Genomic DNA, 57671 nt, shown 5'->3' on the forward strand with positions numbered 1-57671 from the left:
TCAGGAACTGTGAGCCTGTTGGCGAAGTCCACCTAAATCCAGAAAGAGAAGCTGCTTAATAAGCAAGCAAATGATGACAACTACCTTGAAAAACGCCGTCATATATAGAATCTATATTTTTTGGTAACTTTTTCTTATAAGATACTTGGTATTTATTTGAGCACACTTTACAAAGAGGCATCAAATTTTTGATTTCTTTTATTAGCTCTGGGTATTCTTTATTTTGACCAATTGGATGAGAAAAAACCAAGTCGGAGCTTTTGAAGCTAATCTCATTTAGGCAAAGCGCACATCGGTGATTGAAAGCAACAACATATAGATCTTTAAATTCTTGTACTTTAGTTAATATATTTCTATATTCTTCTAAGTTTTCCCATTTATCTTGGTCATACCTATACCCTTTGTAGCTAACTCTTTCTTTAAAAAAATGGTAACTATTTTCTAGAACATCTCTTAAAAATTTGTCAGATAAAATTCTTTTGTAATTAATATTTCTAGTAAGCATATCATCTCAAATTTTTTAATTTTTTTGTGGCATAAAAATGACAAGAAACTAATGATTTCTGGTCTGTGTTTAGTTCAAGGTAATCAACTTTACGTATGTCTTTTCCAAGAAGAGTTAGGTTTTCATAAAGAACTGAAACCTCATTCCCCGACAACTCAAGAAGAATCTTTTGTGGCTCATCTGGTTCAATGGCTATGCCATATACCTTCTTTAATACTCTTGCGACCATTTTAGGAGTCAAAACGTCTACATGTTTGTTAGAAACCAGATAGTCAAAAATAAACCTAGAATTATCACTCAGGCTATATTTAAAATTATCTGATTTCAAACTATCATCATGCATCATTTAATACTTTGAGTAGGTTTTTATATTTATCGTCAGAATAGGCTTTTCTCAATACACCCTCAGTTAATGGTCTGTTTTTTAGGTTATTTATCATATATTTCCTTCCAAGTAACGATAAATTTCCAAATTCAAAATCCATCGCTATATAGAATGGGTCAATTATATAGTCAATCTTTTCCATGCCCGCCTTATGATATACCTCTTCACGTAAATCATTTAGCTCTCCTCTCTGAGAGAGTTTCTCATGTCTACTAGTGCCTGACGGACAAAGAAATTTCAATTCTGACACAACCCCTAAATCTACATCATCATAAAGTAACTCTACTTTATCAAATAGATTAATTTTATGATTAAAAAATAATTCACCGTACTTTAATTCATAAATTGAATTTATATGGTTGGTGAAATCTCCCTTAACTCTTCTTAAATCAGATAAGCCAATTTCATCAGCACGATCAATCATCACGTAGATCTTATTTAGATCTTTTTCAATTCTTACGGTATTAACAAAGACTTTTTTACCCTTGGTTTTAGCAATGATTTTGTCAAAACCGTCATCGTAGTAACTTTCTTTAATTGCACTCTGCTCTAAGATCACTTGCTCTGTACATTCAGCATAGTGTAAGAAGTAATATGTAAGGCAATTATTGGATTCTTCTTTAGCAAACAAACTAAACTCATCAGCTAACTGTTTTTTGTCAATATCAACGATGGAGTTTACTAAGAAACTTTCTGGCTTTGACTCATCCAGTAAGGCTTTTAAATTATCTACTTTCTCGTGGTCAAACTCGTAGCACTCAAATAACCTAGAGCCGTACATTAGTAGACTTTCAAGTACAGTAAGTAAAGACTTGTGAAGGAAGTCGTGCTTTGTCGTATCTTCTAATAGTTCTTCAACGAGTGCATCCCAACCAAGTGAAGTCTCTAAGCCCATGCTACCAAGCATTGTTTTAGCTGTTGAAATTCCAACTCTGCGATAGATTGAGATTAATATTGTCTTTATTTCTTCTTTTTTTGTGCCTGGAGTCACGATTTATACCTTCATAGTGCCACTATCGGCTGATTGTATAAGAACTATCGCCATAAAAACATGACACACGTTAAAAAGTGTTGCATATGATCTGAGAGTCAGAGCCTAGACATGACCTTTTAGAACTATTTGCTATAAGTAGAGAGATAAGAAATACAAATGAGAGAAGGTAGAAAAGAACATTGGGATATGTTTTTGAAATTACTCAGGATTTTAAAAAATATAGATCTCACATTAATTACACATAATAGCAACAAAAAGTCAACATTACAAATATAATTGCTTGCAATTCATACAAACCTGAACCATCACTTACTTGTGTTCTAGTTAAGGAATAGCGTGATGATTAACAAACAGAGTTTAGACAACCATACACTTAACGTTTATTTAAAACCAAATGTAAATGCAAATAGATCAGTTGTTGTTGAAATGTTGCCTGAGGATGTGCTGTTTGAAATCATCAAAGAGGTTTCTGGCAACGGAGACAACAAATGAAGGTTGCAGCTTACATACGAGTTTCGACTCTTGAACAGGTTAAGTATGGAGACTCTTTGGATGGACAGAAAGAATCTGCTAAGCGCTGGGCGAGAGAGAATGGTCATACAATAACTACGTGGTATGTTGATGAAGGCAGGAGCGCTTACAAAGGTACACATCGTCCTTCTTTCCAGAAGCTGATAGAAGATGTCTCAAGTGGTGAGTTAGAGATTGATGCAATATTAGTTTTTTCTCTATCTCGGTTTAGCCGAAGACTACTTCAACAACTAAACGCATTTGAAATATTAAAGAACAATAATGTCACCGTACTTTCAATAACGGAGCCTTTGCCTGATGACCCTTCTTCAAATTTCTTGATGACAACTGTCATAGGCATGGTTAATGAGCAACAAAGCCAGCAAAACTCAAAAAATGTGAAAGAACGATTGGCTGATACAGCAAGGAAAAACTATTTTACTGGTGGCAGGATTCCTTATGGCTATACATCGATTGACGTAGAGGGTGAAGATAAGCTCAGAAGGAAGAAGTTGGAAATCCACCCTGATGAAAGTCATGTGGTGAAAAAAATATTCAATCTGGCTCTCAATGGGATCAATGGTAAAGCTATGGGGATCAAAGCTATTTACACTTGGTTGAATGAAAACGGATTAACTTTTAGAGGGAAGCGTTGGACTCGAAACTCTGTAAATCGAATCCTGCGAAACACTACTTACATTGGAGAGTTTGTTTTTCGAACAAACACAAGTAATTCAGGTATTACTGAAGAGATAATTGTCACAGTCCCTCGAATCATAGAAGATGATAAATTTAGGAAAGTTGGGGATGGACTCGACTTTAGAAAACCTAGCAACACAGAAAAGAACAAAGGACCATTGTCGAAAAGTCTTTTAACTGGGATCCTCAGGTGCGGGAAATGTGGTTCCAATATGTCACTTATGTCGGGTAAAAGTGGGCGATACCAATATTATGTTTGTAATCAGAAGAAGAACGTGAGCGCTAAAGCTTGCTCTTGCCCTTATCTATCTAAAGAGCATATAGATAAAGCTGTACTAGGTGCGATAACTAATGAAGTCTTGAACATCGAACACGTAAACTCATGTTTAGGGAGAGTTAAAGAGATCCTTGATGATAAACGTTCAGCGTCAAGTCAGAGCGTAATGCAATTAAACAACAAGCGCACAAGGTTGGAGCAATCTATATCGACTCTTTTAGAGCAAATAGGCACTGGTCAATTGATGTCAAGTACGACTGTGAATCAATTTATTCTTGATAAAGAAAAAGAGTTAGCTTTTGTAAGGGATCAACTATCTGAATTGGAGTCTTTGGCTAACATTCTAGGAATGAAGTTTAGTAAGGAAGGTGCGAGTCAATTTATACAGAGAGCTACCCAATACATCTTGAGCACAGAAGAAGAAACATTGAAACAGTTCCTAATGGTGCTTGTAGATCAAATTGTAGTATTACCAAACCAGCAGCAACTTAAAATGACATGCTCAAATATGGGGATGCTCAACCTAATCCCAAAAACAAAAATGGGAACTGATTTCTCAGTTCCCATTTTCGTATCAATGTGGCGGTGAGTGAGAGATTCGAACTCTCGATACGTTGCCGTATACACACTTTCCAGGCGTGCTCCTTCAGCCACTCGGACAACTCACCGTATTGTTTGTTAGCGCTGTTGGCTAACGAGGCGCTAATTTAATGATTATCCTTGATGGGGTCAAGTGCAAATCGGGAAAAAAGCGCTCTTTTTTAATTGTTTGCTTACTTTGTGATTAATTCGATCAAATGATCGGCAAATCAGACGCTTTGGTAGTAACCTGGCACTCGGAACCAGCGGCGACATAGGTCTAGGAAGTAGCCGTAAAGTACGCCCATTCCGCATGATACTACTGCGTTACTCGATACTGCGGTGATGATCTGGTCAGTCGATGCGCCTACAGTAAATAGAATCGCCGCGTATACTGGTGACTGGAACGCTACATAGGCGATTAGGTCTGAAATGGCCTTCATGGTGCCTGAACCTGATACTTTCGCGCCTTGTCTTAGTGCCCAGTCACGGAAAACGCCATATGGCCATGCAATCGCAATATTAACGGGGATCGACAGTAAACGTGATGCCAGTGACTGTTCGAACGTCATGCCAGATACTAATACTTCGATTAGCATGCCAGAGACGAAACAGAAGACGACCATAGCAAAAGTGTCTGCTGCGGCGTTACGAATACAAAAAGGAGCTTTAGGTTTCAATTCAGGAATCTCGCGGAATAATAAACTATCAAAAAATGCTTTTGGCAATTCATATAACTAGATATATTTTACTATCTAGATTTCGTCGCTATTAGAACACCAATTTAGTAGTTTTACATACCGTATTTAAAGTCACTTGGTAAATTAATCACCAATTTTAAAGTTCAAACTAGATAAACTCGCTATTTGTTGTAATTTGATTACATTTATTGACTATACCACTGATATTCAGTGAGTTAGTGGCACGTTGTGTACAATAGTTACAGCTCTAAACAATAAGATTCTCTTGGCTAAGCAGAGTTTACTTAGGCTTACGGGATGGATGGCGCTTAAATAGGTGTTTTATGAAATCTAGTGAGTTGAATAACAAGCTAGGAAGGTGCAATGACGCCAATAACGGCGTCACTACGAAGGGTTAACGCAAAGGCTCTACGTTCGAACGGCGTTTGCTTGAGAACTGGAATAGCTTGTTGGCGTATTGATACAGAGCATCGTCTAATACTCTTTCATCAATGGGCTTACCAACAATAAAGTCTGCGCCAGCGCCTAACATGCGCTCTCGAGTCTCTTTAAAGACATCGGCGGTACAACCGAAGATCAAGGTATCTTTTTCACGGCCGAGCATATTACGGATACCCGCGATAGCCTCTACCCCATCCATAACAGGCATATGGTTATCCATTAAGATAAGATCAAACTGTTGGGTTGAGACGGCTTTTAGTGCCAGTTCGCCGTTTTCTACTGAAGAAGTGATAAAGCCTTTGCGCTTCATAAAGGTCTCGATAATGATGGTGTTGGTGCGATTATCCTCGACGATAAGTGCTTTGAGTCCACGATAGTCGAGATGACGTTCAATATGAACATCTAACGCTTTTGGTTTGCATGGTTCAAGTTGGACGCGAACCGTAAACTCAGATCCCATCCCTTCCTGACTGGTTAGCGTGATGTTGCCTCCCATACAGTGAGTAATCTCTTGCACTATCGCAAGACCAAGCCCAGTACCTCCAAAACGGCGCGTGGTGCTCGATTCGGCTTGCTCAAATGGCTTAAACACTCTCGCTTGCGCGTCGGGTGAGATTCCTATTCCAGTGTCTTTAACTCGGATAACGAGCGCCGTCACGCCATCATTCACTTCTTCAGACAAGTAGACTTCCACCATTCCTTGCGAAGTAAACTTAACCGCGTTGTTGAGCAAGTTAAATAGGATTTGACGCAGGCGCGCTTTATCGCCGGAATACCAGCGAGTTTCATCAACTTCCGAGAAGACGCTAAAACGTAGCCCTTTCTCATTGCATAAGGTGTGATAAACGCTGTGCATACTGCCAATGATGGAGCTAAGCGGGAATGGGCGATTTTCAAGCTCAAGGTGGCCTTGCTCAATCTTCGAGTAATCCAATATCTCATTCAACAGAGACATCATATGATCGCCTGAATCATAAAGGGTTTTGAGTAGTTTGCGCTGCTCTAGATTGAGGTCGGTTTTAAGTAAGATTTGAGCGGTGCCCAATACACCGTTCATCGGTGTTCGGATTTCATGGGAGAGCGTGGCTAGAAACGCCGTTTTTGCTTTAGTGGAAGCCTGCGCTTTGACGCGCTCTTGGTCTAAGTAAATGGTTTTTTCATTGAAGGTGTCGATTAGGTAGCGAATCTCGTCCGGACTTTGATAGTTAATATCGATACTGCCGCCCTCTTTGGACTCATCGACTTTCTTAGCAATATCAGTAATCGGCTTAATGAGATATTGGCTAATAAGGTAATAGCCAAACATCAAACAAAGCAGCATGACCGGCACGATACCCAACTCGACTGCCATTACGATGTCTGAGACTTGATCGGATACCAGTCGTCTCGCATTGACGACTTCTAGACTCCAATCAAAATCACCAAATTGACGTTGACTGACGTAAATATCACGCCCTACTCGGAAGTTGTGCTCGGTAATCACATGATTGTTCGTATCGCGCACGATCACCCCAAGATCGTGCTCTCTTGCTTTACTTTTGACGAATTTCACTAGGTTTTCCAATGAAAGATCGACGGTAGCGACTCCGGCAAATTGACCATTTAAGTAATAAGGCGCTGAAGCCGTGATCATTTGCACGTGGGTATAAGGATCGATGTACACCTCAGACCATGTAATAGTATTCACAGGCTGATTTTTTACTGAGGTGTACCACGGCTCTAAGTGATAGCCGTCAGCTTCGGGGTTGTTCCAAAGATCAATTTTATCCACCGTTCCATCACTGGTACGGTTATAGAACAGACTGGTGAGTTTAACGTTGGGGTCTACAGAATACGGTTCAGGCCAAATGCCACCACTCACGGCGATGCCATCATTGAGCTTAAATACCTGACAGAGTGCTTCATCGAGTGCGGTGCGGTTTTCAATGGACTGCGCCATAGCGACGATGCTTTTCAATACACCCACAGAGCTGGAAAGTGGCGCTGAGATCTCGGCGGCGAGAAACTCGTTTTTGATATCGAGATTTTCTTCGAGCTTGGCACGAACTGGAGACTCCACCACCATATAGGTGATGCTTCCGAATACCGCGATAAACAGAGCTAGGTACAGCGCTAGCGCGACGACACTTTTCTTTTTGAGAGACTCGTTGATAACCATAACTAGAGAAGCGATCCTTTTCTTCTTGTTCGACTCAGATAATTTCGTCTATTTTATTCGTCTGTAGCTTGTTACTATTAAGCATCATTTTCGCCTTTACGGTAAAGCATTTTGACATTAAAAGACATACTTTCCCTTCCTGAGTTAGAAGGTAAACTTCTTAACGAAGCGCAAACACAAGGCTTTGTCACCTCGATGGCCGCTGCGCCACATACGTTACCACCTGAAGAGTGGCTACCGTTTCTGTGGGGTGGTGAGGAAGTAGCACCATTCACATCCGGTGAGCAGTTAGAAACTTACGCACAAGCAATTATTGGCTTGTGGAACGACTTCCGCCCTGCTCTATTAGACGGCGAATGGCAATGGCCGGAAGGTTGTGACCTAGATGAAGAAGAGATCGTGACGTTAGCAACCAAAGACTTCTGCGAAGGTGTTCTTCAAGGTTGGCAATTGGCTAGAGATGACTGGGAAACCATCATGCCAGAGCACAGTGAAGACAACGCTCTGTTAGGCGGCGTGCTACTGTCATTGAGCATGCTTTACGACCCAGAGACATCTATCGCAACGCTACAAGCACAAGGTATTGAAGGTTTGGAGCAGTTTGCTGAAATCTATAATGCCATGCCAATGATGCTTTGTGGCATTACGCAAAAAGGCGCGGTACTAGCTGAGCAGCAGTAATGCAAAAAGCTCCTCATAATGAGGAGCTTTTTATTATTTTTAGAAACGGTAACCCATCGACACAATCAGCTGATTCCAGTTCAGAAAGCTGTATTCCGCCATCAAGTTCCACTCTTTCTCATAACCAAAGTCGTAGACTGCTGCGAGTGACATGTTGGATGTTTCTTTGCTTTTTAGGTTTACGTCAAAGCGCAGTTCATCAGCAAGGTTCAAACCACCAACTTGCAAGTCGGTTAAGCTACCTGTCACATTCTGCTCAATGCTTTGATACTGATAACCCAATAACATCGTTAGCTTACCGTAAGGTACGTCATAACGCTGACCAACTCGCACCGCACCGATTTTGGTTAAAATGGTACTGTCTGTCGTGGTGGTCCAAGCATTGGTTACAGCACCCGCTGCCGTGACAATAATTGGGTTGAATCCATCGATCACTTCAAACTGCGTCGCAAGTACCGCACCAATACCTAAGTTGTAGGCTTCATATTCGATGTTGATTGGTATGGTCGCTGGTACAGGAAACGGTTTACCATTACGTGTTGCATTGGAAAGATCGGCGCTGATCTCCTTATTTCCTTCGGTATAGCCTGCTAAACCATAGACATTTAGGAATGGAAATACCCATGCGTCGAGTCTAAGCTGAACACTCTTATCAGACCCTTTGATCGATACATCATCTGCTGGTACGACATAGTGATTAGGCTTGTTACGACCGCCAAGTAGCCCGCCTGTTGCGTCAATTTTGAAATCATCCGTCGCCACATATTCAACATCTTGAGAGTTCATATAAATGCCAAAACCAACGGGAATCGGTAACTCATAACCTAGGTCACGAGCCTGCTCACCCCAAACCGGTAGACCACTCCAGTGCGCTTGGTTCTTCTCTCTTTCTACTTGTTGTTTCAGTTCATCACTCGCCGCATATACAGTATTTAATACCATATAAAGGGATGTAAGAACGAGTATGGTTAGTAATCTAATCAAAACGGTTTACCTAAAAAGCTTCAGTAAAGTTGAAATAAAATGCCGAGCCATGTTTACCCATCCCTAAATCAAGGCGGATATTCATGCGCGGTTGAAGTTCATAGCGATAGCCAATGCCATAAGACAAAATAGCGTGTCCCGACAAATCTTCGACAGACTCTCCCACCGAGCCCACGCCCGTCCATGCGGTAATGCCATGGTTAGATAGCGCGCCTGAGCTTCGACGGAATGTATGTCGGTATTCTGCGGTTACTTCTGCCGTCACCTTGTCACGATATTGGCCATGATAGTAGCCGCGCATCGAGTTTGCGCCGCCTAGTTCAGGCATGTCGTAATACGGAGTATCACCAAAAGCTTGTTGGAATCGGCCTAGCACTGCCAACACTCGACCCTTCTGGAAACTGTGGAAAGTTCGATATTCCACGTCCAGTTTCTGGTACTCAGCTTGACTGCCTAGTGCTTCGCTATACAGCAGCACCTCTGTTCTAAACAAAGAACCACTCCAAGGGTTAACGGCAACGTCACGAGAATCGTATTGAATGCTGCCACCTAGACCCCATGTAAAAGGTTTATCTTTGAACTCGTTAAAGTTCTCATCCAATATCGCCGAATCAGGTTCGGTGATTGGACTAAAGTAATTCAGCTTAATTGCGGGGCCTGCAAACCAGTTGTCGACAATTCGAAATATCAAATTGCCTTTATAATTGTTGGTGTTGGCTTTGTATTGAGTGACATCACCAAAATCAAACTGTTGCGCGGCATCATAGCCGATCCCCCAATAGTGTTTGCCTTGAGTACCTGCGTTCCATGCGCCTTGGAATTGAATATCATCGTTATTCCAAAACAGGTCATGTTTAGCTCGTAAGCCATAGCCTACTTCCGAATCAACATAGTTACCGATGATAAATGCCGAGACACTTGAGCGCTGCAGTTGTTGCTGTTCACGGTCGGTTTTGAATGAATACAAACCACCTACCGCAACAAGCACACCTTGTTCCGGAGTAAATGCAGGTCCACCCAGGAAGCTGAACATGGGTAACCCGTTCACTTCACGGTAGTATTTTTTTGCGTACTTTAGATCTGAGATGGTCTCTGAATAGCGGCTATCGGTATTGTCGTCTTTTAGTTTTGAGATAGCGTCATCGTATTCGTCTACCTTAGCGTCTGCTTTAGTAACGTCGTGTTCGAACACCATGTCTTCTTTCTTGGTTTCAAGTTGAGCATAGCTAGGTATAACGACATCTTCTTTCGCGGCCACAATAGATGGTGCAATAGCAGAAAGGACAAGTAGCGACAGCAAATTTACGCGCATGAATTGTAAGGTTCCCATAATCAATGAATGAACGTTCATTCATTTTTTCAAAAAAGCGCGCGCATAATAAACAGAACACATTTCCGTATCAAGATATTTTTCTTTCTCAAATTATTCACATTTCAAATATCGATGAACAATTTGATGACATAGGCTTGTGGCTAGAGCTTTTTCCAAGAAAAATTGTCAATTCGCTCGTCGGCGATATAGAACAATTTATTGCCAGCGGAAATGGATTGTTCGAGATCTGGGTTAAGAATGATGCCATTTCCTACATCCACTGCGATTAAAGTCGCTTGGTACTCTACTTTCATCCAGTTGAACAAGGCTTCGACCGATGAGTCTGGAGCATCGCTTGGGTAGTGAACCGAGTATTGCGTCATGCCTCGTGTTGAGCTTAATAGCTCTTGATGTAAAGCACTTGAACCAGGATCAACCGCGGCCTTAGCAAGCATTTCCGCTCCTACAGCTGGGATACATTCAGAGTTTGGACAGTGTTGATGTAGAAGGTCGCTCAGCGCTTCGTCTTTGAAATAAACCAGCAGGTGAGCATTAGGGTTGCGGTTTGAGCAATAAAGGGCCGCAGAGAGGGTTATATCATCTTCGGGGTTATCAATAAGAATACAACTAGCGGTTTCGATGTTGGTTTTTTCCATTTCTCGTCCGTCGGTGTAGCTGTTCACTTTGACAAAAGAAATCTCACCGGGAAGCGGGTTTTCGATATCCGAACGACTGCACAACACTATAGGTCTGCGACCTGTTTCTTCATGTTGCAACATACGAATAAGATGAATAGTACGCTGACCATTCCAACCCAACATTAGAATATGATTTTCCACAGTTACTTTCCTTTTACCGAGTTGTCCAGAACGCCAAGAATCGAGCCCGAGTGCTGCTAAACGGCCAAGTAACGCCGCAAACAACATCAGTCCCCCAGGGATGACAAATAAGATAGCTACCCAACGACCTGCTTCTGTCGTTGGAGATAAGTCGCCATAACCAACCGTTGAAGCGGTAACGACAATAAAATAGATGAATTGAGAAATAGGAACCGTCAGGTCTGTTTCGCCACTGGCTCTGAGTAATACCCATGATAAGCCAGCATAAAGCAAAATGGCGGCCGCTAAGCTTTTAAACCTGAGTTCGAACAGATGAGAATGAAACCATTTTCTAAGTTGTAACCAAATCGCCACTGACTTCCCTATTCGTAGACGGATTATGTGTTAAGCATATATGAAAATGGCGAACAACATATACGAAAAAACCAGTCCGAAGACTGGTTTTTTGAGAACGGCGTTAACTTTAGTGGTTACGCGTTGCCTTTCACTTTAATTTGCAGTTGCTCAGCAAAGTCCAACATGCGATTTAAAGGAATCAGCGACTTAACGCGTAGCTCGTCGTCTACGAAGATTTCGTGCTCTTCACCGCCGTCTTTCAATGCTTTTTCAATGGCACGTAGACCATTCATCGCCATCCAAGGACAGTGTGCACAGCTGCGGCATGTTGCACCTGCGCCTGCTGTTGGTGCTTCGATCAGTTCTTTCTCTGGCACCATTTGCTGCATTTTGAAGAAAATGCCTTTGTCGGTCGCAACAATCATCTGCTTGTGCGGTAGCTCTTTGGCTGCTTTGATTAGCTGGCTGGTAGAACCAACAGAATCCGCCAGTTCAACTACGCTAGCCGGAGACTCCGGGTGTACCAGAATCGCTGCGTCTGGATAAACTGACTTCATGTCTTTCAATGCTTTAGCCGAGAACTCGTCATGGACGATACACTCACCTTGCCATAAAAGCATGTCTGCACCAGTCTGGTTCGCGATGTACGACCCTAGGTGACGATCTGGGCCCCAAATAATTGGTTTGTCTTCGGCGTCTAGGTGCTCAACGATTTCAAGGGCGATACTTGATGTCACAACCCAGTCAGCTCGTGCTTTTACGGCTGCAGAGGTGTTGGCGTAAACCACAACCGTGTGGTCAGGATGCGCATCGCAGAATTCAGTGAACTTGTCCGCAGGACAGCCAAGGTCTAGAGAACATTCCGCTTCTAGAGTTGGCATCAGAATGCGTTTTTCTGGCGTTAGGATTTTTGCTGATTCACCCATAAAGCGAACGCCAGCAATGATCAACGTCGACGCACCGTGGCGGTTACCGAACTTCGCCATTTCAAGAGAGTCACCCACGAAACCACCCGTCTCTTCTGCAAGAGCTTGGATTTCAGGATCGGTGTAATAGTGTGCAATCAAAACCGCGTCTTTTTGTTTTAATAGCGTTTTGATGTTTGCAATGTATTGCTGTTTCTCGTCATCACTTAGAGGAACAGGCTTAGGGGGAAACGGATATACCGTATCAATAGTGTCTAAGATGTGGCTCATAGCGCATGCTCTATGCTACTTCCAAATAGTCCGAGCATTGTACACGGATATTCCTACAAGGACAAAGGCAGGCCTGAGGTAATCGACCAAAGTTGAATAGAAAGTGGCCGCATCGGGCTAAGAGTGTGATGGGTTGTAATGAAGCGTTGAGGTTGGAAGAGAAAGCAATTATATCCACAACTGCCACAGCAGTTAATTTTGGGCGCCCCCCTGCGGAGGCAGGGGTCTTATTCCAGCGAGTACTGAACGCGCTTTGAGTAGATTCCTGCCTGCGCAGGAATGACGAGCCTTGGGTGGTTGGGTTCGCTTTAGGTGAACGCCCGCCAATGCAGGCGCCCGGCTATAAAAGCGACAACGCACCTATCTGATTATTACTTCAAATTAGACTGAGCAACTTTCGCAGAAGAACTACCTGGGTACTCAGCAATTACTTGCTCGTAGTACTTTTTCGCTTCTGCTGCTTTGTTGCCGCGCTTCGCTAGATCGCCCAATTTAACTAGTGCATCTGCACGTTTGTTGGATTCTTTAAAGCCTAATACCGCTTTAAAGCTCTTTTCTGCTTCTGAATCTTGGCGTTTAGCAAAGTAAAGCTGACCTAACCAGTAATGCGTGTTCGGCATAAAGGTTGAGTTTGGATAGTCTTTTTGGAATTGCTTGAATGCTTCGATAGCACCGGCGTAGTCACGCTTCTTCAGGATAAGGTCTACAGCATTTTGATAGGCGGTTTGCTCATCAGCGTCTGTGCTGAATTTGCCTTGAGGTGCTGTGCTGTCTTTTGCTACAGGAACTGGGACTGCGGCCGTGCTTGCTTGAGAGCGAAGTTTGTCGATCTCAATGAATAGTTCTCTCTGACGCTGCAACATTTGCTCCATATCGTAGCTGTTGCGTTCTAGCTGACCACGTAGAGTTGCGATTTCTTGCGTCATTTCATCGAGCTGTTGCTGCATTTGCAACTGAACTCGGTTTCGGTTCTGAAGCAGACGTTCTAAGCGTTGAACGTCAGTTTCATTGGTTGCAGCATGGGCTGCTGAAATAGAGGCAGCAGTTGCCGAGGAAGATGTTGCGCTCAAGTCGGTAACCGGTGCTTTTGTCGCATAAGCTGTGCTTGCTGCGCCGGCTAGTAACGTAAGCGTAACAACGCGCTTAATGTTACTGTTCATAAAGGTTATTACCTCAATTGCCGTGGCTTAAAACAATGAGTCGCAGCGCAAGGGCTGCGACTCAACAATCTTAAGCAGATTGAATTAGTAAACTAGAACTGCGCGACGGTTTTTCGCGTACGCGTCTTCAGATTGACCTAGTACTAGTGGTTTCTCTTCACCGTAGCTTACGATAGAGATTTGGTCAGCTTGTACGCCAAGAGCTTGGATGTACTTAGCTACAGCTTGTGCACGACGCTCGCCTAGTGCGATGTTGTACTCAGGAGTACCGCGCTCATCAGCGTGACCTTCGATAGTCACTTTTAGTGATGGGTCTTTGCTTAGGTACGCTGCGTGTGCTGCAAGCATATCTTCGTAGTCACCAGCAATTGTAGAGTTATCGAACGCAAAGTAGATAGTTTGGTTTTCACGAAGCGCTTTTTCTTTTAGCTCTTGCTCAGAAAGTTGTGCATTCTCATCAATTGGAGTAGCAACAACAGTTTCTTGCTGTTGTTGGTTAGAAGTTTCTGCACCTGTTGATGACGCAGCGTCATCAGTTGAGCTACATGCTGTCATCGCAAGAACTGGCAGTGCGATTAGCAACCCCTTAAAAACTTTGTTTAATTGCATTGTTATTTCCTTAACCTAAAAATTTAATTGCTATAAAAACGGTGACCATGCTGGGGCTCTTACACGCCCATTTGTAGCCGGTAATCTAGCTTTAAATCGTCCATCAATGGAGACCATAGAAAGGACGTTAGTTTTGTTATAAATAGAGCTGTATATCACCATGCCACCATTTGGTGCGATGCTTGGTGACTCATCTAGCAGTGTTTTCGTGAGGATTTGCACTGAACCTGTCTCTAAGTCTTGTTTTGCAAGATTAAATCCAGAGTTCGAGCGATTTACCATCACGAGGTAGCGACCGTCAGGGGTGATCTGCCCACCGAGGTTTTGTCTACCCTGCCATGTGATACGTTTAGTTTTACCGTCGGACAAATTTACTTCATAAATCTGAGGGTTACCACCCCTATCCGACGTAAAAATAAGGGATTTGCCGTCTGGTTTCCAGAACGGTTCTGTATTATTTGACCTACCGCTAGTAATTTGACGTAGTTTTCTTGTTTCAAGATTTAACGTATATACATGCAGTTGCCCAGTCTTTGATAGTGTTAACGCTAACGTCTTGCCATCAGGAGAAAATCTTGGCGCACCATTGTGACGTGGGAATGACGTAATCTTTTCACGCTTACCGGTATAGATGTTCATGATGAAGATTTCAGCTTGCCCGTTTTGGAAACTTACATAGGCAAGTTTTTTTCCATCTGGAGACCAAGCCGGAGACATTAGTGGCTGCTTAGAACGTAGAACAAGCTTCTCGTTATAGCCATCATAGTCAGCAATACGCATTTGATATGGGTACTGATCTTTGTCATTAACAACGACATAAGCGATTCGCGTTAAGAATGCGCCGCGCTCACCAGTTAGTTCTTCATAAACAAGGTCAGAAATGCGGTGAGCATATTCACGTAGGCGATTACCTGGAACGGTTGCTTTCTTCTTGAATAGGACGTGGTCGTTCGACAGAACCAGTTGACCATCATCACTTAGAGCCTTGGATTTTCCACCAGTCAATTGACCACGCACCACATCAACCAGCTGGTAGCTTACTTCATAATTACCTTCTGCGTTTTTCACGATGGTACCTGTTAGCAACGAATCAACACCAATAGATGTCCACGCCTCAAAGTTTATGTCTGACGCATCATATGGCGTTTGCGGCATTTTGCTGGTTGCTACAGGACTAAACTTACCACTTCGTTGTAAGTCTGATGCAATCACGGCCGAAACATCATGAGGAAGTTTTCCCTCACCTTCCCACTTAAATGGGACAATGGCGATAGGTCTTGCGGAATCAATACCGTCGGTAATGACAAGTTCTAAAGCGGCATTTGCAGTCTGAGCAGCGAAGCTCAGCACTAATGCCATTCCTAATAGTATTCGCTTAATCACGAGGTCTTCCTTTTTACTCTGGAACTACGGTCAGATTAATATTTTTAAGTTGTTGGTTCACATCCGCTTCTTTTGAAAGCGGGAAGGTTCCAACCTGAGCTATCGCACGCTTAGTCGCGGCACAAAGTCTGCTATCTCCATCGAGTACTGCAACTTGACCAGCGATAGCGCCGTTACCCGCAGGTATCAGTTTCAAGTTAACTCGACATTGCTTTCCCCGAAAGCTGTCCTCTAGAAGCAGCTTTTGTTGAATCAGCTGAGTGTAGATTGCGCCCATACGTTGTACTTCTGATGCAACGTGTTTAGAGCGCGCACTAGTATTCAGAGCTGCTTCACTTTCAAGGCCAGAGAAAATGTTATCTAGCGCGGCTTCTTGCTCCTTGCGCTCACGCTCGAGTTGCTGTAGACGCTCCTTCTCTATTCTGGCTTTTTCTGCTGCTTCTTTGGCGGCTTTCTCTTTAGCAATTCGTTCTTTTTCGGCACGCTCAGCGGCTTCTTTCTCACGCTGGGCTTTTTGTTGTGCTTCTTTGATCGCTCGTTCTTTTTCTAAACGTTCTTTCTCTGCCTTAGCTATCGCCGCTTCTTTAGCGACTCGTTGTTGCTCAGCAACACGAACAGCTTCTTCTTTGGCTTTACGTTCAGCTTCAGCTTTTGCAGCGCGCTGCCTTTCCACTTCACGGCGTTTCTCCGCCTCACGCGCTGCTTGAGCATCTTTCGCTTGTTGCTGTTTTAACTTGCGAATGCGCTCTTCTTCTGCTTTGCGATTACGCTCCAGTTGCTCACTTTCACGGCGTAACTTATCAAGGCGGTCTTGTTCTTTTTTAGCTGCGGTTTCGCGCTGCTTGCGAATCTCTTGCGCTTGTTGGCGCACTCTAGCAGGGTCGATGACCACCGCTTGCACCATGCCTGTTGGCTCCGCTTTGTTCATTGTGAAGTCTGTCCCCCACAATAAAGCGACAACCAGCATCAAGTGAGCAAACAAAGAGATCGCTATTGGCTTTCCGTAGCTAGAGTTATTCTTCTTATTGCTTTTCATACCGTTGCGATGACTATTCCCTGATATCGGTTAGTAGGCCCACTTTTGGAATACCAGCCTGACTTAACTCATCTAACAACAACACTACCTCTGCGTATGGGGTAGCTGCATCACCGCCTACTGCCACTGGCGAGTTTGGATTGATCGACAGCTCAGCTCGAACGCGAACAATAATGTCTTGTAAGCTAAGGCCTCTTTGCATGTCTTCGTTATTAACGCTCAAACCAAAATTCCCATCACGGTCGACTTCAACAATGATAAAACTTGCGTCGCTGTCACCGGCTAGCTCTGTTGCTGGCTTAGCGGTGGACGTTTTTGGTAGTTCTACATCCACCCCTTGAGTGACGAAGGGTGATGTCACCATAAAAATGATAAGTAGAACTAGCATAACGTCGATATAAGGAACGACGTTGATTTCACATGTCAGCTTGCGTTTCTTTGGTTGGTAGCCAGCCATTACTGCTCCCTACCCGCCATTGCTTGTCTGTGCAGGATACTGTGGAACTCTTCTGAGAAGGTCGCATAGTTGTGCTCCAACTTGCCTACTTTATTACTGAGTCGGTTGTACGCCATTACTGCTGGGATAGCTGCGAATAGGCCCATTGCTGTTGCGATCAGTGCTTCCGCGATACCAGGTGCTACCATCGCTAGTGTGGCTTGTTTTACTTCACCCAATGCGATGAACGCGTGCATGATGCCCCAAACGGTACCAAAGAGACCGATATATGGAGAGATAGAACCAACGGTTGCTAAAAATGGTAGGTTTGTCTCTAGATCTTCTACTTCGCGAGAAACGGCAACACGCATCGAACGCCCCGTTCCTTCCATAATGAAAGCTGGTGATTCAGCGTTAGATTTACGAAGTCTTAAAAACTCAGTGAAGCCGCTATAGAAAATCTCTTCCGTACCAGAAAGGTCGTCTTTTCTTTTTTTCACATCTTGGTAGATCTGCGAAAGATCGGCACCTGACCAGAACTTATCTTCAAACTCGTCGGAGTCTTTAGTAGCCTGTTTTAGTACCTTGCTGCGTTTGATGATCATCGCCCAAGATACGACTGACATCCCAAGCAGAATCAACATTACCAATTGAACCAGTAGACTTGCCTCTAGAATGAGGTCCACAAACGAAATATCAGCCGTCACTGTTTTTTAACTCCAATAAGATAGTCGAAGGGATAGCCTTCGGCTTCATTTTTATATTATCGATACATGCCACTTTAACGAGAGCCTTTGCAATTGTCACATTTTGCTCATCAACAATTTCTTGTTGAAATGTTAATGACGCTCGTTTGAATTCAGAAATATGTGTCTTCACTGTGAGGTGGTCGTCTAGCCGTGCACCGCGGATAAAATCAATATCGATATGACGAACGACAAAACCTACTTGTTGGTCAAGCAACTGACGTTGGTGTACGTTTCTGCTACGAAGCAACTCGGTTCTGGCGCGTTCAAAGAAATTGAGATAATTCGAATGGTAGACCACACCGCCTGCGTCGGTGTCTTCATAATAGACAGTGATGGGGAATTCGAAATACGGTGATAACTGAGACAAACTGGTAACTTCCTAATGAATACTGCGCTCTAATATAACGCAAGTGATTGTGTTTGTTATAAGAGCTGACAAAAAATTTTGAATAAAGTGCCAAAATTTACACTCAACTGATGAAGTTATTAGCAGTTTCGAAAGTTTGTTTGTTTAAAAAGGTAAAAAACCCGAGCATAGCTCGGGTTTTCTTTAGATAACGTACATTAACGTTAAGTAACTCAACACAGTTAGTGACAAGTACGGACTGAACACCGCTTGCCAGAGCCAGAACCTCGGTCGGAATCCGACTCCAAACACCATGCTGGCACAAACAGACAATACAAATAACAATCCTAAGAATGGCGAGAAGCCACCAATGGCGTCAGCGTATTGGTCTGGACTCCACATAAACAAACCGACATTAACAAAGCCGAGTATCAGAGATAAGACGCGCAATAGCGTCTTATCTACAGGTTTGTGGAGTTGCTCTAACTGTTGGTTAAGATTACTCACTGTCTTCGTCCATCATCTCACTGTGCTCTAACCAAAGAGCGTTGATGATGCCGAATGCACACGCAAGTAATACACCTAAAATCCAAGCGAAATACCACATATCAAATGCTCCCTAGTAAAGTGAATTTTTGTTTTCTTCGATGAACTTGTCATCAAGACGACCAAACATCTTGTAGTAAGTCCAAGCTGTGTAGCTAAGAATTACTGGAACCATTACGAACGCCACTGCTGTCATTAGGTTCAGAGTCAACTCACTTGAAGTTGCATCCCACATAGTCAAGCTATGGTTAGGGTTTAGGCTACTTGGCATTACGAATGGGAACATTGCAAAACCAGCCGTAAAGATGATGCCGCCGTTCGCTAGAGAAGAAGCAATGAACGACACTGCACATTTCTCTAGACGCGAAGCCAGTACTGCTAGTAGAGGCATCACCACACCTAGTGCTGGAGCAATCCAAAGTAGTGGGTACTTCTCAAAGTTCGCCATCCACGCACCTGCTTCACGAACCACTTCTTTATTAAGTGGGTTCGATGCTGCATTGCCGTCAATTGCGCTTACGATTGAGTAGCCATCGATGTTTTGAATCCAGAAACCTGCTGCTACAAAAGCCGCAACAACCAATAGACCCATTAGCTGTGCTGTGTTGCGAGCACGAGTATGGATATCACCTGTTGTCTTCATTTGTAGCCAAGTTGAGCCTTGTAGCAAGATCATGAACAAGCTTACTAGACCGCAAAGTAGCGCAAATGGGTTTAGTAGACCAAAGAACGAACCATGATACGTTGGCATCATGAATTCACTCAGTTGGAACGGTACACCTTGTAGCAAGTTACCAAATGCCACACCAAAGATGATTGGTGGAACAAAACCACTGATTGAAATAGCGATATCCCAAACGTTACGCCATTTGGTGTCTTCTAGCTTTGAACGGTAGTCCAAACCGATTGGACGTAGCCATAGCGCTGCTAGTGTCACAATCATTGCAAAGTAGAAACCGGAGAACGACGTTGCATAAACAAGTGGCCATGCAGCGAATAACGCACCACCAGCTGTGATCAACCATACTTGGTTACCATCCCAGTGAGGGGCAATCGAGTTGATCATTACACGGCGTTGGCTATCCGTTTTACCTAGGATAGGCACTAGAGCACCTACCCCCATATCAAATCCATCGGTGATTGCGAAACCAGCCAATAGTACGCCGATCAGAATCCACCAGATGAGTCGTAAGACTTCGTAATCAAACATTCTTTTTCTCCTTGCTTACGCTTCTACTTGGCGACTAACTTTGTTCTCTACCGTTTCGTCATTTTGTTCGAAATGGTAACGACCAGTCTTCAAGCTACTTGGACCTTTACGTGCGAATTTCACCATCAAGTAAACTTCAGCAATTAGGAACACAGTATAGAGGGCGATGATTGCGAACAGTGAAGACCATAACTGGCCTACCGTTAACGCTGACGCGGCTACGTGAGTCGGTAGAATTTCACCAACAGCCCACGGTTGACGTCCGTATTCAGCAACAAACCAACCTGCCTCGATAGCGATCCAAGGTAGTGGGATACTGAATAGCGTTGCTTTGAGAATCCATCTCTTCTGTTCGATTTTTTGACGACATGTTTGTACAAACGCTGCGCCGAATACGAATAGCATGACAAAGCCACACGCAACCATGATACGGAATGACCAGAATAGCGGCCAAACTTTAGGGATAGAGTCATCCGCTGCAGCTTGGATTTGATCTTCTGTCGCATCAACAACTTTGTCTGTGTAGCGTTTAAGTAGTAGACCGTAACCTAGGTCATCTTTCACTTCATCAAACGCGGCAACGTTAGCTTCGCTGCGGTCACCTGCACGAAGTTTTTCTAGCAGCTCGTAAGCGTACATACCGTTACGAATACGATCGACGTGCTCTTCGCGTAGGTCACGAAGGCCAGTTACTGGAGTATCTAGAGAACGCGTTGCGATAATACCCATTACATATGGGATCTTAACCGCGAAGTCGGTGTGCATTTCTTCTTGGTTTGGTAAGCCAAACAGAGTAAATGCTGCCGGTGCTGGCTCAGTGTGCCACTCTGCTTCAATAGCCGCGAGTTTCACTTTTTGAACATCACCCAGCTCGTAACCTGATTCATCACCAAGTACGATTACCGATAGGATAGATGCCATACCGAACGAAGCTGCGATAGCAAACGAACGACGAGCAAATGCAACATCACGACCTTTAAGTAGGTAGTAAGAGCTGATACCTAGGATGAACATTGCACCCGTTGTATAGCCTGATGCTACTGTGTGAACAAACTTAACCTGAGCTACTGGGTTGAGTACTACCTCAGCGAAGCTCACCATTTCCATACGCATTGTTTCAAAGTTGAACTCAGCGCCTACTGGGTGTTGCATCCAACCGTTTGCAACAAGAATCCAGAGTGCAGAGAAGTTCGAACCAAGCGCAACTAACCATGTAACGGCTAAATGCTGACGTTTTGAGAGCCTATCCCATCCGAAGAAGAAAAGTCCGACAAAAGTGGATTCGAGGAAGAAGGCTACGAGGGCTTCGATAGCAAGCGGGGCACCGAATATGTCGCCAACATAATGGGAATAGTAAGACCAGTTGGTACCAAACTGGAATTCCATAGTAAGACCGGTGGCAACACCTAGAGCGAAGTTAATACCAAATAGCTTACCCCAGAACTTTGTCATGTCCTTGTAGATTTGCTTATTGGTCATTACGTAGAGGGACTCCATGATGGCTAGCAGGAACGCCATACCGAGAGTCAATGGAACGAACAAGAAGTGATACATTGCCGTGAGTGCAAATTGCAGTCTCGACAGATCAACAACGTCTATCATGGTAACTCCTTTTGTGTCAGCTGAACGACACTTTCTACATTTAGCTTCAAGGACTTTGTTTAATAGACATTAAACTTGTTGAGCAAATCATCATCCTTGTTGCAAAAATGTACCTCAATGGTTAGTTAATTGTTAAGCTTGCGCTAATATAGCTGGCGCTAATATTACTGTTAAATTGACTCGGTTTCAAAAGGTTTATTTGTAGAGTTGCTTTGATTTACATCAATAAACACAAAGAGTTGATTGTACGATCTTTAATCACATTGACGCAGATCAATTTCAATGAATTTATGTAAGCAAATTAAGGGAAGTGTGAAGGGGAGGAAGAATTGGGAATACCCCTTTAGTAGCAAGGGATTATAGCGTGAAGTGTTAGCTATATGAAACAGAATTGGACTTCAAATCACACAAAACGATAGATATGACAAATAAAACAAAGCCGCATATTTGCAATATAAATTTACAATAATGCGGCTTAATAATTATTCACAAAAAGGAACTATTTGGATGAAATCTGACAATTATCAATGTTTATCGATACCGAAGTGTAAATAAGCTCGGTCAGACGCGATACGGCCACGAGGTGTGCGTTGTAAATAGCCTTGTTGTATCAAATAAGGCTCAATCACATCTTCGATGGTGTCTTTCTCTTCACCAATGGCTGCTGCTAGGTTGTCGAGCCCTACAGGACCACCTGCGAACTTCTCCATAATTGCTAGCAAGAGCTTTCTATCCATGTAGTCAAAACCTTGATGATCGACATCAAGCATATTCAGTGCTTTGTCTGCGATATCCGCACAAATATGACCATTGCCTTTCACTTCCGCATAATCTCGAACGCGGCGCAGTAGACGGTTGGCAATGCGAGGTGTACCACGAGCACGACGAGCAATCTCCAACGCGCCTTCTGGTTCCATTGACAAGCCAAGACAAGACGCGCTGCGTTGCACGATCTTTTGCAGATCAGCAATCTTGTAATATTCCAAACGCTGAACAATACCGAAACGGTCGCGAAGTGGTGAAGTCAGTGAACCTGCTCTGGTTGTCGCGCCAATCAAAGTGAACGGAGGCAAGTCAATCTTAATAGAGCGTGCAGCAGGGCCTTCGCCAATCATGATATCCAGTTGGTAGTCTTCCATCGCGGGATACAAAACTTCTTCAACCATTGGACTTAGACGGTGAATCTCGTCAATGAACAAGACGTCATTTTCTTCGAGGTTGGTCAACAGCGCAGCCAAATCCCCTGCCTTCTCAAGCACCGGACCGGACGTGGTGCGAATGTTCACTTCCATTTCATTGGCGACGATATTGGCTAAGGTTGTCTTACCTAGACCCGGAGGACCAAATATCAACAAGTGATCAAGCGCCTCATTACGCAGTTGTGCCGCTTTGATGAAAATTTCCATCTGGTCACTAACATGCTCTTGGCCTTCATAATCGGCCAGTTTTTTAGGACGTATTGCTCGGTCAATCACGTCCTCATCTTTGAAAACAGGATTTTCAGGCGCTATTAAGCGATCGGCTTCAATCATGTCACGCTGTCTCTTTGCTATTCATTCAGCTTATTTAATAAAGGTGAGATTTGAATTCCCACTACTTAAACCATAGCACGCAGTGCTTCACGAATCAGCGCTTCGCTGGTCATATCTGGTTTCGCAACTTGAGAAACTACTTTTGATGCCTGTGTAGGTTTATAGCCCAACGCAAGCAGTGCACTGACCGCCTCTTCTTCCGCGTTGTCAGCATTCATAGCACCAACACTATCAACTGGTGCAGCGTCAGTCGCAGGCGTAAACAAGTCACCTGCACCCCAACCTTTCAAACGATCTTTCATTTCAACAACTAGACGCTCAGCAGTCTTTTTGCCGACCCCAGGTAGCTTAACCAGAGTAGAAATGTCTTCACGCTCTACACACGCAACAAACTGAGTAGCCGACATGCCGGATAGGATACCAAGACCTAGTTTTGGACCAACACCATTGGCTTTGATGACCTCTCTGAACAGTGCACGTTCACGGACGGTATTAAAGCCATAAAGTAATTGCGCATCTTCACGCACTACAAAGTGAGTGTAAATGATCGCCTCTTGGCCAATTTCAGGTAGTTCGTAGAAACAGCTCATCGGCATTTGAATTTCGTAGCCAACGCCGCCCACTTCAATTAACAGTTCTGGCGGTTGCTTTTCGATTAGAGTTCCACGTAATCGTCCTATCACAGTTCAATGTCTCATGTTAGTTGCAATAGGGCTTAGGATATAGAATAACTGGATAGGTATCCAGTTATTCTAAGTAAAATTTAAGGCATAACAGAGCGTAGGCGCTCGGAGAGTTCAGTGCCCTCATGGATTTGCTGACCAAGCTGATCACTAATCGTTTGAATGTCTTCGGCAATCGCTTTACTGCCGACAACAGACTCCGCCACATCACTGCTTGCTTGGTCTAATTCGCCGATGGCTAAATTCTGTTGAGTGACCAACTCACTGAGCTCGGTAATTTCTGAAGAAATGGTTTGCACTTGTTCTATCATCATACTCAACTCAGAGACTGTGGTTTGAATGGTTTTTTGTCCGGAGTTGATTTCTTGCTGACTGTTGTTGATAAGAGTGCGAATCTCATCCACTGAATTACTGGTTTTAGACGACAGTTCTCTGACCTGCTCAGCAACGACGGCGAAGCCACGACCATGTTCACCTGCCCTAGCTGCTTCAATAGCAGCGTTTAACGCAAGCAAGTTGGTTTGCTCTGCCACGGAAGTAATCAGCTCAATAACCGACACCACTTTCTGATTACTGTTATCGATATTGGTGATGGCCTGCGTCGAAGCATTCAGCATTTCCGAGCTGCTCTCTGCTTGCTGCTTTATTGAATCGGTTTGGGTAATCACTTGCTCCATAAAGTTCACCGACTCTTGGGTGAACGACGACAGCTGTTCCAATTGCTGACTCATTTCCTCTGCGGCACTGGCTTGAGAAGCGCTGTTGAGGCTCAGTGACTGTACGTTACTTGTCAGTTGGGTAGATTGCGTGTTCACTTGATGAATCACTTCATCTAACTCTTGAACACTTTCGTTAACAGCGAGTAGCATGCTATCAAGTTTCTTCTCTCCTTCTGACGCTTTTTCTGCTTGTAACGCACTCTCTTTTTGCGCTTTTTCAGCGCGTGAAATCGCACTTTCTTTCTGTTTTGAAGTAAAACTTTGCGCGAAGCAAATGACAAATAGCGGCAGTAACATGCCAGACCAAATCTCTATATTCTGCTTAGATGCCGACAAGTTAATCGTTGGGAATTGATAACCGGAAGTATGCAAATAGGTCATCACAGCGGATACCGCTAGAATCCCGACGCTCCACGTTAATGCCATAATACGAGATGCGGAAAGATAGAAGGCTACGATCAACAGCGGGGCCCAGAACGCTTGCGTCGAATCAACGATGCCACCGCTTTGGAAGATAATATTCACCGCATGCAGCACCATACCAAAGAAACCGATGTTCAGTGCCAGTGTGATCATCTTACTAAAACGAAGCACTGCTAAAGCAATAACTTCGACTAAGATCAACGCGATAGAGGTGAGAAATAGAGACGCGTGGCCATTGGATTGCCACTTAATCGCGCTGTATAAACCAACCACCAAAGCCACAACTGAGAAGACCGCGGTGATTTCCGCTTTACGAAGGGTGTTACGAGAAAGGCTATCCGAATTATTGATAAAATAATGCCACATGCCGCTGGAGTTCCTTGTTATTTGATTATTCGGACATTTGGTCCTTTGAATTAACTCATCGGACCAATATTAGGAAGTTAACAAATAATTAACAAGGTGAATTAGGCGAAAAGCTCTAAAAGTGTGGACTGGCTATCGTTAAAATTATCGGTATGGCGTTTATATCGCCACACTTCCTTGATGGCTTCATGCGATTAATTTGATTAGCGATAACGCCCTTTTTTTGCGCCTGTTGCTTTACCCGCTAAAGCGACAAGTGTTTTGTTGGTGTTTGCATGACAGATTGCGACACCTAAGGCGTCAGCCGCATCAGCTTGAGGTTTGGACGGCAATTTCAGCATCGCCATAACCATATGCTGAACCTGTGCTTTATCTGCTCCACCCGTACCTACTACCGCTTGCTTGATTAAGCGTGCTGCGTATTCGTAGACAGGCAAGTCATTATTCACGGCAGCAACAATTGCGCTGCCTCTGGCCTGTCCTAACTTAAGCGCTGAATCAGCGTTTTTAGCCATAAACACCTGTTCAATAGCAAACACGTCTGGCTGAAATTGAGTAATGATCTCACTCACACCTGCGTAGATTTGTTTGAGTCTGCCTGGTAACTCTGCTTCTGATGTACGGATACACCCGCTACCGAGGTATTGCAAATGGCGACCCTGCTGACGAATTACACCATATCCGGTGATACGCGAGCCAGGGTCGATTCCTAGTATTATTGACATGATTTCTCGTTAATTACTCAAGGCTTGCTGCGACTTCGTCAGAGATATCACCGTTGTGATAGACCTCTTGCACATCGTCAAGGTCTTCCAGTGCGTCAATCAAGCGCAGCAATTTTGGTGCTGTCGTCTCATCAAGCTCTGCTTTAGTTGACGGCACAAGCGTCACTTCTGCATTGGCGGCTTGATAACCAGCGCCATCTAGCGCATCTTTCACCGCACCAAAGTCGGCAGGCGTGGTGTAAACATCAATAGCACCATCGTCTCCGGTTTCAATATCATCAGCACCACCTTCTAGTGCGACTTCCATCACTTCGTCTTCGTCCAGACCTGGAGCATAAGAAATGACGCCCTTTTTATCGAATAGATAGTTCACACTCCCGTCAGTACCGAGGTTGCCCCCTGCTTTAGAAAATGCGTGGCGAACGCCAGATACGGTTCGATTACGATTGTCGGTCATGCATTCCACCATGACTGCCGTTCCACCGGGACCGTAACCCTCGTAGATAACCGTTTCCATGTTGTCATCGCCTTCCCCACCAGCCCCACGACTCACGGCACGATTTACCGTATCACGAGTCATATTGTTGGAGAGTGCTTTATCAATAGCGGCACGAAGACGAGGGTTGTTTTCAGGTTCACCACCACCTTCTTTAGCGGCAACGACAATTTCGCGAATTAATTTAGTGAAGATTTTGCCGCGCTTGGCATCTTGCGCAGCTTTACGGTGACGAATATTCGCCCATTTACTATGACCTGCCATAACAAATCCTTTGAGTTCTATGAAGTTGGATTACTTTTTATGTTGGTATAACTATACAGATTTTGGAAACAAAAACTCCCGCTGTTGCGGGAGTTTTGGGTATGTTGTGATCTTGGCTTTTAGTTTTGGTGCTCGCGGTTAGAAGGTCCCTGCATACGCAGGGATGACAACAGCTTGAGCACACCAAAGGTTGATGTGTTATTCCTGCGCAGGCAGGAATCTACCCAAGGCGTGCGACCTAACTAAAAAACCACGTCGTACCTTAAGAGTCTTTCTTCTCTTTCGCCGCCGTTACTGCAATCGCTAGCTCTTCAAGTGCTGCTGGGTTTGCTGCACTTGGTGCATCTGTCAGTAGACAAGCTGCTGCGGTCGTTTTCGGGAATGCGATTACGTCACGGATGTTTTCCGTACCGCAAAGTAGCATCACAAGACGGTCAAGACCGAATGCAAGGCCTGCGTGCGGTGGCGTACCAAATTTTAGTGCATCTAGTAGGAAACCAAACTTCTCACGTTGCTCTTCTGCATCAATACCAAGGATCTCGAATACTGCTGCTTGCATTTCTGCGTTATGGATACGAACAGAACCGCCACCTACTTCATAGCCGTTTAGAACCATATCATACGCGTTTGAGTTTGCTGCCGCTGGGTTCGCTTTTAGCTCTTCCGCAGTCATGCCTAAAGGAGACGTGAATGGGTGGTGCATCGCGTGTAGGTTACCCTCGTCATCTTCTTCGAACATTGGGAAGTCAACAACCCAAAGTGGTGCCCACTTAGACTCATCGGTAAGCTCAAGATCCTTACCAATCTTAAGACGAAGTGCGCCCATTGCTTCAGCAACCGTGTTCGCTTTGTCTGCACCAAATAGGATGATGTCGCCAGACTCAGCTTCAGTGCGTTCAAGAATACCGTTGATCACTTCTTCGTTTAGGAACTTCGCTACTGGAGACTGGATACCTTCCATACCTGCGGCACGGTCGTTAACCTTCATCCACGCAAGACCTTTAGCACCGTAAATACCAACGTACTCTGCGTAACCATCAATCTGCTTACGAGTTAGAGAAGCACCGCCTGGTACACGGATAACAGCTACGCGACCTTTTTCGTCGTTAGCTGGGCCTGAGAACACTTTGAATTCAACGTCTTTTAGTAGATCAGCAATGTCTACTAACTCAAGCGGGTTGCGTAGATCTGGCTTATCTGAACCAAAACGACGAATCGCTTCAGAGAAAGGCATAACTGGGAACTGACCTAGGTCTACGTTCAATAGCTCTTGCCACATATCGCGAACCATTTTTTCTGTCACTTCACGAACTTGATCCGCAGACATAAAAGAAGTTTCGATATCGATTTGAGTAAATTCAGGTTGACGGTCAGCACGCAAGTCTTCATCACGGAAGCACTTAACGATTTGGTAGTAACGGTCGAAACCAGACATCATCAGCAGCTGCTTAAATAGCTGTGGTGATTGAGGTAGTGCGTAGAACGAGCCTTTGTGAACACGGCTAGGCACTAAGTAGTCACGTGCACCTTCTGGTGTCGCTTTAGTTAGTACTGGTGTTTCGATGTCTAGGAAGCCATTGTCGTCAAGGAAACGACGAACAAAGCTTGATGCTTTAGCGCGCAGCTTAATACGATCGCTCATTTCTGGACGACGAAGATCGATGTAACGATACTTAAGGCGCTGCTCTTCAGTATTGGTTTGGTTGAAGTCTAGTGGCAATACATCACTGCGGTTGATGATTTCAAGGCCAGTTGCCAAGATCTCAACCTCGCCAGTTGCCATGTCTTTGTTAACTTGGCTTTCTGGACGAACACGAACTTCACCAGTCAGCTTGATGCAGAATTCGTTGCGAAGTTGGTTTGCCACTTCGTAAGCATCAGCCATATCTGGATCAACAACTACCTGAACGATACCTTCACGATCTCGCATATCGATAAAGATAAGACCGCCTAAATCTCGGCGACGGTTTACCCAGCCGCACAGTTCTACAGTTTGTCCTGCAAGGGACTTGTTCAGGTGACCACAGTAATGGCTACGCATAGTGAATTTCCCAATTTCCAATAGTGATAATGAAACGTATAGTATGGGCGAGTGACTATTATCTAGCCAACTTACATTACACCCATAAAATCAAAGGTTCATTTATACTCGGAAAATCGTCTAAAATCGACCTAATTTGACAGAATTATTGTGTTTAATTGCCAGTTGCGGCACTAGAACTCTTGAAATGGATAAAATATCAACAAATCCTGTTGATACGGCTGAAGCTAGAACATTGCAATCAATGCACGAGATGCCATAGATGGAAACGAAAGCAAGGGAAGATGATGAGCGAGCTTAAGTTAAGATTGGGTTTAACCATGTGGTCACACAGTGATTGGCAGCACTCATTCTATGGTAAAGGTACCAAGCCAAATGAGCGCTTGGAGCGTTATGCATCTGTTTTTCACACTGTGGAAGGCAATACCACCTTTTACGCTACACCGAATAATTCTACTGTCGATAGCTGGAATCGTGCGACTCCTGAAGATTTCCGGTTTACCTTCAAACTACCAAAACAGATCACCCACGAGCAAATGCTCACTCAATGCCGAGCAGAGCTAAACAACTTCCTCAAAGTTATGGAACCGCTGCACTCGAAAATTGGTATGTGGACGATTCAGCTTCCGAGCAGTTTTGCTCCCGAACAACTCGCATCACTGCAATCTTTTTGCCAGTGGTTCCCTAGCGACATGCCGTTGGGGGTTGAGGTTCGCCATTTGGGATTTTTCAATAAATCTGATGACGAACGACGGTTTAACCAATGGTTAATGGAGCAAAATATCGACCGCATTATTATGGATAGTCGTCCTGTTTTCGCGGCCAAGCCGGATACCCCTGCCGTCATCGATGCTCATGAAAAGAAACCAAAAGTACCTGTTCACGCTATTGCAACCGCAGAACATCCAATGATCCGCTTTATTGGTCACCCAGATATGGAACAAAATCTTCGCTTCTTTAAGCCTTGGGAAAACAAACTTGCCGAGTGGGTTCAACAAGGTAAGCAGCCTTACGTTATGATTCATACTCCTGACAATGTCGAAGCGCCTGAGCTTGCCATTAAGCTTTATGAAGTGCTAAGCCAGCATTTGGCGACGCTACAAACAACGCTTTCCCCACTCAACGCAATTCCAGCATTGCGCGACGATCATCAAATTTCAATGTTCTAATTCATTACTGCGTGTCTATCTCTCACTGATTTGACCTAACACAAGTTGCGATACAGTTACGTAGGATGACTTTTCTTGATGAATAACGTAAAATGCGCGCCTTTTTTATTGCCTCTGAACTTGTACTTAGCAAAGCGCTGAACCAAGTTTAGGACTGAGTGAGACCGCATGGGGAACAATGATATGCAGAACAAAGATACGATATTCTCTGCACCTATCGACAAAATTGGTGACTTTACCTTCGACGAACGCGTAGCGGAAGTCTTCCCAGATATGATTCAACGCAGTGTGCCGGGTTACAGCAATATTATTTCTGCTATTGGCATGCTGGCTGAACGCTTTGCAAAGCCTCACTCCACTATTTATGACTTAGGCTGTTCCTTGGGCGCTGCTACGCTATCTATGCGTCGTAACATTACTCAAGAAGGTTGCCAAATCATTGCGGTCGATAACTCTCCAGCTATGGTTGAGCGTTGCAAACTTCATGTGAACGCTTACCGCTCTGATACTCCAGTTAGTGTCGTTGAAGCTGATATTCGTGATATTGATATCACCGACGCATCCGTTGTGGTGCTTAACTTTACGCTTCAATTTTTATCTCCAGAGGATCGTCGAACTCTGCTTGAAAAGATCTACGCGGGTTTGCGCCCGGGCGGTATTTTGATCTTATCTGAGAAATATGTGTTCGAAGACGAAAGCGCCAATGAACTATTGATCGATTTGCATCATGACTTCAAACGCGCCAATGGCTACAGCGAGCTCGAAATTAGCCAAAAGCGCAGCGCCATTGAGAACGTCATGCGCCCAGACTCAATTGCAATGCACAAAGCACGCTTTGAAGAGATCGGTTTTAGTAGCTGTGAAGTTTGGTTCCAGTGTTTCAACTTCGGCTCTATGTTTGCTATTAAATAGCGTATTACGACCATTACCTAGATATACCATTAGCGAGATATCGCTAAGTTTAAAATTAGAGAATCCAATGTTTAATTTTGCAGACTTCTACCAACTTATTGCTCAAGATACACGCCTACAGCCATGGCTTAATGTGTTGCCTCAACAGCTGACTGACTGGCAAAACGCTCAGCATGGCGATTTTGATCGTTGGTTAAGAGCCCTAGCAAAGATTGATGTAGGTCAGCCTGATAACGTAGAGCTGAAAGATAGTGTAACTATTTCAAACTCTGAGCCACTGCCCACTGGCGAGATGAAAAAGCTTGAGAGCTTACTGCGTACTTTCCACCCTTGGCGTAAGGGTCCGTACCATGTTCATGACATTCATATTGATACTGAGTGGCGCTCTGATTGGAAATGGGATCGTGTGCTTCCACATATCTCACCGTTAAATAATCGCTCTGTGCTGGATGTTGGCTGTGGTAACGGCTATCACATGTGGCGCATGCTAGGTGAAGGTGCACGTCTATGCGTGGGCATTGACCCATCACACCTATTCTTGGTTCAATTTGAAGCGATTCGCAAAATGATGGGCAACGATCAACGCGCTCATTTACTGCCATTGGGTATTGAACAGCTTCCTGAACTGCAAGCGTTTGATACGGTATTCAGCATGGGTGTGTTATATCACCGCCGCTCGCCGCTCGATCATCTTATTCAACTAAAGAACCAGTTGGTACCGGGTGGCGAGCTGATTTTAGAAACCTTGGTGATTGAAGGTGATGAGAATGCAGTCCTAGTACCGCACGATCGCTACGCTCAAATGCGCAATGTTTACTTTTTCCCGTCAGCACGTGCACTGAAAGTTTGGCTCGAGAAAGTTGGCTTTGAAAATGTACGTATCGTTGATGAGAACGTGACGACAATCGGTGAGCAACGCACTACCGAATGGATGACACATAACTCGTTGCCTGAGTATCTAGATCAGAACGATCCTAGCAAAACTGTCGAGGGCTACCCTGCTCCTCGTCGCGCTATCTTAATTGCTGATAATCCAAGCAATTAATTAATCGCAAGTGTTGTATACGTCTCACTTTATCGAGTTTTGACATGACGTTTATAACTCTAACGGAGCTCTGACAATAGGGAGTATCAAACTCCCTTATTGATCAGCTAAAATCCATACCACTTCCTGTTCCATTATTTACTGTTTTAGGGTTTAAGATGTACAAACGCTTGGCACCACTTGTCGCCATCGGTTTACTTTCCGGCTGTTCCACTATTAATCACCAAGAACTTCACCAAAGTACACTCAATGCAATCGAGCAATCCGAGCAACGCCTCGAGAATCGCCTCACCAATATCGACCTGCAGTTGAGCAACCAAACTGACTACATCGATAGTTTGGAATCTGAAATAATTGCACTTAATGAACAAATTAAGGTACTAGAAAACAATCAAGTAGAAGGATTGGAGAAAATTGATGACTCCAAGCCTCTGCCAGCAATCGTTGCTGTGCCTTCAATTTCAAGCCCTGTAATCTTAGGCTCAGTTGAAAAAGTAAAACTCGATGTTTTAAAACAAACCTTCGATGCGCGTGTCGATACTGGAGCAGCAACCTCTTCATTAAATGCTGCCGATATTCAAGCGTTTGAGAGAGATGGGAAGCAATGGGTGAAATTTCACCTCGTTAATGACAAGGTTAAAGAGCAGGAAAAACGTTGGATTGAAGCCCCTGTACTCCGATACGTTAAAATACGCCAATCTACCAGCGATGAAATGGAACGTAGAGCTGTAGTTGAATTGTGGATCCGTGTAGGAAAAATCCATGAAAAAGCGCAATTTACACTGGCGGATCGCTCGCAAATGACCCACCCTATACTACTAGGAAGAGAATTTATCAAAGATATTGCTTTAGTGGATGTAAGTCAGCAATATATACTTTCATCTAACAAATAAATCTCTTTTGAATAACACTTTCAGGGAAAGCAATTACAATAATAAGGTTGTTTATGACTTCACGTATTCCATTTTACCTATCAGTAGGCTTACTGATTGCCGCAGGTATTGCGCTTAGTGTCATCAGACACGAGACGTACGGCGTTCCATGGACTCCAGGTGAAACTCGCCAAGTCTGGGATATCGAAGCTAGAGTTGAATTTAACGCCATTGGCAAGCCCGCCAAAGTTTCTTTAGCGGCACCTTATACTCAAGAAGGCTTTACACTCATTGGAGAGTCAGCATCTTCACCAGGCTACGGTGTCTCGTATGTTGATTCTGATGCAGGACGCCGAGCAGAGTGGTCAATCCGCCAAGCCCAAGGTCCTCAAACCATCTACTACAAAACTCAATTTCTTGTTGATGACCAAGCGCTCGCTAACTCGACTCCTCCTACAGAAGAAATCATTAAACCGACCTTTGATGGTCCAGAAGAAGCCGCTGCTATTGCCCTCGTAGAACGCGCCACCTCTCGCTCTTCTGACAATATCACTTTCACTCGAGAACTTATCAAAGCACTGAACGATGGTGATAGCCAAAACTCGGCGCTTATTCTGAACAGCATGACTAAGTTGCAAGCAGCCTCTAAGCTTCTTGCGTATGCTGATGTTCCCAGCAAAGTTGTCGGTGTTATTGAATTAGAAGATGGTCGTCGCCGTCAATCCAGCCAACAAATGTTGCAAGTATGGGATGGCAAAAAATGGCAAATTTTCTCTCCGGAAACAACCGAAGGTAAAAAACAACAGAACCTATTGGTTTGGGATGAGTCTAACGTCTCTTTGCTTGATGTCGTCGGTGGTAAAGACAGTAAAGTTCATTTCACCATGATTTCGCAAGAGGTATCCCCTCAAGAAGCAACAAACAGTAAAGTTGATGCTGACGGTCTTCTTAACTTCTCTATTCATAGCCTGCCTCTCGAAGAGCAAGCCATGTTTAAGACCATCATGCTAATACCAATTGGTGCCTTGATTGTTGTATTCCTGAGAATACTGATTGGCCTGAAGACCTCAGGTACTTTCATGCCAGTACTGATTGCCGTAGCATTCGTTCAAACACAGTTAGTCACCGGTATTGTCGGCTTCTTGCTGATAGTGGGTACTGGTCTGGTGATCCGTAGCTATCTATCTAAACTCAACTTACTATTAGTTGCCAGGATATCAGCGGTTATCATCACCGTTATTTTGATTATTTCAGTCTTTACCGTCGTTGCCTTCAAGATTGGTCTCACCGAAGGTCTGTCGATTACCTTCTTCCCAATGATCATCCTGTCTTGGACAATCGAACGTATGTCGATTCTATGGGAAGAGGAAGGCGCGAAAGAGGTTGTACTGCAGGGTGGTGGCTCACTACTCACAGCGGTTCTGGTTTATCTTGCGATGACCAACCCATATGTACAGCATCTGACGTTTAACTTTATCGGTCTGCAATTGGTTATCCTTGGTGGTATCCTAATGCTAGGTACTTACACAGGCTACCGTCTGACTGAGCTACGCCGTTTCAAACCTCTAACGGAGGACTAATTTATGCTACGAAAGCTAACCAGTCCTTTTAAGTTACGTGAACGCGGTATCATGGGTATGAACCAGCGTAACCATAGTTACATTGGTCGCTACAATGATCGTTCTAAATACCCGTTGGTTGATGACAAACTTAAAACCAAGATCATCGCAGAAAAAGCTGGCGCAACCACGCCAGCCTTGATTGGCGTTATTCGAAGCCAAGTTGAAGTTAAAGCCATCCATGAGATGGTCAAAGACTGGCCAGGATTCGTAATTAAGCCTGCTCAAGGCAGTGGTGGTAAAGGTATCTTGGTGGTCACAGAGCACAAAGATGGGGTCTACACCAAACCATCTGGTTCTACCATTAACAAAGAAGACGTTGAACGCCATATCAGTAACGCGCTAGCGGGACTGTTCTCATTAGGTGGTAAGAACGATGTAGCGGTGGTCGAAAACCTCATCAAGTTTGATGATTGCTTTGAAGGCTTTAGTTACGAAGGGGTTCCTGACGTTCGGATCATCGTATTCCAAGGTTATCCAGTGATGGCGATGATGCGTCTTTCTACATCTGCATCCGACGGCAAGGCCAACCTTCACCAAGGTGCAGTAGGTGTTGGTATCGATATCGCTACCGGTAAAGCGGTTAGAGCGGTTCAGTTTGACCAACCTGTAACTCACCATCCAGACACTGGCAAAGAGCTTGCAACGCTCGCAGTACCTCACTGGGAACGACTCCTCACTCTTGCCTCTAGTGCTTATGAGATGACAGGCCTTGGCTATATGGGTACGGATATGGTGTTAGATAAGGAAGAAGGGCCAATGGTGTTGGAGCTTAATGCTCGTCCTGGTCTTGCGATTCAAATCGCCAATGGAAGTGGCATCTTACCGAGACTGCAGCACATCGAATCGTTAGGCGAACCAAACCCGTTCACCTACCCTTCTCCAGAAGAGCGCGTTGCCTATGCGGCTAAGATGTTTGGGCACGTTAATGGGGAAGAAACGTCATAACTTTTCCTTGATGATGTCTTTTCTGCACTGACTTCTGTCTTCGCTGAATTGTTAAAGTAAAACGCGACCCATTAGGTCGCGTTTTTTGTTATTACCGTTATGTTCAGTTGGAGCAGTTACACCTTGAATTGGCTCATCAACCCTTGTTGCTCGCTAGAAAGCTGGTTAATTTCTTTGCCCACTTTTTCTGAGTCTCCCGCCTTCTCTAAGATTTGAGCACTTAAATCACGAATGTTACTGACGTTTTGATTAACTTCCGCCGATACAGATTGCTGCTCTTCTGCTGCCTTAACAATCTGGCTATTCATATCGTTAATCGCAGAGATAGACTCGAAGATGCTGCTCAGTGCTGCCACGGCTTGCTGAACATGCGTCGCCGTAGAATCTGCAAGTTGTGACCCTTCTTGAATCGCGCTCACCACATCGCGTGTTCCCTTCTGGACACGCTCAATAACTTCTTGGATTTCGCCCACCGAATCATGAGTACGACTTGCTAGACTTCTAACCTCATCTGCAACTACCGCGAACCCACGACCTTGCTCCCCTGCTCGCGCTGCTTCAATGGCAGCATTGAGTGCCAGTAAGTTAGTCTGCTCGGAAATGCCTTCAATTACCGCGAGGATCTCTGTGATATTAGTGTTGTTCTTCGCTAGCTCTTCTACCACCGGAACGGTAGCTTTCATCTGTTCAACCAAACGAACCATTTCACTGGCTGACAGTTCAACGACTTCCTGACCTTGGCTAGCAGACTCATTTGCTGAAGCCGCAGCTTGCACCGCAACCTCAGCATTTTGCACCACGAGTGACGCCGTTTGTGTCATCTCTTCTGACGCAGTTGCAACGAGGTCAACTTCTCTAAATTGAGCTTCACTACTCTCTCGTGTCGCAACCGCTGTGGCATTGGCACTTTCAGCTGTACCAGCAATGCGTTCAGTGGTTACGGCAACTTGTTGGATCGTCGTTTGCAATTTTGCTAAAAATGCATTGAACTGCTCTGCAAGCTGACCTATCTCATCGCCCGATTTGACTTCCAAACGCTGCGTTAGGTCCCCCTCTCCACTGGCAATATCCTCTAAGCGAGTAACTACCTCTCTAATTGGCTTAACTAGACGTAGCGACATTAGAGCAATGATGACGAGCCCTACAATGACAAAGCCAGCACCCACTAAGACTTCAAATACAATTCCTTCTTCTAACTGCTTAGAGATAATGCTATCAAGCTCAATAGCATCACTGAGAACGCTGCTACGAGGCATATCAAAGAATACGCCCCATGTCTGATTAGCAATAGTGACTGGATTAAATACCGTTAACCACTGACCATCTGCACTCCATTGAGCGCTAGCTTCTTCTCCAAACATCAGGTCTGTAATCTGCTCTGACGATAAAATGGCACTTTGATAAGGAGAACCAACTTTAATACTCGAATCGTCACTGGCAATTACACTTTCATCGAGGCTGATGATGTTCACGTGTCCACTGCCATTAAAGAGGCTGGCATCTGACTCCATAACGGTATTGGCGAGCTCAGTCAGTTTAAGGTCGATACCTAAAAAACCAATTAACATGTTATCGACTTCAATTGGAATTGATAGCGATGAAGTGAGGTGTTGCTGAGCACCAATAGTACTGAGTCGTGGGGTACTGACACACGATGCTTCGGTAGCGAGAGGACAATAGAAGCGTTCCCCATCTTCTAAAGCGTCAAGCTTACGCTTAGTTAGAACCGTGCGGATGGCATTCTCACCCGTCTCGGTGATTTGCCAATAAGTCGCAAATTGTCCAAGCTCATTAGAACCAACATAGTCGGCTCCCTCATAGTTTGAATCTTCTCCATCAAGCATATTTGGCTTGAAGACTAAGTATGCGCCTTGGATAGAAGGAAACTCGATAACGGCCTGTCGAATCATTTCATCCAGTGCCGTTCGCAGATCCTCACTGGGGACGAAATTTTCTTCTGCGTTATACTTTTGAAACTTAGCGTTGGCGATCAACATTTCCGCACGGTAAATCGCTTCATTGAAATAATCTTTGACTTCTCGTGCGTTAATATCCGCACGAGCTTCAAGTAACGCCTGTGATTTTTCAACCACCGATTCGGAACTGAGTGTCTGAATTGCTTTTTGGCTGTTGATGGCGTTATAGAGTGAAAAGCCTATCAAAGCTATGGAAGTAAATAGCAAGCAACAGCCTGCTAACACCGTGATTTTCCACTGCACGGAAAGAGTTCGCATAGTACATCCTTTTTGCAAACGTGAGCCAGTATGTTTTTTTATCGACGTATTGTCGTTTTTATTTAGCGATTTATTACATCATTTTTACATCTCCACCTCAACTGAAGCGTTGTACGTTCAGGATGCTCAATGCTAGTATTTTGACCCTGATATAAAAATCACAGGATTAGTGAGAAATGAAAGTCATCAGTTTTAATATCAATGGCCTACGCGCTCGACTTCATCAACTTCAAGCTTTGATTGATAAGCACCAGCCAGACGTCATTGGTTTGCAAGAAATCAAAGTTCATGACGAGGCCTTCCCAGTAGAAGCGGTAGAGGCTATGGGCTATAAAGTCTATTTCCACGGCCAAAAGGCACACTATGGTGTTGCTATGCTGTGTAAGCAGGAGCCTATCTCTGTCCAGAAAGGGTTCCCTACCGACAACGAAGATCATCAAAAACGTATGATCATGGCAACATTCGAAGATGCTAATGGCGACAAAGTGACCGTGTTAAATGGCTACTTCCCTCAAGGGGATAACATTAGCCATGAGACCAAGTTTCCTTATAAAGAAGCTTTCTACAAAGATCTGATGACCTACTTGAATGAGCACCATAGTAATGATGAGAAGCTTATCGTTATGGGTGACATCAATATCAGTCCAATCGACCTAGATATCGGCATCGGTGAACCAAATCGTAAGCGCTGGCTCAAGACTGGTAAGTGTTCCTTCCAACCAATTGAACGTGAGTGGTTACAGACTCTACTCGACTGGGGCTTCGTAGATACATTCCGTCAGCTGCATCCAAACGTCGATGATCAATTCTCATGGTTTGATTACCGCTCTCGCGGTTTCGATGATAATCGCGGCCTACGAATTGACGTGGTATTGGCTACGAAGAGTCTTGCTGAAACGTGTTCAGAAGCAGGTATTGATTACGAACTACGTGGCATTGAGAAGCCATCTGATCACGCGCCAATTTGGTCTGTGTTTGGCTAAACCAAGCTCTGGTGTGCGCTAATATAACGTCATTCCTGCCTAGAACAGGAATCTGCCCAAAGCGTAGTGCAAAAACAAAATCCCCGATCATCACTTTCGTAACAATCGGGGATCATAATTCTAATTATTCTTTCTTAAGGAATAACTACATCACTGTGACTCAAGTGGTCTCATATACGCTAGGAATCGCTTCTCTGCTTTCTTAAATACCCAAAGAATAATGAAGGTCAGTCCCATATAGAACAAACCTGCGGTCAGGAATGATTCAAATGGCGCATAGTAACGAGAGTTCACTAGGCGAGCAGCACCGGTCAAATCCATAATAGTGACGATACCAGCTACCGCCGAACCGTGAAGCATGAAGATAACTTCGTTACTGTACGCGGGTAAGGCTCTGCGTAATGCGCTTGGCAAAATAATGCGACGATAAGTCTTCCAAGGACTCATTCCATAAGCTTTTGCAGCTTCGACTTCACCTTTTGGTAAGCCATTTATCGCACCGCGGATAATTTCTGCCGTATACGCTGATGTGTTAAGTACAAACGCGACTAACGCACAGAACCATGCGTTTTCCCACAACGTATCTTTGACTGGGAAGAATTGGTCCATGCCGTAGTAAATCAAATAAAGTTGAACCAACAGTGGCGTACCACGGAAGAAATAGATAAAACCCCACGATGGTAAACTGAATAAATAATTTGTGCTGTTTCTAGCTACCGCTAAAGGTATTGCCACACACAAACCAATCACAAGGGCTAGCGACACCAACCAAGCGGTAGTCCAAAGGCCGTCCAGATAGACTGGGAAACTTTCTACTATCAATGAAAAGTCCATATCTACCTCACATGAATACTAAATTTGCGCTCTACCAGCTTTAAGAAACCGGTTGAGATGCTGGTGAACAGTAAGAAGATAATCGCCACCGACATATAGAAGGTAAATGGCATCTTGGTTGAACCTGCCGCTAATGAACTCACGCGTACCATGTCTTCTAGTCCAATGATGGAGACTAGTGCAGTTGTCTTAAGAAGTACCAGCCAGTTATTGCCAAACCCCGGTAAAGCATGTCGAATCATTTGGGGTAGAAGTATACGTCTAAATGCTAAGACAGAGCTCATGCCATAGGCCTTCGCTGCTTCCATTTCACCTTTATCAACGGCCATGATTGCACCGCGGAAAGTTTCGGCCATGTAAGCACCAAAGATAAATCCGATAGTTAATACCCCTGCAACGAATGGAGATACATCAATATAGTCAGGTAAGTATGAAGTCCACTCATGATTCGGGTCACTGGACATAAACCAGTTGTTGAGCCATTCGTTGACGGCGTACAAACTGTTATTGAGCAGTATTTGTCCGCCAAAGAAGATTAGCATCATTAAAACGAGATCTGGGATGCCTCGAATAATGGTAGTGTAAAGTGTCGCTATCGCACGTGCCCACTTATAGGGAGCAAGCTTAGCGAGCGCGCCTAACATACCTAAGAACATAGCAAGCAATAGCGAAAGTATTGCCACTTCTATGGTCAGTACGGCCCCTTTTAATATTGAGGCTTCATATCCTTGTAAATCGAGCATAGTTCCTTCCAACAGCACAGCAAATTTGTTGGTAAGTCATACTAAAAAACACCTGTGACACGCTTTTTAGTAAAAGGGCCTGAGACTAGCTCAAGCCCTTATCGTTATTTAAGCTAAGTGATTAGTCGCCGTATACATCGTAGTTGAAGTATTTAGCTGCAATCTCTTGATACTTACCTTTCTCACGTAGAGATTTGATAGCCGCATCAAGTTGCTTAGTTAGGTCTTTGTCTTGTTTACGAACCGCGATACCCATACCTTCACCAAACCACTTAGGATCTGTCAAAGAAGGGCCAACGAACTCGTACGCGTCACCGCCATCTTTATTGATTACACCTTCTTCAAGTGCTGATGCATCGCCAAGAACAGCAACGATACGACCGTTTGCTAGATCTAAGTATGCTTCATCGAAAGAGCCGTAACGAACGATTTCCACTTGGTCACCGTAGTTATCTGTTAGGTACTTGTCGTGCGTAGTTGCACGCTGTACACCAATTTTCGCACCATTTAGGTTATCAAAGTCCAAGCCAGCGCCTTTCTTAGCGATAAACTTGTTAGGGATTTGTGCGTATTTACCAGTAAAGTCAACTTTCTTCTTACGCTCTTCCGTGATAGACATTGCTGCGATAATTGCGTCATATTTACGCGCCAAAAGTGAAGGAATGATGCCATCCCAATCTTGAGGAACGATCACACACTTCGCCTTAAGCTCTTCACATAATGCGTTTGCCATATCAACGTCAAAACCTTTTAGTGAACCGTCAGCTTCAGTCCAGCTAAATGGAGGGTAAGCACCTTCAATACCGAAGCGCACAGTTTTCCATTCCTTAGCTTGTGCTACTCCAGTTGCTGCTGTTGCAGCAAGTGCTGCTACCATTAACCACTTTTTCATTTCCATACTCCTGTGATTGAGATTTTTGTTATTAATGTTGTGTTTGTTTGATTGTTCTCGGAACCTAGGTTCCGACATGCCACCCTCTATATTAGTAGATGGATGAGATAAATTGTTGTAAACGTTCAGATTCAGGGTTAGTGAACAGTTTGGCAGGATCACCCTGCTCTTCAACTAGACCTTGGTGTAAGAACATCACATGATTTGAAACGTCACGGGCAAACGCCATCTCGTGAGTCACTACCAACATGGTGCGACCTTCTTCCGCGAGATCTTGCATTACACCCAGAACTTCACCTACCAGTTCTGGGTCCAAAGCAGACGTTGGCTCATCGAAAAGCATAACTTCAGGTTCAACTGCCAGTGCGCGAGCGATAGCAGCACGCTGCTGCTGACCACCAGAAAGGTGCCCTGGGTAATAATCTTTACGCTCATACAAGCCTACTTTTTTAAGAAGCAGTTCTGCATTTTCAATAGCTTGAGCTTTCGGCACGCCCAGAACATGAACGGGTGCTTCAATAATATTTTCCAGCACCGTCATATGAGACCACAAGTTGAAACCTTGAAATACCATAGCCAAGCGAGAACGGATTCGCTGAACTTGTTTTTCATTGGCAGGAAGAGACTCACCCGAACGATTGCGCTTCATTTCGATTAACTCACCGTTAACCCAAATTTCACCCTCTGTGGGTGTTTCAAGAAGGTTGATACAACGAAGAAATGTACTTTTTCCAGAACCAGATGAGCCAATAATCGAGATGACATCACCTTTGTGTGCAGAAAGGGAAATCCCCTTTAAAACTTCATTTTGACCAAAGGTCTTGTGCAGTTCTTTTATGTCCAGCGCTGGTACATCATTCATGCGCTTGTGCTCCCTGTATATTATTGACTGCTATGCCTATTATTAGAGGCGAAAGGTACTCCGACCTTTTATTCGTTCGATACAAGCTAGCACTACAATGTACAGTTTGCAACAAACTATTAACCTGTTTTTATTCTTAACACAGCGATTGTATCTGACGATTTATGCAATTTAAAGAGTTTATAACTTATAATTGTGAATAATCTTTACTGAATGCTGCACATTTAGTCATTGGTGATTTTTTATTCTCTATGTGGATTTATTGCACAAATGTTACACAAAACAATCATAATTTAGCCCTTATCTCTGCCATACATCAAAATGTCGGAATATAAGCCTGCCTGATGACGCATTAGCTAAGATAATGAGCTAGTTGAGTGTTTTGATAGTTAGATCAAAATACTGAGCACAAGCACTGGTATTGATTACTCTTGGCTTACTTCGCCCTCCACAGCCCCTAATGGTTGTTTTATAAGCAAACCCACTTCGTCAACATCTGAGTTTCGTCACCACAATCAAATAAACTTCGTCAATCTCACTGCCGACTCCGTTAACTGGGGGAGCAGCCAATACTTATTGATAAAAATGATGTTGTTCATAAAATTTTCATATTGAAAGTCGCTTACGCTCACTGTTAATAAAGTGCGCTGATTCAAACAACTGTTGTAGTTTTCTTTCACATTTTTTCTTAAAGTGATCAAGATCAATCAAGGTCTTAGTGTTGCTTGTTAGACTCGGCTCCATTGATATAGCACGAATTATTCACCCCATTTTTAGGAATCTCGTCTATTCTTAGCACGTCGTTAACGTGCAGCAGCCTAGCCAAGTCGGTGTGAACCAGTTCGTTTATCAAGCCAAACGACTAACTTTTTATATATATGAGGAATCTATGTCAGACGCAGTTAACAAAGCGCATTCTGATTCGGATATCGAGACTAAGAGCTATCAAGAGCTTCACCGTCCGGCATCTGAGTTTGCCAGCCGCTCTGAATACCTAGACCACGAACTTCAAATCATGAAACCGCGCCGCTTTGGTTTAAACCTACCAGGCCGTGACTTCCGCTTTGAACTAGAAGATTTAGTACCTGCTCTTGCTGGTACCATCGGCATTATTGCAATGTACTCTGCAGTAATGATGTCATGGGCTGACGGTCTAACCGCTGCTTGGGATCACGTAAACCTTGGGAAAGAGTTTGCGATCGAAGTTGCACGTGTAGAAATGCTAATCCCAGCACTTCTTTTCTGTGTTCTTGCATCAGGTTTCATCAACCCAAGAGCTAACCTTGCTGGTAACCACGGTCCGATGATCCCACTTATCGGTTCTATCGCGCTTGCTGGTGCTCACCCTCTTGCTCTTGCAATCCTTCTTGGTGTGTTCGGCCTATTGCTAAGTTACTTCAAAGGTGGCTCAAAGCTTGTAAACCTCACCTCCCAAGGCACGGCGGGGGGCTTATTAATCTTCCTCGGCTTCACCGGTACGATGAGCCAAATCGGTTCCATTCAAGAATGGGCAGTAGGTCTGCAATCTGCGAGTGTTGAAGCAGGCAGCATGGGTTATGTTGGCTTGGTCGTACTGGGCATCAACATCGCTGTGTACGCCTACCTCGCTAAGATCAACATGCGTTGGCTTGCTATTCCGGTTTGTGCAGTTACGGGTCTTCTACTAGCCCTTGGTCTAGGTGCTGGTTTCGACTTAACGTTCGAAACTGAAATGGGTCTTCCTAACCTAAATCCAGTTTACTGGTGGGGCAGTACAGAAGAAGGTTGGATGCTAGGTCTTCCAAACCTACAACACTTTATTGCTTCTCTACCATTTGCGATTCTAGCGGTTGCGATGTGGTCACCTGACTTCCTTGGTCACCGTATTTTCCAAGAACTTAACTACCCACGTAAGACTGAAAAAGTACTCATGGATGTAGATGACACAATGACTATGTGTTCTATCCGTCAAATGGTAGGTACTGCGGTTGGTGGTGGTAACATCACTTCTTCTTGGGGTACTTACATGATCCCAGCTGCGATCGCTAAGCGTCCAATTCCAGCAGGTGCGATTCTACTTGGTTCTCTATGTATCATTGTTGCTATTCTTGGTTTCCCAATGGACGTAGCAGTATGGCCTCCAGTAATGCGCGTTGCGCTACTAGTGGGTGTATTCCTTCCTCTACTTGAAGCTGGTATGCAGATGGTAAAAGAGACTAAGGATTCACAAGCGGCAGGTATCTGTATCTTTGCATCAGTCGTTGCTAACCCAGTGTTGGCATGGGCGCTAACCATGTTCCTAGATAATAATGGTCTAATTGGTGACAAAGAACGTGCTTCTCGTCTATCTTTTGTAGATAAGATTGTCATCCCTGTGGGTGTGTTCGTTATCTGCTTAGTAGCGATGCTAGCTGTAGGTATGCTAGAAGGTCAGTACGGCATTCCAGCTTTCCTATAATATCTAGTTGATTATTTGGGCAGTGACATTCACTGCCCATATTTTTATCAAACTTTTTTAACTTTTATTGATTTAGTTTAAGTTTTACAAATTATTTTTAGTGTAAGCTTGATTTTAACGTAGGGAATGACAATATCTATATCCATACTAACCCTAAGTGGTTATAGATATTTTTATTCAAGTGTACTGGTTCATCCTCCGGTGAGCATGCGTAAAAGCGTACAGTACGTGTTTTTTCTACTAAAAAGGTAGGTATGTCATGGCAGAGCAATTTGCTAAAGCTTGGGAAGGTTTTGCTGCAGGTGAGTGGCAAAACGAAGTTAACGTTCGTGATTTCATCCAAAAGAACTACACTCCATACGAGGGTGACGAGTCTTTCCTAGTTTCTGAAGGTACTGAAGCAACTAACAAGCTTTGGGCTAAGGTAATGGAAGGTATCAAACTAGAAAACTCAACTCACGCACCAGTTGATTTTGATACTTCAGTTATCTCTACCATCACTGCTCACGATGCAGGTTACATCGAAAAAGATCTTGAAACTATCGTAGGTCTTCAAACTGAAGCGCCGCTTAAGCGTGCAATCATCCCTAACGGTGGTATCCGTATGGTTGAAGGTTCATGCAAAGCGTACAACCGCGAACTAGACCCACAAGTTAAGAAAATCTTCACTGAATATCGTAAAACTCACAACGCTGGTGTTTTCGATATCTACACTCCAGACATCATGAAATGCCGTAAGTCAGGCGTTCTAACTGGTCTTCCAGATGCATACGGTCGTGGTCGTATCATCGGTGATTACCGTCGTGTGGCTCTTTACGGTATTGACCGTCTAATGCAAGACAAGCTAGCTCAATTCGCTTCTCTACAAGAGCGTTTCGAGAACGGCGAAGATCTTCAAATGACTATGCAGCTTCGCGAAGAAATCGCAGAGCAACACCGTGCACTTGGCCAAATGAAAGTTATGGCTGAGAAATACGGTTGCGACATCTCTCGCCCAGCTGAAACAGCTCAAGAAGCTATTCAGTGGACTTACTTCGGCTACCTAGCTGCTGTTAAGTCTCAAAACGGTGCTGCAATGTCTCTAGGTCGTACTTCTACTTTCCTAGATATCTACATTGAGCGTGACATCGCTGAAGGTAAGATTACTGAAGTTGAAGCTCAGGAAATGATTGACCACTTCGTAATGAAGCTACGTATGGTTCGTTTCCTACGTACTCCTGAGTACGATGATCTGTTCTCTGGTGACCCAATCTGGGCTACTGAGTCTATGGGTGGTATGGGTCTTGACGGTCGTACGCTTGTTACGCGTTCAAACTTCCGTTTCCTAAACTCTCTATACACTATGGGTCCTTCTCCAGAGCCAAACATCACTGTACTTTGGTCTGAACAGCTACCTGAAGGCTTCAAGAAGTTCTGTGCAAAAGTATCTATCGATACTTCTTCTATCCAGTACGAGAACGATGACCTAATGCGTCCAGACTTCGAGTCTGATGACTATGCAATCGCATGTTGTGTATCTCCAATGGTTATTGGTAAGCACATGCAATTCTTCGGCGCTCGTGCGAACCTAGCTAAGACTCTTCTATACGTTATCAACGGCGGTGTGGACGAGAAGCTTAAGATTCAAGTTGGCCCAGAAATGCCTAAGATCACTGACGAAGTTCTAGACTTCGACGATGTATGGGGCAAACTAGACCACTTCATGGATTGGCTAGCTAAGCAGTACGTAACTGCACTAAACAGCATCCACTTCATGCACGACAAGTACAGCTACGAAGCTGCACTAATGGCTCTACACGACCGTGACGTTCGTCGTACTATGGCTTGTGGTATCGCTGGTCTTTCTGTTGCTGCTGACTCTCTAGCTGCTATCAAGTACGCTAAAGTTAAGCCAGTACGTGACGAAGACGGTGTTGCAATCGACTTCGAAATCGAAGGCGACTATCCTAAGTTCGGTAACAACGATGCTCGCGTAGATGACATTGCTTGTGAACTAGTAGAAGTATTCATGAACAAGATCCGTTCACTGAAAACTTACCGCGACGCTGTGCCTACTCAGTCTATCCTAACTATCACTTCTAACGTGGTATATGGTAAGAAAACTGGTAACACTCCAGATGGTCGTCGCGCAGGCGCTCCTTTCGCACCAGGTGCTAACCCAATGCACGGCCGTGACGAGAAAGGTGCTGTAGCTTCACTTACTTCTGTAGGTAAACTACCGTTTGCACACGCTAAAGATGGTATCTCTTATACTTTCTCTATCGTTCCAAACGCTCTAGGTAAAGAAGAAGACAGCCAACGCGCTAACCTTGCTGGTCTGATGGATGGTTACTTCCACCACGAAGCTGGCATTGAGGGTGGTCAACACCTGAACGTGAACGTTCTTAACCGTGAAACTCTAGAAGACGCTGTTAAGCACCCTGAGAAATACCCTCAGCTAACAATCCGTGTATCTGGTTACGCTGTTCGCTTCAACTCTCTAACTGCAGAGCAACAAGCTGACGTAATCGCACGTACGTTCACTGAATCTCTATAATCTGAGATTATACTGATTGAGATAAAAACCTCGCTTCGGCGAGGTTTTTTTTATTTCTATCTATTTTTAATTTCTGCCTAATTTTGATTCCTATCTACAAAAAAGTACTTAGTTCTCACTGGTTAAGGATTGTTTACAATTTCGCTACGATAGAGATACTTTTTCATCTATAGATCACTGACTAACCTTTTTCTTTCGTGTCACACTCAACTTAATAATAAAACATCTCTACTAGCCGTATTTGAAGAGAGTGACACATATGAAAGCAGCCGCCATTTTACCTTTGATTTTTGTCAGCAGTGTTGTCTTAGCCTCTGAGCGCTCTACCGTCTCATTTTCACTCGATAATGACGGTATCTTTGGCACAGACGAAGACTATACCAACGGTATTTTTCTTTCTTATACCAGCAGCGCCATCACCCCTTGGGCTTTATTCAAACCGCTTAGTCTGTCTTATTGGGGAAGCGCTTCTCTTGATAAGTTTGAATTTCAGCTTGGACATAAGATGTGGACCCCTTCGGATATTGAAGCCACTGTACCTCTGGCTAATGACCGCCCCTATGCAGGTTATTTCCATGGCGAATTGAATTACATTAGTTTGCACCCTCAACAGGCACAGCGTTTCAATCTCACGTTAGGTAGCACTGGTGAAGGGTCATTTGCCGATAAAGCGCAGCAGTTGGTGCACTCGATTGTGGGTTCAGCAGACCCAAAAGGCTGGGAATATCAGATTGAGGATCAAGTCGCAGGCAGTATTGGTTACTTAACCCATCTAAATTGGAAACGCGAGCCACTTTTTGGCAATACCGGATGGGAAGTCTCAAACGTCACCGAAGCAAACCTAGGGAATTTTAGAAGTGATGTTTCCACAGGGATGATGTTTCGCTTTGGTTCAGAACTTGGAGGTAACTTCGGTTCTGCAAACATCAGTACAGAAAACCCGTTTAAGGCCGGGATGATCGGCGCCTCTAATAAAGGCTGGTTTACTTATTTTGGCTTAAAAGCTCGCTACCGATTTAATGATCTTACTATTCAAGGAGAGAGACCCGGAATACCAGAGCCAAGTGATGCTTACGACGTCACTTTACAGCCGTGGCAAGGTGAGGCAGTTCTTGGTGTGACGTGGTATAACGCCTATGTTGGTATTAGTGCCTTTGCCGGTTCTAAGTCCGCAGAATATAAAGAAGCGTCAAAGTCTATCTATGGCAATGGAGGAATTTCGCTTTTTGCTTTCTTCTAAAATGAAATAGGCACCTTCCTAGGTGCCTATTTCATCGACATATTCCTTTACCGTAGCGTTTATTATACCGTCTTAAATCTCTCACATTCTTGATAGAGCTCCGTAGAACGCTTATCTACCCCATCACTGGTTTCTTTCAAACTCTGACTACTCGCCTCAAGTTCACCCATAGAGTCACTGATTTGCGCCATGTTGCTGGCCATCGATTGCGAAGTTGTCGCAAGTTCCTTAACAGAGGCAAAAATCACTTCAGTTTGAGAACTAGCTTCTTGTGCCTTATTCATGATCTCTTCAAGTGCGGTTTTCGCTTGATTCCCTTGCTCTCGACCAGACTGCATGGAACTGTCAGATTGAGCAATAAACTGAATAACTTGCGTGCTTTCCTGTTTCATTGTGTCTATCGTACCAGAGATTTCCTCTACCGCTTGTACTGTCCTTACTGCGAGACTTCGCACTTCATCTGCCACCACAGCAAAACCTCGACCTTGCTCTCCTGCCCTCGCCGCTTCAATCGCGGCATTCAGTGCCAATAAGTTGGTTTGCTCAGCAATACCATTAATGATTTCCATCACTGAGTCTATCTTTTGGGAAGCTTGCTCCAGCTGTTCGATATGGGTAGCGGCTTCTTCCAGAATAGTGCCAACTTGTTCAAAAGCAGCGATGGTATCTACAATAACTTCACCACCCGCTTGCGCAGACTCTGCTGAGGTTTTACTAATGGTTGCCACATACTCTAAAGAACCAGAAATTTCTTGTGTGGTAACACTCACCTCTTCAGTCGCAGACGCCAATAACTGCGTTTGTTCAATAACTTGACTTTGGTGCTGTCTTAGTTGATTGATTCCGCTGTCTAGCTCACCAGAACTGTTCGATAGTTGCTGACTGTTGGTTTTCACACCGTCAACCAAAGTCCCTAAGTTTTCGCAACTCACATTGATGGCTTGCTTAAGTTGGTTGAACTCATCACGATGATTGTTACTCACGGCAAGACGCGTCGAAAGATCACCTTGTTCTACTAGTTTAAGTGCCGACAGTGTTTGCTTTAACGAGCGAGCCAGAGAGACATTTAATGTGAGGAAGATAGCTGTAGTAAATAGCGCTAATAAAGCACAAGCTATACCGACGGAAGCCTTAGTCATGCTCGATACATCGGCGGCTTGATTACCTAGTGAAAGTGCTTGTTGATTCAGTGCTAGAGCGGCTTTATCAAAGGCCTCTAAAGTAATCGCCTGAGCTTGGTCTAACTTCTTCTCTAAACCAACTAAAGTACCTGACAGCTCAACCACTCGCGCGAAGCCGAGTTCCAATGCTTTGACTTCATTCTCATAAAGCTCCAACATGGCATAGGTATTTGATGCATTAACAAATCCTGCAAGAGCTCGCTTAAAGCCTTTTTCGTTTTCTTCGTTGGGCTGAATTAAGTATTCCTGCAAACTGGTCACTACTTTCTGAAAATCTGAAGTCAGCGTCACCATACCTGTTTCTTTGATAGCGGCATCGATCTTGGCGTTATTCTGCTGTAGCTGCTGTAGCAATCCGTCATTCACGGAGAAACCCAACTCTGATTTGATGGTCAGCCAAGGGCTCAAATTAAAGATAAACGACTCTAACGTATTGGAAACATTATCACTCTCAGTAGTCAAACCGGCTTGCTTTAAGAACGCTAGGTCTTGCTCCGCACTGGTTTCCAATCGGTCCATGCTATCTTCAAACGCATCCATGCCACCAGCTACTAATGTGGTTCGTCGATTAACGGTATCCATCAGCAACACTTGAGTAGAGGATAAATGCGCACTGGCTCGCTCCATGTCACTACTACTGGTAAATTTCTCGCTTAAACTGGAAAGTGAGTTAAAAATAAAAAACACCAAAATGATGAACCCAGACCAAAGAGTGAGCATCGAAAAGACAGTTTTTTGTTTTTGTGATAAGGCTACTTCCATGTATTTCCCCTTGTGACGATAAGCATGTCGGTCTCCTGACCGATATTATCTGCAACAGACGCAACCAGTTGATACTGGTTTAAAGTAAGCAAACTAGCAATCTATGTACCATGTATTAATAATATAATTAACAACGCTATAACATTATTTCACTATGGGCAACAGAAGTCGGTTTTTGATCGATACAGACTATGAATGGGGTACCACTTTTCCTGTCGTAGGGGGCCATTTTGTAATAAAATGACGCGTAAAAATAAGTAAGTAGAGAAGAGCATATGTCAACAACTGGTCGCATTCACTCATTCGAATCCTGCGGTACGGTCGATGGACCTGGGATCCGTTTTATTGTCTTTCTTCAAGGCTGTCTCATGCGTTGTATGTATTGCCACAACCGTGATACTTGGGATACTCATGGCGGCAAAGAAGTGTCCGTCGACGAGTTGATTGCCGAGGCAAAATCCTACCGTCACTTTATGAATGCATCTGGTGGTGGTATTACTTGTTCAGGCGGTGAGGCCATGCTCCAACCTGAGTTTGTCCGTGACTTCTTTCGCGCCGCTCAAGCGGAAGGCATTCATACCTGCTTGGACACTAACGGCTACATCCGTAAGCATACTGATGTTATCGACGAAGTTTTGGATGCTACCGACTTAGTGATGCTCGATATAAAGCACATGAAAGATGAAATTCATCAGGACTTCATCGGTGTATCTAATCGCCGCACATTAGATTTCGCTCGTTATCTACACAAAATTGGCCAAAAGACATGGATTCGCTATGTTGTCGTCCCTGGTTATACGGACGATCCAGAAGCGGCTCACATGCTTGGCGAGTTTATTAAGGATATGGACAACATCGAAAAAGTCGAACTGTTGCCATACCACAAGTTAGGCGCACATAAGTGGGAAGCGCTCGGTTTTGAGTACCCTCTTGAAGGGACACAGCCGCCGACCAAAGAAGTCATGGATAACATCCAAAATATTCTTCTGCAATATACTGATACCGTCAAATACTAACAGTAGATTCGGAAATCTTTTGACACGAAAAAAACGCGCTAGAAAGCGCGTTTTTTTGTAATAAATACGTGTTGAGATCATGTTACACAATATCGAGAAGCTGATAACCTGTCGGTATAGCGAATTCATTCGTAAACTTATAATGATGACTTTTTAGTGAGGCTTTTCACCATGGAAATGACAAATGCTCAACGTCTAATCCTATCTAATCAATATTACCTAATGGCTAAGCTAACGCCGGAAAATGCAGAAAAGTACAAGCGCCTACAAACAATTGTAGAGCGTGGCTATGAACTGCAAATGCGTGAAATGAACAAAGAGTATGGCTGTTTAGTTGAAGACGAGTGTCGTGAAGTAATCGACATCATGGAAATGTACCACGCAATGCAAGAATCCAATAAGATGCTTTCAGATGAAGAGCGTAACGATGTAGACCAGCGTCGCTTGCAGTTCTTAGGGTTTGATATCGCAGCTGAAGCACAATTGGTTAATTATGTTCGATTTCTAATCGATTCTGAAGGGCTTTACCCACAATTCGACAAAGGCGATCATCACTTCAATAGCCATGTGCCTATGCTTGAGAAATATCGTCGTATGTTAGTGACATGGCGAAATTGCCCACGTCAATACCACTTATCAGCAGCAGAATTCAGACAGATTTTTAACGCTTAACTTTAACGCGTTAAAACAATCAGTTATCAAAAAGACCTCTTCCTCCCAAGGCAGAGGGCTTTTTTTGAGCAACTTTTCTTACTCTCAACCGGTCTAATCTAATAATCGGGACTCACGTATAAAAGTTGAGACTGGGGGATAATCACCAGACTAAATTGAGGAAGTTTTGTAAATAAATGCATAATTGATAAGCATAAATCTGAAAACCCTACTAGTCTTAAAAATGACATGGAGTCGCATTGTATATCTGTCAATGGTCAGCTTTGCAGGTTTAAGGGGAATCAGCTATGAGTATTTTCGATCATTATCAAGCGCGCTACGAAGCCGCAAAAGATGAAGAATTGTCTATCAAGGAATTCTTATCTCTATGTAAAGACGACAAGAGTGCTTACGCCAATGCAGCAGAACGTCTTTTACTCGCAATCGGTGAACCTGAGGTTATTGATACCGCTCAGGATCCTCGCTTAAGTCGTATTTTTTCAAACCGCATTATTTCTCGCTACAAAACGTTCGAAGATTTCTACGGCATGGAAGATGCCATCGAACAGATTGTGTCTTATCTCAAGCATGCTGCTCAAGGTCTAGAAGAAAGAAAACAAATACTATACCTTCTAGGTCCAGTAGGTGGCGGTAAATCTTCGCTTGCAGAGAAGCTTAAAGCACTAATGCAAAAAATGCCGATTTATGTTCTATCTGCCAACGGCGAGCGCAGTCCGGTCAACGATCACCCGTTCTGTTTGTTCGATGTTTCAGAAGACGGCGACCTGCTGAAAAGCGAATATGGTATTGAGAAACGCTACTTACGCTCGATCATGTCACCTTGGGCAGCCAAGCGCTTGCACGAATTTGGTGGCGACATCACTAAGTTTAAGGTAGTTAAAGTCAGACCATCTATTTTAGACCAAGTCGCGATCGCTAAGACCGAACCGGGTGACGAGAACAACCAAGACATTTCCGCTCTAGTTGGTAAAGTTGACATTCGCCAACTTGAGCACTTCTCACAAGACGATCCAGATGCGTATAGCTATTCAGGTGCGTTGTGCCGCGCAAACCAAGGTTTGATGGAATTCGTGGAAATGTTCAAGGCACCAATTAAAGTCTTGCACCCACTCCTAACCGCAACACAAGAAGGTAACTACAACGGTACTGAAGGACTTTCAGCCTTGCCGTTCGATGGTATGATATTGGCGCACTCGAACGAATCAGAATGGCAAACCTTCCGTAATAACAAGAACAACGAAGCATTCTTGGACCGTGTCTATATCGTCAAAGTGCCATACTGCTTGCGCGTCTCTGAAGAAGTTAAAATTTACCAGAAACTTCTTGATCATAGTGAACTCTCAAAAGCACCTTGTTCACCAAGCACCCTAGAACTTCTAGGTCAATTCAGCGTACTATCGCGCCTAAAAGAGCCAGAAAATTCATCTCTGTTCTCGAAAATGCGCGTTTATGACGGTGAAACATTAAAAGACACCGATCCTAAAGCGAAGAGCTATCAAGAATACCGCGACTATGCCGGTGTCGATGAGGGCATGTCTGGCCTGTCTACTCGTTTCGCCTTTAAGATCCTGTCAAGAGTCTTCAACTTCGACCAATCTGAAGTTGCAGCAAACCCAGTGCACCTGTTCTATGTCATTGAGCAGCAAATTGAACGTGAACAGTTCCCTCAAGAAGTCGGCGAGAAGTATTTAGAATTCCTTAAAGGTTATCTAGTCCCTCGCTATGTGGAATTCATAGGTAAAGAAATTCAAACCGCTTACTTGGAGTCATATTCAGAGTACGGTCAAAATATCTTCGACCGATACGTCACCTATGCGGACTTCTGGATTCAAGACCAAGAGTATCGTGACCCGGAAACAGGTCAGCTATTCGACCGAGCTTCACTTAACGAAGAGCTAGAAAAAATCGAAAAAACCGCGGGTATTAGTAATCCTAAAGATTTCCGAAACGAGATCGTTAACTTTGTGCTTCGTGCTCGTGCTAATAACAATGGTTCAAACCCAGTTTGGACAAGTTACGAAAAACTTCGCACGGTTATTGAGAAGAAAATGTTCTCCAATACGGAAGAGCTACTACCTGTTATTTCATTTAATGCGAAAACATCATCCGAAGACCAACGTAAGCACGACGACTTTGTCAATCGTATGATGGAGAAAGGCTACACCGAGAAACAAGTACGATTGCTGTCTGAGTGGTACTTGAGAGTTCGTAAATCCTCATAAGTACACCTGACTGTTTATCTCAGCCCCGAGCGAAAGCTCGGTGGCTGTTTGGTGAGAGGAATACAGGGAGTAACTCATGGCACAATTTATCGATAGACGCTTGAACGGCAAGAACAAAAGTGCCGTTAACAGGCAGCGTTTCATACGCAGGCATAAACAGAAAATTAAAGAATCGGTTACCGATGCCGTCAATCGCCGCTCCATTACCAATACAGAGACTGGCGAGGATGTTTCGATTCCTGCAAAAGACCTTAGCGAACCAATTTTCCATCAAGGTCAAGGAGGCGTAAAAGAGCGCGTCCATCCTGGTAACGACCAATTCATCACCGGGGACAAAATTGAACGTCCACCAAAAGGCGGACAAGGTGGTGGTTCTGGTCAGGGGGAAGCTAGTCCTGACGGTGAAGGTGAAGACGAGTTCGTGTTTCAGATTTCTAAAGACGAATACCTTGATATTCTGTTTGAAGATCTCGCACTACCGAACCTCAAAAAGAATCAAATCAACAAAATCAAAGAATGGAAAACGCATCGTGCAGGTTATCAAACTGCTGGTATGCCATCTAACATTGCCATCGTTCGTTCCTTACAACAGTCGTTAGCGCGACGTACCGCGATGACAGCGGGCAAACGTCGTATGCTCGATGAACTATGTAAAGAACTTGATGACGTCCAAATGAGCGAGCCAGCTAAACCAATTGAGGAAAACCGACTCAAAGAAGAGATCGCTGAGCTTCGCAAAAAAATCGACAGCGTGCCTTTTATCGACACCTTCGATCTTCGTTTTAAAAACTATGAAAAACGTCCAGTTCCTTCAAGCCAAGCCGTAATGTTTTGTTTGATGGATGTATCTGGTTCAATGGACCAAGCAACCAAAGATATCGCTAAGCGCTTCTATGTGCTGCTGTATTTATTCTTAACACGCACCTATGAGAATGTTGAAGTGGTGTTTATTCGACATCATACTCAGGCGAAAGAGGTTGATGAGCACGAATTCTTCTATTCTCAAGAAACTGGTGGCACCATCGTTTCAAGTGCTCTCAAATTGATGAAGGAAATTGTAGAAGACCGTTATCCTCTCGGAGAGTGGAACATCTACGCAGCGCAAGCTTCAGATGGCGATAACTGGGCTGATGATTCGCCTCGTTGTCGCGAATTACTCGTCAATAAACTGTTACCAGCTTGCCAGTATTACTCTTACATCGAAATCACTCGTAGGACGCACCAAACACTGTGGCATGAATATGAAAAGTTAGAGAATGAATTCGACAACTTTGCAATGAAGAACATTCGTTCTGTTGAAGACATATTCCCAGTGTTTAGGGAGTTGTTTCAAAAAGAGACCGCATAGGGAGACGTGCATATGACGACAGATACTAAAGTTAAGTCAAAGGTACTTCCAGACGGTCCTGATTGGACTTTCGACATGTTGGAACGCTACCACAAAGAAATAAAGCGTGTCGCAGAGCATTACCGTCTCGACACCTACCCTAACCAAATCGAAGTTATTACGTCAGAACAGATGATGGATGCCTATTCGAGTATAGGGATGCCCATTAACTATAATCACTGGTCATTTGGTAAGAAGTTCATCCAGACAGAACAGGGGTATAAACATGGTCAAATGGGTTTGGCCTATGAAATCGTAATCAATTCCAACCCATGTATCGCGTATCTCATGGAGGAGAATTCAGTCACCATGCAGGCTCTGGTTATGGCTCATGCCTGTTACGGTCACAACTCCTTCTTTAAAGGCAACTATCTATTTCAAACATGGACGGACGCTAGTTCTATTATTGATTACCTGCTTTTCGCTAAGAAATACATTGCTGACTGCGAGCAAAAGTATGGTGAAGAGGAGGTAGAGCAAATTCTAGACTCGTGCCATGCCTTAATGAATTACGGTGTGGACCGTTATAAACGTCCAGAAAAAATCTCAATTGCAGAAGAGAAAATTCGCCAAGAGGAACGCGAAACCTATTTGCAATCACAGGTAAATGACTTATGGCGCACTGTGCCTAAAAATCGAACACCTGAAGAAGACCAAAAGGTACGCTTCCCTAGTGAGCCTCAGGAAAATATCCTCTACTTCATTGAAAAGAACGCGCCATTACTTGAACCGTGGCAACGTGAAATCGTCAGGATCGTGCGCAAAGTAAGTCAATATTTTTATCCACAAAAACAGACACAGGTAATGAATGAAGGTTGGGCAACCTTCTGGCATTACACAATTCTTAACCATTTGTATGATGAAGGTCTGGTATCTGACAAGTTTATACTCGAGTTCTTGCACAGCCACACCAGTGTCGTTGCTCAGCCCGCTTATAACAGCCCCTATTTTAGTGGCATAAACCCTTATGCTCTAGGTTTTGCAATGTTTAGGGATATTAAGCGCATCTGTGAAGAACCAACGGACGAGGACAGAGAATGGTTCCCAGAGTTGGCCGACAGCAATTGGCTGGATGCTATGCATTTTGCTATGCACAACTTCAAAGATGAGAGCTTTATTAGCCAATATTTATCTCCACATTTAATGCGTGAGTTTAAGTTTTTCTCCATTCTCGATGATGACCGAAAGAACTTCGTCGAAGTCTCAGCTATTCATGATGAAATGGGATATCGTCAGATACGTGAAAAACTCGCAGCGCAATACAACCTGAGTAATCTAGAGCCGAACATCCAAGTTTACAATGTAGATGTTCGAGGAGACCGCTCGCTTACGTTACAACATGTTCCACATAATCGCATCCCTCTAGATAAAGGTCATGACGAGGTCTTAAAGCACCTCTATCGACTTTGGGGGTTCGATGTGATTTTAGAAGAAGTGAAGGAGTCTGGACGAAGAGAAATTCTTGGTACTTGCCCTAAACGCGAACCTTATAATTCTACTATCTAACATTTACTGGTCGTGGGTTCCTACCTGCGACCAGATAATTTTTAGCACTCCCTTACCTTCAATGGTAAGCTTGGCACTGTCTCTTTATCTTTCGTTTCAACTCGTATCTTATGAACAAATTACTCCTAGCTTTTGGTGTGGTTTTACTTGCCATCATCGCAACCCTCTCATGGGTGTTTATACCTACCCACGAAACAATGGGCAAACAAACTCTCAGCGCCCCTTTGAGTGATGAGTTCAAGCTCGTCGCGCACCGAATTCATTCTACCGACCCCGATGCTGGTCCCAAATACGCCTACTTTGTCTTGTCTGACGCAACGCCAATAGATAACAGTGAGCCTTTTCTGGTCACTTCCGACCAATTCACAAAGTTAGAAAGCGTCAAAGAAAATGGATTCACCCTCACCGTAAATGGTCGCATCTACGAATATCATAATGATTTATGGATAGAGAAAACTAACGGACAACTGCATCGTTGGCACGTAAGCATCAACGCAAGGTACATTCGTTAAGCTGGATTCTCTATCCAACGAGACAACTTTCTGGCCTGTAACAGCGCGTTGAACTTTACTTGAACGCGCTCATGCGCCAATCGCCCCATCATCACTCTTTGGCTAAAGCTGAGCTGAGAAAACTCCACAATGCTCGCCCTGAGCGCTGTGACATCTTTTTCATG

52 protein-coding genes and 1 tRNA gene (1 of these 53 running past the window's edge) are annotated in these 57671 nt (G+C 44.1%); 19 read left to right on the plus strand and 34 right to left on the minus strand.

Annotated features, from left to right (window positions below; genetic code table 11):
- Positions 1 to 55: 55 nt before the first annotated feature.
- From L2W36_RS14950 to L2W36_RS14960, 3 genes are read right to left on the minus strand one after another with little or no spacing between them, the layout of a single operon-like run.
- Complete coding sequence (locus tag L2W36_RS14950; protein ID WP_236110455.1) at positions 56 to 505, minus strand: hypothetical protein; 450 nt, start codon at positions 503 to 505, stop codon at positions 56 to 58.
- Between the two features lies 1 nt (position 506).
- On the minus strand, positions 507 to 851 hold the full coding sequence (locus tag L2W36_RS14955) for a hypothetical protein (protein WP_236110456.1): 345 nt from the start codon (positions 849 to 851) through the stop codon (positions 507 to 509).
- Positions 841 to 1881 (minus strand): hypothetical protein, encoded by a 1041-nt coding sequence (locus L2W36_RS14960; protein ID WP_236110458.1) that lies wholly within the window; start codon positions 1879 to 1881, stop codon positions 841 to 843. Before L2W36_RS14960 ends, L2W36_RS14955 begins: the two co-directional genes overlap by 11 nt.
- A gap of 342 nt (positions 1882 to 2223) precedes the next feature.
- Between L2W36_RS14960 and L2W36_RS14965 the strand changes: the two genes are divergently transcribed.
- Positions 2224 to 2376 (plus strand): hypothetical protein, encoded by a 153-nt coding sequence (locus L2W36_RS14965; protein ID WP_236110460.1) that lies wholly within the window; start codon positions 2224 to 2226, stop codon positions 2374 to 2376.
- Positions 2373 to 3959 (plus strand): recombinase family protein, encoded by a 1587-nt coding sequence (locus L2W36_RS14970; RefSeq protein ID WP_236110462.1) that lies wholly within the window; start codon positions 2373 to 2375, stop codon positions 3957 to 3959. Before L2W36_RS14965 ends, L2W36_RS14970 begins: the two co-directional genes overlap by 4 nt.
- On the opposite strand, the gene L2W36_RS14975 is transcribed toward L2W36_RS14970, so the two are convergent.
- The 3 genes from L2W36_RS14975 to L2W36_RS14985 form a co-directional block, all read right to left on the minus strand.
- Positions 3951 to 4038: transfer RNA gene (locus L2W36_RS14975), tRNA-Ser, on the minus strand. The two genes, L2W36_RS14970 and L2W36_RS14975, sit on opposite strands and share 9 nt — an antisense overlap.
- Before the next feature lie 141 nt (positions 4039 to 4179).
- Positions 4180 to 4629, minus strand: coding sequence for an L-alanine exporter AlaE (locus L2W36_RS14980; RefSeq protein ID WP_038223284.1), 450 nt, complete (start codon positions 4627 to 4629; stop codon positions 4180 to 4182).
- A 415-nt stretch (positions 4630 to 5044) separates the two neighbouring features.
- Entirely contained in the window at positions 5045 to 7249 is a 2205-nt protein-coding gene (locus tag L2W36_RS14985) for a hybrid sensor histidine kinase/response regulator (RefSeq protein ID WP_062463640.1), read from the minus strand.
- Between the two features lie 111 nt (positions 7250 to 7360).
- On the opposite strand from L2W36_RS14985, the gene L2W36_RS14990 reads away from it, so the two are divergent.
- Complete coding sequence (locus L2W36_RS14990; protein ID WP_124940913.1) at positions 7361 to 7930, plus strand: UPF0149 family protein; 570 nt, start codon at positions 7361 to 7363, stop codon at positions 7928 to 7930.
- Between the two features lie 39 nt (positions 7931 to 7969).
- On the opposite strand, the gene L2W36_RS14995 is transcribed toward L2W36_RS14990, so the two are convergent.
- The 21 genes from L2W36_RS14995 to aspS all read right to left on the minus strand — a co-directional run bounded on the left by L2W36_RS14995 (position 7970) and on the right by aspS (position 28923).
- Complete coding sequence (locus L2W36_RS14995; protein ID WP_236110463.1) at positions 7970 to 8914, minus strand: hypothetical protein; 945 nt, start codon at positions 8912 to 8914, stop codon at positions 7970 to 7972.
- A gap of 10 nt (positions 8915 to 8924) precedes the next feature.
- Positions 8925 to 10226, minus strand: a complete 1302-nt coding sequence (locus L2W36_RS15000; RefSeq protein ID WP_236110465.1) for a BamA/TamA family outer membrane protein — start codon at positions 10224 to 10226, stop codon at positions 8925 to 8927.
- Between the two features lie 161 nt (positions 10227 to 10387).
- Positions 10388 to 11419: a potassium channel protein gene (locus tag L2W36_RS15005; protein WP_236110467.1), complete on the minus strand. Its 1032-nt coding sequence runs from the start codon at positions 11417 to 11419 to the stop codon at positions 10388 to 10390.
- 116 nt (positions 11420 to 11535) lie between these two features.
- Positions 11536 to 12597 carry a quinolinate synthase NadA gene (nadA, locus tag L2W36_RS15010; RefSeq protein WP_236110469.1) on the minus strand — a complete coding sequence of 354 codons (1062 nt, stop codon included), beginning with the start codon at positions 12595 to 12597 and terminating at the stop codon, positions 11536 to 11538.
- 371 nt (positions 12598 to 12968) lie between these two features.
- Positions 12969 to 13757, minus strand: a complete 789-nt coding sequence (gene ybgF, locus L2W36_RS15015) for a tol-pal system protein YbgF (protein WP_006075299.1) — start codon at positions 13755 to 13757, stop codon at positions 12969 to 12971.
- An 84-nt stretch (positions 13758 to 13841) separates the two neighbouring features.
- Positions 13842 to 14366 (minus strand): peptidoglycan-associated lipoprotein Pal, encoded by a 525-nt coding sequence (gene pal / locus L2W36_RS15020; RefSeq protein WP_006075298.1) that lies wholly within the window; start codon positions 14364 to 14366, stop codon positions 13842 to 13844.
- 30 nt (positions 14367 to 14396) lie between these two features.
- The gene (gene tolB, locus L2W36_RS15025) at positions 14397 to 15725 is read right to left on the minus strand and encodes a Tol-Pal system beta propeller repeat protein TolB (protein WP_006075297.1); all 1329 of its coding nucleotides are present in this window, start codon (positions 15723 to 15725) and stop codon (positions 14397 to 14399) included.
- 37 nt (positions 15726 to 15762) lie between these two features.
- On the minus strand, positions 15763 to 16785 hold the full coding sequence (tolA, locus tag L2W36_RS15030; protein ID WP_006075296.1) for a cell envelope integrity protein TolA: 1023 nt from the start codon (positions 16783 to 16785) through the stop codon (positions 15763 to 15765).
- Positions 16786 to 16798: 13 nt separating this feature from the next.
- Positions 16799 to 17242 carry an ExbD/TolR family protein gene (locus L2W36_RS15035; RefSeq protein WP_006075295.1) on the minus strand — a complete coding sequence of 148 codons (444 nt, stop codon included), beginning with the start codon at positions 17240 to 17242 and terminating at the stop codon, positions 16799 to 16801.
- Entirely contained in the window at positions 17242 to 17928 is a 687-nt protein-coding gene (tolQ, locus tag L2W36_RS15040; protein ID WP_006075294.1) for a protein TolQ, read from the minus strand. The genes L2W36_RS15035 and tolQ overlap by 1 nt, the downstream gene beginning before the upstream one ends.
- On the minus strand, positions 17918 to 18337 hold the full coding sequence (ybgC, locus tag L2W36_RS15045) for a tol-pal system-associated acyl-CoA thioesterase (protein ID WP_006075293.1): 420 nt from the start codon (positions 18335 to 18337) through the stop codon (positions 17918 to 17920). The genes tolQ and ybgC overlap by 11 nt, the downstream gene beginning before the upstream one ends.
- Before the next feature lie 183 nt (positions 18338 to 18520).
- The gene (ybgE, locus tag L2W36_RS15050) at positions 18521 to 18823 is read right to left on the minus strand and encodes a cyd operon protein YbgE (RefSeq protein ID WP_006075292.1); all 303 of its coding nucleotides are present in this window, start codon (positions 18821 to 18823) and stop codon (positions 18521 to 18523) included.
- Entirely contained in the window at positions 18816 to 18923 is a 108-nt protein-coding gene (cydX, locus tag L2W36_RS15055) for a cytochrome bd-I oxidase subunit CydX (RefSeq protein ID WP_006075291.1), read from the minus strand. Before cydX ends, ybgE begins: the two co-directional genes overlap by 8 nt.
- Before the next feature lie 12 nt (positions 18924 to 18935).
- Positions 18936 to 20072 carry a cytochrome d ubiquinol oxidase subunit II gene (cydB, locus tag L2W36_RS15060; RefSeq protein WP_031495488.1) on the minus strand — a complete coding sequence of 379 codons (1137 nt, stop codon included), beginning with the start codon at positions 20070 to 20072 and terminating at the stop codon, positions 18936 to 18938.
- 15 nt (positions 20073 to 20087) lie between these two features.
- Positions 20088 to 21674: a cytochrome ubiquinol oxidase subunit I gene (gene cydA, locus L2W36_RS15065; RefSeq protein WP_063605596.1), complete on the minus strand. Its 1587-nt coding sequence runs from the start codon at positions 21672 to 21674 to the stop codon at positions 20088 to 20090.
- A 524-nt stretch (positions 21675 to 22198) separates the two neighbouring features.
- Positions 22199 to 23206: a Holliday junction branch migration DNA helicase RuvB gene (ruvB, locus tag L2W36_RS15070; RefSeq protein ID WP_006075045.1), complete on the minus strand. Its 1008-nt coding sequence runs from the start codon at positions 23204 to 23206 to the stop codon at positions 22199 to 22201.
- 65 nt (positions 23207 to 23271) lie between these two features.
- On the minus strand, positions 23272 to 23889 hold the full coding sequence (gene ruvA, locus L2W36_RS15075) for a Holliday junction branch migration protein RuvA (protein WP_006075044.1): 618 nt from the start codon (positions 23887 to 23889) through the stop codon (positions 23272 to 23274).
- An 80-nt stretch (positions 23890 to 23969) separates the two neighbouring features.
- A complete protein-coding gene (locus L2W36_RS15080) occupies positions 23970 to 25397 on the minus strand; it encodes a methyl-accepting chemotaxis protein (protein ID WP_006075043.1) in 1428 nt (475 codons plus the stop codon).
- A gap of 203 nt (positions 25398 to 25600) precedes the next feature.
- Positions 25601 to 26122 (minus strand): crossover junction endodeoxyribonuclease RuvC, encoded by a 522-nt coding sequence (gene ruvC, locus L2W36_RS15085; RefSeq protein WP_006075042.1) that lies wholly within the window; start codon positions 26120 to 26122, stop codon positions 25601 to 25603.
- Positions 26123 to 26135: 13 nt separating this feature from the next.
- Positions 26136 to 26882 (minus strand): YebC/PmpR family DNA-binding transcriptional regulator, encoded by a 747-nt coding sequence (locus tag L2W36_RS15090; protein WP_038230107.1) that lies wholly within the window; start codon positions 26880 to 26882, stop codon positions 26136 to 26138.
- Positions 26883 to 27144: 262 nt separating this feature from the next.
- A complete protein-coding gene (gene aspS / locus L2W36_RS15095) occupies positions 27145 to 28923 on the minus strand; it encodes an aspartate--tRNA ligase (protein ID WP_124940907.1) in 1779 nt (592 codons plus the stop codon).
- A gap of 287 nt (positions 28924 to 29210) precedes the next feature.
- Between aspS and L2W36_RS15100 the strand changes: the two genes are divergently transcribed.
- From L2W36_RS15100 to L2W36_RS15125, 6 genes are all read left to right on the plus strand, one after another.
- Positions 29211 to 30092 (plus strand): DUF72 domain-containing protein, encoded by an 882-nt coding sequence (locus L2W36_RS15100; RefSeq protein ID WP_236110567.1) that lies wholly within the window; start codon positions 29211 to 29213, stop codon positions 30090 to 30092.
- A gap of 183 nt (positions 30093 to 30275) precedes the next feature.
- A complete protein-coding gene (cmoA, locus tag L2W36_RS15105) occupies positions 30276 to 31004 on the plus strand; it encodes a carboxy-S-adenosyl-L-methionine synthase CmoA (protein ID WP_006075038.1) in 729 nt (242 codons plus the stop codon).
- Between the two features lie 67 nt (positions 31005 to 31071).
- Positions 31072 to 32049 carry a tRNA 5-methoxyuridine(34)/uridine 5-oxyacetic acid(34) synthase CmoB gene (gene cmoB, locus L2W36_RS15110; protein ID WP_198557584.1) on the plus strand — a complete coding sequence of 326 codons (978 nt, stop codon included), beginning with the start codon at positions 31072 to 31074 and terminating at the stop codon, positions 32047 to 32049.
- 158 nt (positions 32050 to 32207) lie between these two features.
- Positions 32208 to 32942, plus strand: a complete 735-nt coding sequence (locus L2W36_RS15115; protein ID WP_006075035.1) for an ATP-dependent zinc protease family protein — start codon at positions 32208 to 32210, stop codon at positions 32940 to 32942.
- A 53-nt stretch (positions 32943 to 32995) separates the two neighbouring features.
- A complete protein-coding gene (locus L2W36_RS15120) occupies positions 32996 to 34501 on the plus strand; it encodes an inactive transglutaminase family protein (RefSeq protein ID WP_006075034.1) in 1506 nt (501 codons plus the stop codon).
- A gap of 3 nt (positions 34502 to 34504) precedes the next feature.
- Positions 34505 to 35488: an alpha-L-glutamate ligase-like protein gene (locus L2W36_RS15125; RefSeq protein WP_236110470.1), complete on the plus strand. Its 984-nt coding sequence runs from the start codon at positions 34505 to 34507 to the stop codon at positions 35486 to 35488.
- A gap of 116 nt (positions 35489 to 35604) precedes the next feature.
- Here L2W36_RS15125 and L2W36_RS15130 read toward each other — a convergent pair whose 3' ends face one another.
- A complete protein-coding gene (locus tag L2W36_RS15130; RefSeq protein ID WP_236110471.1) occupies positions 35605 to 37722 on the minus strand; it encodes a methyl-accepting chemotaxis protein in 2118 nt (705 codons plus the stop codon).
- 176 nt (positions 37723 to 37898) lie between these two features.
- Between L2W36_RS15130 and xthA the strand changes: the two genes are divergently transcribed.
- The gene (gene xthA, locus L2W36_RS15135) at positions 37899 to 38705 is read left to right on the plus strand and encodes an exodeoxyribonuclease III (protein WP_124940905.1); all 807 of its coding nucleotides are present in this window, start codon (positions 37899 to 37901) and stop codon (positions 38703 to 38705) included.
- Between the two features lie 150 nt (positions 38706 to 38855).
- On the opposite strand, the gene L2W36_RS15140 is transcribed toward xthA, so the two are convergent.
- From L2W36_RS15140 to L2W36_RS15155, 4 genes are all read right to left on the minus strand, one after another.
- Positions 38856 to 39539: an ABC transporter permease gene (locus tag L2W36_RS15140; protein ID WP_006075030.1), complete on the minus strand. Its 684-nt coding sequence runs from the start codon at positions 39537 to 39539 to the stop codon at positions 38856 to 38858.
- Positions 39540 to 39541: 2 nt separating this feature from the next.
- Positions 39542 to 40282 carry an ABC transporter permease gene (locus L2W36_RS15145; RefSeq protein ID WP_006075029.1) on the minus strand — a complete coding sequence of 247 codons (741 nt, stop codon included), beginning with the start codon at positions 40280 to 40282 and terminating at the stop codon, positions 39542 to 39544.
- A gap of 121 nt (positions 40283 to 40403) precedes the next feature.
- On the minus strand, positions 40404 to 41174 hold the full coding sequence (locus L2W36_RS15150) for an ABC transporter substrate-binding protein (protein WP_031494603.1): 771 nt from the start codon (positions 41172 to 41174) through the stop codon (positions 40404 to 40406).
- A 91-nt stretch (positions 41175 to 41265) separates the two neighbouring features.
- Positions 41266 to 42036 carry an ABC transporter ATP-binding protein gene (locus L2W36_RS15155; RefSeq protein ID WP_006075027.1) on the minus strand — a complete coding sequence of 257 codons (771 nt, stop codon included), beginning with the start codon at positions 42034 to 42036 and terminating at the stop codon, positions 41266 to 41268.
- Positions 42037 to 42925: 889 nt separating this feature from the next.
- On the opposite strand from L2W36_RS15155, the gene L2W36_RS15160 reads away from it, so the two are divergent.
- From L2W36_RS15160 to L2W36_RS15170, 3 genes are all read left to right on the plus strand, one after another.
- On the plus strand, positions 42926 to 44473 hold the full coding sequence (locus L2W36_RS15160; protein WP_031494604.1) for a DUF3360 family protein: 1548 nt from the start codon (positions 42926 to 42928) through the stop codon (positions 44471 to 44473).
- 259 nt (positions 44474 to 44732) lie between these two features.
- Positions 44733 to 47009, plus strand: a complete 2277-nt coding sequence (gene pflB, locus L2W36_RS15165) for a formate C-acetyltransferase (protein WP_124940904.1) — start codon at positions 44733 to 44735, stop codon at positions 47007 to 47009.
- A 259-nt stretch (positions 47010 to 47268) separates the two neighbouring features.
- A complete protein-coding gene (locus tag L2W36_RS15170) occupies positions 47269 to 48249 on the plus strand; it encodes a lipid A deacylase LpxR family protein (protein WP_006074145.1) in 981 nt (326 codons plus the stop codon).
- Positions 48250 to 48311: 62 nt separating this feature from the next.
- Here L2W36_RS15170 and L2W36_RS15175 read toward each other — a convergent pair whose 3' ends face one another.
- Positions 48312 to 50192 (minus strand): methyl-accepting chemotaxis protein, encoded by a 1881-nt coding sequence (locus L2W36_RS15175; RefSeq protein WP_236110473.1) that lies wholly within the window; start codon positions 50190 to 50192, stop codon positions 48312 to 48314.
- 275 nt (positions 50193 to 50467) lie between these two features.
- Between L2W36_RS15175 and pflA the strand changes: the two genes are divergently transcribed.
- The 6 genes from pflA (at position 50468) to L2W36_RS15205 (ending at position 57507) form a co-directional block, all read left to right on the plus strand.
- Entirely contained in the window at positions 50468 to 51208 is a 741-nt protein-coding gene (gene pflA / locus L2W36_RS15180; RefSeq protein WP_006074139.1) for a pyruvate formate lyase 1-activating protein, read from the plus strand.
- Between the two features lie 171 nt (positions 51209 to 51379).
- Positions 51380 to 51880, plus strand: coding sequence for a YfbU family protein (locus tag L2W36_RS15185; RefSeq protein WP_006074138.1), 501 nt, complete (start codon positions 51380 to 51382; stop codon positions 51878 to 51880).
- Positions 51881 to 52167: 287 nt separating this feature from the next.
- Positions 52168 to 54102 carry a PrkA family serine protein kinase gene (locus tag L2W36_RS15190; RefSeq protein ID WP_006074135.1) on the plus strand — a complete coding sequence of 645 codons (1935 nt, stop codon included), beginning with the start codon at positions 52168 to 52170 and terminating at the stop codon, positions 54100 to 54102.
- Between the two features lie 76 nt (positions 54103 to 54178).
- A complete protein-coding gene (locus tag L2W36_RS15195) occupies positions 54179 to 55450 on the plus strand; it encodes a YeaH/YhbH family protein (protein ID WP_006074131.1) in 1272 nt (423 codons plus the stop codon).
- 12 nt (positions 55451 to 55462) lie between these two features.
- Positions 55463 to 56995, plus strand: a complete 1533-nt coding sequence (locus L2W36_RS15200; RefSeq protein WP_236110475.1) for a SpoVR family protein — start codon at positions 55463 to 55465, stop codon at positions 56993 to 56995.
- Between the two features lie 110 nt (positions 56996 to 57105).
- Positions 57106 to 57507: a hypothetical protein gene (locus tag L2W36_RS15205; RefSeq protein ID WP_006074128.1), complete on the plus strand. Its 402-nt coding sequence runs from the start codon at positions 57106 to 57108 to the stop codon at positions 57505 to 57507.
- On the opposite strand, the gene L2W36_RS15210 is transcribed toward L2W36_RS15205, so the two are convergent.
- A protein-coding gene (locus tag L2W36_RS15210) for a glycosyltransferase (protein WP_236110477.1) crosses the window boundary here: on the minus strand, positions 57504 to 57671 show its end. Its footprint extends 978 nt past the window's final position; only the last 168 of its 1146 coding nucleotides appear in the window; its start codon lies beyond the right edge, outside the window; its stop codon occupies positions 57504 to 57506. The two genes, L2W36_RS15205 and L2W36_RS15210, sit on opposite strands and share 4 nt — an antisense overlap.

This window comes from Vibrio sp. McD22-P3 (assembly GCF_021568915.1).
GTDB lineage: Bacteria > Pseudomonadota > Gammaproteobacteria > Enterobacterales > Vibrionaceae > Vibrio > Vibrio mediterranei.

Coding starts and splice junctions, on each gene's coding strand:
- L2W36_RS14950 (WP_236110455.1), bottom strand. CDS start 505: ATGCTTACTAGAAATATTAATTACAAAAGAATTTTATCTGACAAATTT.
- L2W36_RS14955 (WP_236110456.1), bottom strand. CDS start 851: ATGATGCATGATGATAGTTTGAAATCAGATAATTTTAAATATAGCCTG.
- L2W36_RS14965 (WP_236110460.1), top strand. CDS start 2,224: ATGATTAACAAACAGAGTTTAGACAACCATACACTTAACGTTTATTTA.
- L2W36_RS14970 (WP_236110462.1), top strand. CDS start 2,373: ATGAAGGTTGCAGCTTACATACGAGTTTCGACTCTTGAACAGGTTAAG.
- L2W36_RS14985 (WP_062463640.1), bottom strand. CDS start 7,249: ATGGTTATCAACGAGTCTCTCAAAAAGAAAAGTGTCGTCGCGCTAGCG.
- L2W36_RS15000 (WP_236110465.1), bottom strand. CDS start 10,226: ATGCGCGTAAATTTGCTGTCGCTACTTGTCCTTTCTGCTATTGCACCA.
- nadA (WP_236110469.1), bottom strand. CDS start 12,597: ATGAGCCACATCTTAGACACTATTGATACGGTATATCCGTTTCCCCCT.
- ybgF (WP_006075299.1), bottom strand. CDS start 13,757: ATGAACAGTAACATTAAGCGCGTTGTTACGCTTACGTTACTAGCCGGC.
- pal (WP_006075298.1), bottom strand. CDS start 14,366: ATGCAATTAAACAAAGTTTTTAAGGGGTTGCTAATCGCACTGCCAGTT.
- tolB (WP_006075297.1), bottom strand. CDS start 15,725: ATGGCATTAGTGCTGAGCTTCGCTGCTCAGACTGCAAATGCCGCTTTA.
- tolA (WP_006075296.1), bottom strand. CDS start 16,785: ATGAAAAGCAATAAGAAGAATAACTCTAGCTACGGAAAGCCAATAGCG.
- L2W36_RS15035 (WP_006075295.1), bottom strand. CDS start 17,242: ATGGCTGGCTACCAACCAAAGAAACGCAAGCTGACATGTGAAATCAAC.
- cydX (WP_006075291.1), bottom strand. CDS start 18,923: ATGTGGTATTTCGCTTGGATTTTAGGTGTATTACTTGCGTGTGCATTC.
- cydB (WP_031495488.1), bottom strand. CDS start 20,072: ATGTTTGATTACGAAGTCTTACGACTCATCTGGTGGATTCTGATCGGC.
- cydA (WP_063605596.1), bottom strand. CDS start 21,674: ATGATAGACGTTGTTGATCTGTCGAGACTGCAATTTGCACTCACGGCA.
- ruvB (WP_006075045.1), bottom strand. CDS start 23,206: ATGATTGAAGCCGATCGCTTAATAGCGCCTGAAAATCCTGTTTTCAAA.
- L2W36_RS15080 (WP_006075043.1), bottom strand. CDS start 25,397: ATGTGGCATTATTTTATCAATAATTCGGATAGCCTTTCTCGTAACACC.
- ruvC (WP_006075042.1), bottom strand. CDS start 26,122: ATGTCAATAATACTAGGAATCGACCCTGGCTCGCGTATCACCGGATAT.
- L2W36_RS15090 (WP_038230107.1), bottom strand. CDS start 26,882: ATGGCAGGTCATAGTAAATGGGCGAATATTCGTCACCGTAAAGCTGCG.
- aspS (WP_124940907.1), bottom strand. CDS start 28,923: ATGCGTAGCCATTACTGTGGTCACCTGAACAAGTCCCTTGCAGGACAA.
- L2W36_RS15100 (WP_236110567.1), top strand. CDS start 29,211: ATGAGCGAGCTTAAGTTAAGATTGGGTTTAACCATGTGGTCACACAGT.
- cmoA (WP_006075038.1), top strand. CDS start 30,276: ATGCAGAACAAAGATACGATATTCTCTGCACCTATCGACAAAATTGGT.
- cmoB (WP_198557584.1), top strand. CDS start 31,072: ATGTTTAATTTTGCAGACTTCTACCAACTTATTGCTCAAGATACACGC.
- L2W36_RS15115 (WP_006075035.1), top strand. CDS start 32,208: ATGTACAAACGCTTGGCACCACTTGTCGCCATCGGTTTACTTTCCGGC.
- L2W36_RS15120 (WP_006075034.1), top strand. CDS start 32,996: ATGACTTCACGTATTCCATTTTACCTATCAGTAGGCTTACTGATTGCC.
- L2W36_RS15125 (WP_236110470.1), top strand. CDS start 34,505: ATGCTACGAAAGCTAACCAGTCCTTTTAAGTTACGTGAACGCGGTATC.
- L2W36_RS15130 (WP_236110471.1), bottom strand. CDS start 37,722: ATGCGAACTCTTTCCGTGCAGTGGAAAATCACGGTGTTAGCAGGCTGT.
- xthA (WP_124940905.1), top strand. CDS start 37,899: ATGAAAGTCATCAGTTTTAATATCAATGGCCTACGCGCTCGACTTCAT.
- L2W36_RS15140 (WP_006075030.1), bottom strand. CDS start 39,539: ATGGACTTTTCATTGATAGTAGAAAGTTTCCCAGTCTATCTGGACGGC.
- L2W36_RS15145 (WP_006075029.1), bottom strand. CDS start 40,282: ATGCTCGATTTACAAGGATATGAAGCCTCAATATTAAAAGGGGCCGTA.
- L2W36_RS15150 (WP_031494603.1), bottom strand. CDS start 41,174: ATGAAAAAGTGGTTAATGGTAGCAGCACTTGCTGCAACAGCAGCAACT.
- L2W36_RS15155 (WP_006075027.1), bottom strand. CDS start 42,036: ATGAATGATGTACCAGCGCTGGACATAAAAGAACTGCACAAGACCTTT.
- L2W36_RS15160 (WP_031494604.1), top strand. CDS start 42,926: ATGTCAGACGCAGTTAACAAAGCGCATTCTGATTCGGATATCGAGACT.
- pflB (WP_124940904.1), top strand. CDS start 44,733: ATGGCAGAGCAATTTGCTAAAGCTTGGGAAGGTTTTGCTGCAGGTGAG.
- L2W36_RS15170 (WP_006074145.1), top strand. CDS start 47,269: ATGAAAGCAGCCGCCATTTTACCTTTGATTTTTGTCAGCAGTGTTGTC.
- L2W36_RS15175 (WP_236110473.1), bottom strand. CDS start 50,192: ATGGAAGTAGCCTTATCACAAAAACAAAAAACTGTCTTTTCGATGCTC.
- pflA (WP_006074139.1), top strand. CDS start 50,468: ATGTCAACAACTGGTCGCATTCACTCATTCGAATCCTGCGGTACGGTC.
- L2W36_RS15185 (WP_006074138.1), top strand. CDS start 51,380: ATGGAAATGACAAATGCTCAACGTCTAATCCTATCTAATCAATATTAC.
- L2W36_RS15190 (WP_006074135.1), top strand. CDS start 52,168: ATGAGTATTTTCGATCATTATCAAGCGCGCTACGAAGCCGCAAAAGAT.
- L2W36_RS15195 (WP_006074131.1), top strand. CDS start 54,179: ATGGCACAATTTATCGATAGACGCTTGAACGGCAAGAACAAAAGTGCC.
- L2W36_RS15200 (WP_236110475.1), top strand. CDS start 55,463: ATGACGACAGATACTAAAGTTAAGTCAAAGGTACTTCCAGACGGTCCT.
- L2W36_RS15205 (WP_006074128.1), top strand. CDS start 57,106: ATGAACAAATTACTCCTAGCTTTTGGTGTGGTTTTACTTGCCATCATC.